Genomic DNA, 57,365 nt, shown 5'->3' with positions numbered 1-57,365 from the left:
AAGGCGCACTGGCAGGAGCCCTCCGCTCCGAGGCCGCCGTGCGCACGCTGGAACGCGCCTGTCGTGCGCCCGGCGCCCACCGCGCGGCACGCGAGGCGCGCGTACCCGATCTGCTGGCCGTCGCGGCCCACCTGGACCGCGCCCTGCGTCCGCTCTCCCTCGACTGGTACGAGGACGACGGGCTCGGCGCGGTCGACCTCTGCCACGCCGCGTCCGGCGGTACGGCCGCCCTGCCCGGCCTGCTGGCCCGCCACTTCTCCGGTGTGCCCCTGCTGGTGACCGAGTACGGGGTGCGCCTGCGGACGCACTACCTCACCGCCCCGGACGCCCCGCCCGCCGTACGGTCCCTGCTTGCGGCCTTCCAGGCCGGGCTCGCGGCCGAAACCTACGAACGGGCCGTGGTCGTCACGGCCGGCAACACCCACGCCCGCCGCTGGCAGGAGCGCTGCGGCGCCGACCGCGAGAAGATCCGCACCGTCTACCCCGGCATGGACGCCCGTCCCTTCGCGCAGGTGGGCGAGTTCCCGGATGACGCCGACCCTGACACGCTCGTCTGGGTCGGGCGCGTCGAGCCCGCCAAGGACCTGGTCTCACTGCTGCACGCCTTCGCGGAGATCCGCAGACAGGAGCCGAGGACGCGACTGCGCATCGTCGGTACCGCCGTCGGCCCCGAGGGCGCTGCCTACCTCGGCCACTGCCGGACACTGGCCGCCCAGTTCTTCCCCGACGAGGCCGACGGCCCGCACGCCGACGGCGAGAACCCGGTGTCGTTCGAGGAGACCGGCGGGCCGGAACTCCCCGGCCGCGCCGACGCCTACGCCGTCGGCGCGGTGACCGTCCTCTCCAGCGTCGTCGAGGGCTTCCCGATCGGCCTGGTCGAGGCCATGCTCTGCGGACGCGCGACGGTGTCGACCGATGTCGGCGCGGTCGCCGAGGTCATCGGGGGCACAGGGCTCGTCGTACCACCGCGCAATCCGCGGGCGCTCGCCGAGGCGTGCGTGGCGTTGCTGCGCGATCCCGAGCGCCGTGCGCGCCTGGGTGCCGCCGCCCGCGCCCGCGCTCTCGAACTGTTCACGGTCGAGCAGAACATCGAGGCATTTCACGGCATTTACCTGGAGATCGTCTCGCGGACGCCCGTCCGCCGTGGCGTCCTCGACGGGGCGGGGGAGCCGCTGCCCTTCGCGGTTCCCGCCGAGGCCCACGTCCCGGTCCGCTGGGCTGCCCGAACGCCCCGACCGACCGCCGACGGCCCCGGCCGGGCGGCGAGCAGCCCCGTACGGGCCACCGGTTCCGTCCCCGCCCCGGAGGCAGCACGATGAACGACTCGGGTGAACTGGACCGTCCCGGAACCCCGGCCCGCCCGGGGATGCGGGGAACACGCTCGGAACAGGAGCCTGGCCCCGGGGCAGCCGGGGCCCCTCCTGCCTCGGAGACGGCTGTCGACCGCGAGCCGGGCGCTGCGGTGACGCCCGCCCACCGCCAGCCGGGTGCTGCGGTGACCGCAACGGGCCGTAAGTCGCATGCCGTGGTGACTGCCACGGACGGCGAGTCGCGTGCCGTGGTGACCGCGGCGGATGGCGAGTCGCGCGCCCCCGTGACTGCCACGGACGGCGAGTCGTGCGCCGTGGTGACCGCCACCGACCGCAAGCCCTCCCCTCCGCGGCGAGGTGCCGCCGATCCGGTCAAGGCGCTGATCCACCGTCACCGCGAGCTGTGCGAGCGCGCGGTGGACCCGCTCGAGATCGCGGCGGGTCTGGAGGCGCACGGCATCACCGACCGGACCGCCGCCCGCTTCCGGCACCGGGACGTCTTCTCCCTGGCGGAGGAGATGTACGCGCGGGTGTCCCGGGGGGAGGACGCCCCTCCGCCCGCCACACCCACCGCTCCACGGGCCCGCGTCGAGTGGGCCCTCCTGACGCTGCTGCCCGGCACGCTGTGCGCCGCCGCCGTGACGGCCCTGCACCTCACCCAGGGCCGGTCACGCCAGATCGCGGCGGCAGCCGGCGTGCTCGCCGTTGCCCTGGCCCTCCGCGCCGCCGTGCGCCGAGGCCCCCTCGGCCCGACCGACCGCACCACCCCCCGCCGGACCACCCTGTGGACCTGCTGGCTCGTCGCCTACTCCCTCCTGGGTGACGGCTTGCTCGTCAGCTCCGTCGCCGGAGGCCCCGACGGCCTGCCCGACGGCATGGCCGACGGCCCCTGGCCGCTCACTGCCGCCCCCGTCCTGGCCCTCACCCTGGCCTGCGCGCCCGCGGCCTGGATCGCCCACCTCTTCACCGCCCGCGCCCGCCGCAAGCTGGGGGTGAGCCGAGGCCTGGAGGACTTCGCCGCGGCCGTACGACCGCTGCTGCTCGGCGCCGTCGTTCTGTTCCTGGGCGCTCTGGCGGTCCTGCTCATCCTCTGCAGCAAAGCCCTGGGCGAACCCGCGGCTCTTGCGGAGGTCCTCACCCTCGGCGCCCTCCTCTTCCTGGCCCGCCTCCTCACCACCCACGGCTTCACCTACGCACCCGCCGTGGTCCTCACCGCGACGGTCACCGTCCAGGCCGCCGCCCTCGCCACGGTCTTCACCTCCCGCCTCCCCGGCTGCGGCTTCCTGGCCACCCCCGTCGAAACGCTCGTCACCACCTGGGGCGCCGACAGCGTCCCCTCCCTCGCCTGCGGAGCTGCGGCCCTGGCCCTCCTGGTCCACGCGATCCGCAAGCTGACCAGAGCCTCGGCCCACGCACCACAGGAGCACACACGGTGACGCCGTCGCGCCGGAGGCACCCGCGCCGCCGCCCATCCCGCCCCGCCAACCCCGCCCCAAGGAGGAGCGACATGACCACCCGTCCAGCAACCCCGGCCACTCCTGGAGCGGCGCGATGAGAGTTCTGCTGATCGGAGCCAACGGTTACATCGGGCGCTACGTCGCCGACCGCCTGCTCGCCGACCCGGCCGTACAGCTCACCGCCCTCGGCCGCGGCGACGACGCCGACGTTCGCTTCGACCTCGCGTCCGGCAGCCCCGGAGCCCTCACCCGCTTCCTCGACGCGGTCCACCCGGGCGTCGTCGTCAACTGCGCCGGCGCCACCCGCGGCGGTGCCCGTGAGCTCACCCGCCACAACACCGTCGCCGTGGCCACCGTCTGCGAGGCCCTGCGCCGCAGCGGCTGCGGTGCCCGTCTGGTGCAGATCGGATGCAGCGCGGAGTACGGCCCCAGCCAGCCCGGGTCCTCCACGGCCGAGGACGCCGTGCCCCGTCCCGGCGGGCCGTACGGCGTCAGCAAACTCGCCGCCACCGAACTGGTCCTCGGATCCGGTCTGGACGCCGTGGTCCTGCGTGTCTTCTCACCGGCCGGACCCGGCACCCCCGCCGGCTCCCCGCTGGGCCGCCTCGCCGAGGCCATGCGCCGTGCCATGCAGTCCGGTGACGGCGAGCTGAAACTCGGCGGCCTCGGCGCCCAGCGCGACTTCGTCGACGTCCGGGACGTGGCTCGCGCCGTCCACGCCGCCTCGCTCTCCGCCGCGCAGGGCGTCATCAACATCGGCTCCGGCCGCGCCGTGCGCCTGCGCGACGCCGCCGCCGTCCTCGCCCGTGTCGCCGGGTACGGCGGCGCCCTCCACGAACTCGACGGCCCTCCCGGCGTCCTGCGTCCGGCCATCGGCCACCCCCGCCCCGACCCCGACCACACGCTGCCGGTCGCGTACCCGTACCCGGACGGCTGCGGCAGCTGGCAGCAGGCCGACGTGCGCACCGCCCGGGACCGGCTCGGCTGGCGCCCCCGGATCGGCCTCGAGGAGTCCCTGGCCGACATCTGGATGGAGGCGGCATGCCGCATCTGACCAGCAGACGACCACGCACCTCCGGCACGGAACTCCGTCCCGGCGTCGGCGTCCCCGGTTATGCCCATCCCCTCCTCGCCCCCACCGAGTGGGGCGAGCTCACCCGCCCCGGCACCCCGCTGCACTGGGTGGTCCTCAACGTGGCCGACGGCCCCGGTGCCCGGCCCGACCCTCAGTGCCTGGAGGCGGCCGGTCGCCTGCGCAACGCGGGTGTCCGCGTCCTCGGCCACCTCGACACCCGGTACGGCACCCGGAACTTCGGGGAGCTGATCTCCGACGCCCACCGCTTCGTCGACTGGTACCAGGCCGACGGCTTTCTCCTGGACCGCTGCCCGGCGGACCACGCCGGGCTGCCCGAAGCGCGCCGCACGGTCGCCACGCTCCGCGTGATCCGGGACGCCGCCCACATCGTCCTCGGCCACGGCATCCACCCGCACCCCGGGTACGTCGAGCTCGCCGACCAGCTGGTCACCTTCGCCGGCCCGTGGAACGACTACCGCTGGTCGCAGGTGGCCGAGTGGACCGCCGACCATCCGCCCGAGCGCTTCTGCCACTTCGTCCACAGCGTGCCCCGTGCGCACCTGGGCGAGGCGCTGGGCATCGCCCGCCGGCAGGGCGCGGCGACGATCTACCTCACCGACCGCACGGACTGCGGTGGCCGCGCCGACCCCTGGGAGACCATGCCCGGCTACTGGGACGAAATCGTCTCGCGGATCGGAACGGGTGTCTCGGAATGAAAAAGCACATGGCAGTGTTACGGGGAGAACAACCGTAGTGATTGACCGACCAACGGAGTCCCCGTGTCGCTGCCACCCCTGGTCGAGCCGGCCGCCGAGCTCACCGTAGACGAGGTCCGCAGGTACTCCCGCCACCTGATCATTCCCGACGTGGGGATGGACGGGCAGAAGCGGCTGAAGAACGCCAAGGTGCTGTGTGTGGGCGCCGGCGGCCTGGGCTCGCCGGCGCTGATGTACTTGGCCGCCGCGGGCGTCGGCACCCTCGGCATCGTGGAGTTCGACGAGGTCGACGAGTCGAACCTGCAGCGCCAGATCATCCACAGCCAGTCCGACATCGGCCGCCCCAAGGCCGAGTCCGCCCGCGACAGCGTCAAGGGCATCAACCCGTACGTGAACGTGATCCTTCACGAGGAGCGGCTCGAGGCCGACAACGTGATGGACATCTTCAGCCAGTACGACCTGATCGTCGACGGCACGGACAACTTCGCGACCCGCTACCTGGTCAACGACGCCTGCGTGCTGCTGAACAAGCCGTACGTATGGGGTTCGATCTACCGCTTCGACGGCCAGGCCTCCGTCTTCTGGTCCGAGCACGGCCCCTGCTACCGCTGCCTGTACCCGGAGCCCCCGCCCCCCGGCATGGTCCCCTCCTGCGCCGAGGGCGGCGTGCTGGGCGTGCTGTGCGCGTCCATCGGCTCCATCCAGGTCAACGAGGCCATCAAGCTGCTCGCCGGCATCGGTGAGCCGCTGGTCGGCCGACTGATGATCTACGACGCCCTGGAGATGCAGTACCGCCAGGTCAAGGTCCGCAAGGACCCGGACTGCGCGGTCTGCGGCGAGAACCCGACCGTCACCGAGCTCATCGACTACGAGGCCTTCTGCGGCGTCGTCTCCGAGGAGGCCCAGGCGGCGGCCGCCGACTCCACGATCACTCCCAAGCAGCTCAAGGAGTGGATCGACGACGGCGAGAGCATCGACATCATCGACGTCCGCGAGCCGAACGAGTACGAGATCGTCTCCATCCCGGGCGCCCGCCTGATCCCGAAGAACGAGTTCCTCATGGGCACCGCCCTGGAGAGCCTCCCGCAGGACAAGAAGATCGTCCTGCACTGCAAGACGGGTGTCCGCAGTGCGGAAGTCCTCGCGGTCCTGAAGTCCGCGGGCTTCTCGGACGCGGTCCACGTCGGCGGCGGCGTGATCGGCTGGGTCAACCAGATCGAGCCGGACAAGCCGGTCTACTGAAACAGCCCTTCCGCTGACCAGTGGGACAGAAGAAGCCCACGGCTCTGACCAGCTCAGATGCCGTGGGCTTCTGTCGTTGTCGGTTGGCGTCGGGTGACCTTGGACGGCCCAGAGACGGCCCAGACTCTGCGCCCGGCCGTCGCCAGTCTGGAAGAGACGGCCTCTTCGTCGCGAAGCTACTTCAGGGCAGCGAGGCCCCTCTGCAATTCGTCGAGGTTCATGACCGGCTCAAATGTGACTTCCGCGCCCATCTCCTGGAAGAACGGGTCGGCGATGGAGGGCAACTCTGAGCTGTCCTGCATGTCGAATACGAGAATCATGGAACGCCCGCCCTCAGGAGTGAAGTAGGCGGCCTCCGGCTTCAGTCGATCGATGGCTGACTTCACGGAGTCGGGCATCGCTCCGCCCTTCGTCACCTGATTCGACATCTGGGTGTCCATGCGGGCCTTCATCATCATCCGCATCGCACGCTCTCCTCGCGCACCGCGACCTGCGCGGTTCCGTCCGCGCTCGCTGGGATCCGGTGCATCCAGCTCAGTTCACCTCCGTTGATCACCGTCCGCAACAATTACTACGCTCCGCGTGATGCCAAAGGAGAGGCGACGCGGCCACGCACAGACATCCACGAGGTCGGTGGAACGGCTTTGGGCTGGAGCTGCCATGGGGCGAGTGATCATGGCCCCTTAAGCTTCCGGCGAGTCGGGCAGTCTGTGGACCTTCCCGTTAAAGCACGACGGTTCGCCAGCATGCGGAACGGTGGCTTGCGTCGCTGACCATGGACCCGGGCACGTTCGTGGGCACCGAGCAGCGCATCCGCCTGCAGAGGCACTTCTACGCGTCCGTCCTGCTGGACGCAGGGGAGAGCGTCAAGGCTCTCTCGGAGTACCTGGGCCATCACGATCCAGGCTTCACGCTGCGCACGTACACGCACCTGATGCCCAGCAGTGAGAAGCGGACCCGAGAGGCAGTGAACCGTGCCTTCGCCGACGGCCCGGACACGGATGACGGCCCCACGACGGCCCAGGGGGAGTGAGGGTGGAGGAAACCTGCAGGTGGGGCCAGGTGTCGCCTGACTTGCCGGTCTACTGAGCCGCATCCGGCTCCCCTCTCCGAGCGGCGGGGGCTTCGGGCACCGCGGGTGTCCGAGCCCCCGCCGTCGTCATGAGCAGACCTTGCCGTCCTTCGGTACCGAGCCGTCCAGCAGGTACGCGTCCACGGTGGAGTCGACACAGTCGCTTCCACTGCCGTAGGCGCCATGCCCCTGGCCCCGCCAGGTGAGCATCACACCCACGCCCTTGCCCAGCTCGTCGGCCATCCTCCGCGCGCCCTCGTACGGGGTCGCCGGGTCGCCGGTGTTGCCGACCACCAGGACCGGCGCCGCGCCGGGGGCGCTCACCTCCGGGGTGTCGTGCTGTCCGGGCACCGGCCAGTCGTGGCACCAGCCGGCCGTGTCCCAGCCGAGGTACGTCCCGAAGACCGGGGAGATCCTCTCGAACTCCGGCAGCAGCTTCTTCGTCTCGGCCGCCGTCGGCCGCTGCCTGTCGTCCAGGCACGATATGACCCGTTGGGCATGGGTCGTCGTGCCGTACTGCCCCGACGGGCTGCGTTCGTTGTAGCCGTCGGCGAGGGTCAGCAGCTCCGAGCCGTCCCCCCGCTCGGCCGCGTCGAGGGCGCTGGTCAGCGTCGGCCAGCTGTCCTTGCTGTACAGCGGGAGGATGATGCCGGTGACCGCGAGGGTCTGGGTCAGCTTCCGCCCGGGCGCGCCCGTCGGCAGAGGCCGGGAGTCGATACGGCGCAGCAGGTCCGCGATCTTCCTCGTGCCCTCCTGAGGGTCCTGGCCGGTGGATTCGAGGTAGCCGTCGAGCGCGCGCTGGAAGCCCCTGGCCTGGTGCTGGGCATGGCCCACGGTGTCGGCGCCGGGGTCGACGACCGCGTCGAGCGTCATCCGCCCCACACGCTTGGGGAACAGGTGGGCGTAGGTGCCGCCCAGCTCCGTGCCGTAGGAGATGCCGAAGTAGTGCATCTTGTCGTCGCCGAGGACCTGCCGGATGCGGTCCATGTCCCGCGCCGAGTCCGCGGTCGAGACGTGCGCCATCAGCTTTCCGGCGTCCTTCCGGCAGCCCTCGCCGAAGTCGGCGGCGTCCTCGAAGTACGCCTTCTCCTCGGCCTGTGTGTCGGGGGTGACGTCCACCGACTCGGCCGCCTGGATCTCCTTGTCGCCGCGGCAGCGCACTCCTTCGCTGGCACCCACCCCGCGCGGGTCCCAGCTCACCAGGTCGTACCGCTCACGGAGCTTGGAGACCGTCGGGGCATGGGACGGCATCATGGACACGCCCGAGGCGCCGGGGCCGCCGAAGTTGAACAGGAGCGAGCCGAGGCGGTCGTCGCCGCGGGCTTTGGCGCGGATCAGCGCCAGCCCGATCGTCTCGCCGTCCGGTTCGGACCAGTCCAGCGGCACCCTCAGCGTCGCGCACTGCCAGTCGCTGCCCGGCGCGGGGGCGTCGGAGGTGGCCTCGCAGCGGCCCCAGGAGAGCCCGTTGCTCTTGTCGTCGTCGGGCGAACCGCTGCTGCACCCCGCGGCCAGGAGTGCCGAGGCGGCCGCCAGAGCGGTCCACCGTAGAAAACGCGACATGGGTCCATCCCCCCTTCGCATAGCCGCCCGCACCGTGCCGCGGATGGCGGTCAGGCCATGGTAGGCAGATCCCCGCGTCGACCGTTCCAGCCTGTGGATAACCACCTGACCTGCATCTTCGCCGTGATCACGACGGGGTCAGGTGCAGACGGTCCCCGCCTTCGGCACCTTCCCGTCCAGCAGATAGCCGTTCACCGCGCCCTGTACGCACTTGTTCTTGCTGTCGTAGGCACCGTGCCCCTGCCCCCGGTACGTCAGCTCGACACCGACGCCCTTGCCCAGTGCCTCCACCATCTTCCGCGCGCCCTCGTACGGGGTGGCCGGGTCGCCGGTGTTGCCGACGACCAGGATCGGCGCCGCGCCCGGCGCGCTCACGTCCGGGTGGTCGGCGGCGCCCGCCACGGCCCAGTCGGTGCAGCCGATCATGCCCCACGCCAGCGAGTCGCCGAACAGCGGTGACGCGGCCCGGAACTCCGGCAGCTTCCGCTCGACGTAGGCGGCGTCGTAGCGCGGCTTGGCGTCGGCGCAGCTGATGGCGGTGTGGGCGGCGGCCGAGTTGTCGTACTCGCCGTTCTCGCTGCGTCCGTTGTTCGTGTCGGAGAGCGCCATCAGGATGCTGCCGTCCCCGTCGTACGCCTGCTGGAGGCCCTCGGTGAGGTACTGCCAGAGCTCTTTCGAGTACAGCGCTTGGATGATGCCGCCGGTCGCCGCGCTCTGGGTCAGTTCGCGCGGGAAGACGCCCGGGATCGGCTTGCGGTCGAGGTCCTTCAGCAGGGTGGCGATACGCTCCTTCACGTCCTGCGCGCTGTCGCCGACGGGGCACCCCCCGGACTTCGACACACAGTCCTCGGCATAGTTGTCGAGCGCGAGCTGGAAGCCCTCGGCCTGCCCGAGCGAGCTCTGCTCGGGGTTCCGGGTGGGGTCGACGACGGCGTCGAACACGACGCGGCCGACCCGCTGGGGGAACAGGTGGGCGTAGACGCCGCCGAGTTCGGTGCCGTAGGAGAAGCCGAAGTAGTGCAGTTTGTCGTCGCCGAGGACCTGGCGCATCAGGTCCAGGTCGCGGGCCGCGTCGGTGGTGCGCACATGCGGCAGGATCTGCTCGGAGTTCCGCTCGCAGGCGTCGTTGAATTCCTTGGTGCTGTCGAGCAGTTCGGTGCGTTCGGCGGTGTCGTCGGGGGTGGCGTCCTGCTGGAAGTACGCGTCGAGCTGCTGGTCGTTCGCGCAGAGCACCGGGTCGCTGCGGCCGACGCCGCGCGGGTCGAAGCTGACCAGGTCGTAGCGGGTGCGCAGGGTTTCGAAGCCCTCCCCGAAGCCGGGCAGGGCCTTGACGCCCGAGGCGCCGGGGCCGCCGAAGTTGAAGATGAGCGAGCCGATGCGTTCGCTCCTGTCGCCGCTGGCCCCGGCCCGGATGAGTTCCAGGTCGATCGTGTCGCCCTTGGGGTCCTTCCAGTCGAGGGGGGCCTTCATGGTGGCGCACTGCCACTCGTCGCCGTCCGGCAGTGGCGAGGGCGTGGTTCCTCCGCCCTGGGCGTCGTCCGGTTCCGGGCAGGCCTCCCAGCTCAGCTCCTGCCGCGTGAGGTCCTCGCCCTCGGCGCCGTCGTCACCGCAGCCCGCCAGCACGCTGGACAGCAGCACGGCGGTGGCGGTCAGGGCGGCGGCACGCAGCCGAGGGAGCCTTGGCATGGTTCCATCCTGCGGCGGCGCGGGGCCCCACGCGCGGGACGCGTGCCGTACGAGGTAAGAGGGGCTGATGTTGCTGGAGCCCTGCTCCTCGGGTTTGCACGGCGTCCGCGGGCAAGCCCTGTCAGAGGGCCTGCTTGCGAGTCAGCTGGTTGAAGGCCAGCCAGCCCGGCAGCACCGGCAGCCACAGTGTCAGCAGCCGGAACAGCAGCACCGCCGGTGCCGCCACTTCCTTCGGCAGCCCGACGGCGATCAGGCCGACCGTCAGGGTCGCCTCGACCGCGCCCACACCACCGGGCGTCGGCGCGGCGGACCCCAGGGCGTTGCCCGCGAGGAAGACGACGGCGACGCTGGCGAGGCTGATCGAGGTGGACTCGTCGCCGAACGCGCGGATCGACGCGTCCAGGCACATCACGAAGCAGGCGGTGAGCAGCAGCATGCCGCCGATGCCGGTGACCAGCTTCTGCGGCCGCTGCAGCACGTCCAGCATGCGCGGCACGACACCCGCGAACAGCGACCGCACCCGCGTGACGACGAACTTCCGCAGGAACGGCACCGACGTCACCACGAGGACGAGCACCGCCACCGTCAGCAGGCCGGCGATGACCGTCCGGGACGGCGACAGCGACGGCGTCTTCTCGGTGCCGGTCAGATAGCCGAACGCCAGCAGCATCAGGATGTGACAGCCGAGCCCGAACAGCTGCGACGCCCCGACGCTCGCCACCGCGAGCCCCGGCCGCACGCCGGCGCGCTGCAGGAAGCGCGTGTTGAGGGCGACGCCGCCCACCGCCGCCGGGGCCACGATCTTCACGAACGACCCGGCGACCTGCGCCGCCACGGTCCGCAGGAACGGCACCCGCTCGGGCACGAACCCCAGCAGAGCCATCGCCGCCGCGAAGTAGCTGCCCATCGAGAACAGCACCGCCGCGGCGACCCAGCCCCACTCGGCGTTCGCGATGAGCGGTCCGAACTCGATGTGCGTGAGCTGCGTCAGCAGGAAGTACGCGCCGATCGCGCCCGCGATGAAACTGATCAGTGTGCGCGGCCGTACCCGCTCCAGCCGGGCCGGCTCGACCGGTGCCTGCGGCCTGATCAGCAGCACCTCGTGCCGGATCTGCGCGAGCAGGTCCTCCTCGCGAGCCTCTTCCAGAGCCTCGTCGATGGCCCGCTTCTCCGCCCGCTGCTCCGCCCGTACGGCCTTCTTGTCGGGTTTCTCCGGCACGGGCGCGGTGTCGTCGGAGGCCTCCAGGCGGGCCTGCTTGTCCTGGCGCGATGCCTCCAGGACCGCCTCGCGCTCGCGCTGTGCCCGCTCCCGGGCCAGTTTGCGCAGCGTCGCGCGGGTGGAGCGGCTGAGCGCGATGGGCTGGAGCATCGGCAGACAGTCCGCCACCGCGTCGGGGCCTAGTACACCCACCGCCGAGGCGACCGCCCGCTCGGCGCCCACCCGGAGGCCCAGCGTCACCAGCAGCTGTGAGATGTCCATGCGCAGCAGCAAGTCACCGGCCGCGATCTCCCCGACGCGCAGGTCGGTGAGGATCACCGTGCCGGAACGATCCACCAGGATCGCGTCGCCCACCAGCCTGCGGTGCGCGATGCGCCGGGACTGCAGGGCCTTCACCTGGTTCCAGGTGTCGCGCAGCAGGTCGTCGGTGATCTCCTCGTCCGGCACCGTGTCGAGGGTGCGCCCGCCGCTGTGCTCGTAGACGAGCATCACCGCGTCGGGTCCCAGTTCGGAGGTGGCGATCAGCTTGGGTGCGTTGGCACCGGCCGCGATGGCCGCGTACGCCAGCAGCGCCTCCTGCTCCAGGGCCTGCCGCAGCGACTGGAGGCTGCTGCGGGTGGCGAAGCCGCGCAGGGTCAGGTTGCGCCAGGCGCGGTAGAAGAAGCCCTGGGCCTGCTGCTCCCGGTCGACCACCGTCACGTCCAGCGGTGGGCCGTCCTCGAGCGTGACGAAATAGCGGCGGCCCCGGTCGCCGGTGTCCGGGTTGTCCGAGGTGTCCTCGCGGGACGCGCTGACCGGGCGGAAACCGACGGTCCGCAGGCCCGCCATCAGGGTCTGCCCGGTGGGCCGGACATTGGGCGAGCCGACCGCGTACAGCGTGCCGTAGGCCACGGTCCAGCCGATCAGCACGGTGAGGATGATCGAGAAGGGAGTCGTGTACCCGGTGACGAGCATCGAGAAGGCGTCGAGGAGCAGCACGACCCACAGCACCGCGCGCCATCGGGGCCGCCGCGACATGCCGACGGCTGTCATATACGCGATGACCGGCGCCAGATAGCCGTGCACGGGATCGGTCAGGGCGTTGATGTCGCCGGGGGAGGGCTGGGTGAGCGCCTCCTGGATCGAGTCGGGGGCGGCCCGGGCGACCCACAGGTCGGTGGCGAGTGTCACGCCGTGCGCCAGGACGGCCGCGAGCACGCCGTCGGCGATCCGCAGTCCGTCTCGTTTGATCAGCCGCTCGATGGCGAAGGCGACCGGCACCAGCAGGATCGCGATGCTGGAGGCCAGACCCGCGATCTTGATGAGCAGGTCGGGCGCCTGGCCGGTGCCCTTGTTGATGTCCTGCTCGAGGCCGGAGGTGGTGCCGTGCGCGAACGCGGCGATCCCGATCAGCAACGCGACGGCGAGCACACCCACCAGGAGCCGCATCAGGTCGGACGGCCGGTGCACGCGCGCGGCGAGCAGCGGTTCGTCGCCCTCCACCTCGTCGACGTGCGCCGTGTCGGGGGACCCGGTGACCGCCCGGGCTTCCTGTCCGCCCGTCTTCAGGCCGTCGTCCGGGGCGTCCGGGCGCGACGAGGCGTCAGAGGTGCCCTCCGTGTCGTCGGGGTCCGCACCCTGCTGCTTCATCGTCTCTTCTTGGTCTCGTATCACCGGTCACCGCCCGCACGATGGTGGCATGCCGCACCGACACGCGGGGGCATCAGGGTGCACATGCGGGGGCGGACAGTCTGCCCGACGCGCTGCCTCCGGGCGAGGGAAACGCTCCGGAGTGCGCGCGTCCCGTTGTCGGTGGGGTGGGGCAGGATGGGACGGATGAGCGAGGACAGCCCTGAGGGGGGCGGGTGCGAGGACGAGAGCGCGGAAGCCCTGCCCGTGTACGCCGAGCGGGTCCTGGACGTCGCCGAGCGGATTCCGCCGGGTCGGGTCATGACATACGGGGACGTCGCCGAGTGGCTCGAGGAGGGCGGACCGCGGCAGGTCGGCCGTGTGATGGCTCTCTACGGAGGAGCGGTCCCGTGGTGGCGTGTCGTCCGCGCGGACGGCGTCCTGCTCCCGGGGCACGAACAGCGGGCACTCGGCCACTACCGGGAGGAGGGCACGCCCCTGAAGGAGGCGAGCCGGGCCGCCCAGGGCCATCTGCCGCGCCTCGACATGAGACGGGCGCGCTGGGACGGCGGCGGACGCGCGGAGGGTCACACCTGACAGCTTCCGCCATCGGAGGCCCTCTCGTGTGACCCGTGATCCGGACGGGGGAATCGGGGCACACCGACGGCATGACGTACGTTCGTGTGATGAGGGACCTGCGTGCCATGACTGCCGCGAGTGCCACGAGTGACTGGCGGGAAGAAGAGGAAGCCCTGCTTCCGCCTCATTCGTCGGCGTAGCGTCGGCCGCGAGCGTCCCCGTCACCCCGCGGTCACCGCCCGCAACGCGCGGTGGCCCGCCAACCAGCACTTCCACCAGGACCGGCGAACCACGTGAGCTCCTCTTCTTCCACCAGCGACCTGTCGCACCCCCGGGTGCGGCGGGGGAGTCGCGGCGCTTACCGACTGGTGCGTACCCCTCCTGCCCGACCGGACCCCCCTCTTCTGGACGCCTCGCAGCGCTCCGTGGTTGACCACGCGGCCGGTCCGCTTCTCGTCCTCGCCGGCCCGGGCACCGGCAAGACCACCACGCTCGTCGAGTCCGTTGCCGAGCGCATCGCCCGCGGCGGGGACCCCGAGCGTGTCCTGGTGCTCACGTTCAGCCGCAGGGCGGCCGTCGAACTGCGCGACCGCATGGCCCTGCGGACCGGGGCGGCCCGCGCTCCCCGGGCGACCACGTTCCACTCGTTCTGCTACGCCCTGGTCCGCGCCCACCAGGACAGCGACCTCTTCGTCGAGCCGCTGCGGCTGCTGTCCGGCCCCGAGCAGGACGTCTCGGTGCGCGAACTGCTCGCCGGCCAGGCCGGCCTGGAACGGCTCGGACTCGCACACGTCCGCTGGCCGGACGAGCTGCGCGCCTGCCTGACCACGCGCGGTTTCGCCGACGAGGTCCGCGCGGTCCTCGCCCGCACCCGTGAACTCGGCCTCGGCCCCGACGCCCTGGACGCCTTCGCCCGCCGCACGGGACGCCCCGACTGGCGCGCCGCGGCCGCCTTCCTCGCCGAGTACCTCCACGTGCTCGACCTCCAAGGCGTGATCGACTACGCGGAACTCGTCCACCGCGCGGTGCTCCTCGCCGGCCGGCCCGATGTCGCCGCGTGGCTCGCCGCCCGGTACGACGCCGTCTACGTCGACGAGTACCAGGACACCGATCCCGCCCAGGTACGACTGCTGCACGCCCTGGTCGGCGGCGGCCGCACCCTCGTCGCCTTCGGTGACCCCGACCAGTCGATCTACGCGTTCCGCGGCGCGGACGTGAACGGCATTCTGGACTTCCCGCACGCCTTCCCGCGCGCGGACGGCCGCCCGGCCCCCGTGGCGGTACTGCGGACGTCCCGCCGCTCCGGGGCCGCGCTGCTGGCCGCCACCCGCCTGCTGACCCAGCGCATGCCACTGACCCGCCTGCCCGCCGAGAAGGTCCGCGCCCATCGCGAACTCGCCCCCGTCCGGGACGGCGGCCGGGTCGAGGTGTACACGTACCCGACGCCCGGGACAGAGCTGGACAACATCGCCGACATCCTCCGCAGGGCCCACCTGGAGGACGGCGTCCCCTGGAGCGAGATGGCCGTCCTGGTACGCGCCGGCTCCCGCACCGTCCCGGCGGCCCGCCGCGCCCTCACGGCAGCCGGCGTCCCCGTGGACGTGGACGGCGACGACGTGCCGCTGCGCCACGAACCGGCGGTGGCACCGCTGCTGACGGCGCTACGGGCGGTGGCCCTGGCGGAGGCCGCCGGGGCTCCCGAGCGGGACACGGCGTCCGACGGCCCCCCTGACGCGGAGCCGACCGCCTGCTGGCTCGACACCGAGACCGCCCTCACCCTCCTCACCTCCCCGCTCGCCGGCATGGACGCGGCCGACCTGCGCCGCCTCGGCCGCGCCCTGCGGGACGAGGAGCGAGCCGCGGGCAACCCGCTGCCCCCGCCCTCCGACGTCCTGCTCGCCCAGGCCCTCGCCGAACCGGAACGCCTCGCCGTGCACGACCCCACGTACGCGCGGGGCGCCCAGCGCCTGGGCGCGCTGCTGCGCAAGGCCCGTGAGCGCCTGGCGGACGGCGGCACGGCCGAGGAGGCGCTGTGGGACCTGTGGGAGGGCACGCCGTGGCCCACGCGGCTGGAGCGGGCCGCCCGCCGGGGCGGCGCGGCCGGCCGCAACGCCGACCGCGACCTGGACGCCGTCTGTGCGCTGTTCGCGACCGCAGCCCGCGCCGAGGAACGAACCGGCGGCCGGGGCACCCTGAACTTCCTGGCGGAGATCGAGGCCGAGGACATCGCCGCCGACACCCTCACGCGGCGCACCGTACGCCCCGACGCCGTCCGCCTGATGACCGCGCACCGCTCCAAGGGCCTGGAATGGCGCCTCGTGGTCGTCGCGGGCGTCCAGGAGGGCCTGTGGCCGGACCTGCGCCGCCGAGGATCCCTCCTGGAGGCCGACCGCATCGGCCGCGACGGACTCGCCGAACCCCTCACCCCCGGCGCGCTGCTCGCCGAGGAACGCCGCCTGTTCTACGTCGCCGCCACCCGTGCGCGTGAACGTCTCGTCGTCACCGCGGTCAAGGCCCCCGCGGACGACGGCGACCAGCCCTCCCGCTTCCTGACCGAACTCGGCGTCGAACCCCGGGACGTCACGGGACGCCCGCGCCGCCCGCTGTCCGTCGTGGCGCTCGTCGCCGAACTGCGGGCCACCACGGTCGATCCGCGCGTCTCCGACGCACTGCGGGAAGCCGCCGCCCGTCGCCTGGCCCGGCTCGCCGCCCTCGCCGACGAGGACGGCCGCCCCCTGGTGCCGTCCGCACACCCCTACCGCTGGTGGGGCATGTTCGAGCCCACCGAGTCCAAGGTGCCGTTGCGCGACCGGGACCAGCCCGTCGTGCTCTCCGGCAGCGCCCTCGACCAGCTCGCCAACACCTGCGCCCTGCAGTGGTTCCTGGGCCGCGAGGTGAAGGCCGACGCCCCCGCGACCGCCGCACAGGGCTTCGGCAACGTGGTGCACGTCCTCGCCGACGAGGTCGCCTCCGGGCGCACCCCGGCCGACCTCACCGTCCTCATGGAACGACTCGACTCCGTGTGGAACGCCCTCGCCTTCGACGCGCCCTGGAAGTCGGAACAGGAGAAGGCCAACGCGCGCGCGGCGCTCGAACGGTTCCTCCAGTGGCACGTCACGGACCGCACCGGGCGGACCCCGGTGGCCAGCGAGCACGACTTCGACGTCACCCTCGAAGCGGGCGACTACCAGGTGCGCATCCGCGGCCAGATGGACCGCGTCGAGGCGGACGGCGACGGCCGCGCCTACGTCGTCGACTTCAAGACCGGCAAGCAGGCCCCCACCGGCAAGGAGGTGGAGCGCCACCCTCAGCTCGCCGTCTACCAGCTGGCCGTCCGGGAGGGCGCCGTCGACGAGGTCTTCGACGGCGTGCGTCCCGAGCCGGGCGGCGCCGAACTCGTCCACCTCCGACAGGGCGCGGCGAAGCGCGACGGCGGCGACACCCTGCCCAAGGTGCAGGCCCAGGAGCCGCTGGAAGGGGAATGGGTCGGCGAGCTGCTGGCCACCGCCGCGGGCAAGGTCCTCGACGAACGCTTCACGCCGACCGCCGGCCAGCACTGCACGCACTGCGCGTTCCGCGCCTCCTGCAGCGCACGCCAGGAAGGACGCCACGTGGTGGAGTGATCTATCGCACCACCCTCGCTGACCTGCGCTTCCTCCGCCCGACGGCCCGATCCGGCCACCGGTGTCAGTGGCCGCCACTAGCCTCTTCGACGTGCCCGCCCGTATCACCGACCCCGAACAGCTCAAGGAACTCCTCGGCATCCCCTTCACCCCGGAGCAGACGGCCTGCATCACCGCGCCGCCCGCCCCGCAGGTGATCGTCGCCGGAGCCGGTTCCGGCAAGACGACCGTGATGGCGGCACGCGTGGTGTGGCTGGTCGGCACCGGCCAGGTCGCCCCTGAGCAGGTGCTAGGCCTCACCTTCACCAACAAGGCCGCCGCCGAGCTCGCCGAGCGCGTCCGCAAGGCGCTGATCAAGGCCGGCGTCACCGACCCGGACGCCATCGACCCGGACAACCCGCCCGGCGAGCCGGTGATCTCCACCTACCACGCCTTCGCGGGCCGTCTGCTCGCCGACCACGGCCTGCGCATCGGTCTCGAGCCCACGTCCCGGCTGCTCGCCGATGCCACCCGCTTCCAGCTCGCCGCGCGCGTGCTGCGCGAGTCCCCCGGGCCCTACCCGGCCCTGACCCGTTCCTTCCCGGATCTGGTCGGCGACCTCCTCGCCCTCGACGCCGAACTCGCCGAGCACCTCGTACGCCCCGAGACGCTGCGCGCGTACGACGCCGAGCTGCTGCTGACCCTGCGCGACGCCAGGCTCACCAACGCCGACCTGCGCAAGGTCCCCGAGGCGGCCGCCGCCCGCCGCGAACTGGCGGAGCTGGTGACCCGGTACCGGGCCGCCAAGCGCGAGCGGGACCTGCTCGACTTCGGCGACCAGATCGCCCTGTCGGCCCGGCTCGCCCGGGTCCCCGAAGTGGGCCGTCTCCTGCGCGAGGAGTTCCGGGTGGTCCTGCTCGACGAGTACCAGGACACCTCGGTCGCCCAACGCGTCCTCCTGGCGGGCCTGTTCGGCGAGGGCACCGGCCACCCGGTCACCGCCGTCGGCGACCCCTGCCAGGCCATCTACGGCTGGCGCGGCGCCTCCGTCGCCAACCTCGACGACTTCCCCGAGCACTTCGCCCACGCCGACGGCCGCCTCGCGACCCGCCAGGCCCTCAGCGAGAACCGCCGCAGCGGCGGCCGCCTCCTGGACCTCGCCAACGGCCTCGCGGAGCCCCTGCGCGCCCTGCACGCGGGCGTGGAAGCCCTCCGCCCCGCCCCCGGCGCCGAACGCGACGGCCTCGTGCGCTGCGCCCTGCTGCGCACCCACGCCGAGGAGATCGACTGGGCCGCCGACTCCGTCGCCCACCTCGTCCGCACCGGAACGGCCCCCGGCGAGATCGCTGTCCTGTGCCGCACCGCGACCGACTTCGCCGAGATCCAGGGCGCCCTGGTCGCCCGGGACATCCCGGTCGAGGTCGTCGGCCTCTCCGGACTGCTGCACCTGCCCGAGATCGCCGACCTCGTCGCCGTCTGCGAGGTCCTCCAGGACCCCGGCGCCAACGCCTCCCTGGTCCGCCTGCTGACCGGCCCCCGCTGGCGCATCGGCCCGCGCGACCTCGCCCTCCTGGGGCGGCGCGCCCGGCTCCTCGTGTCCCACGCGCGCGTGGAGGGCGACGACGACCCCGACCGCCGCCTCGCCGAGGCCGTCGAGGGCACCGACCCCTCCGAGGTGATCTCCCTCGCCGACGCCCTCGACACGTTCCTGGAGACGCCCCTGGACGGCCACGGGAACGACGACGGACTGCCCTTCTCACCCGAGGCCCGCGTACGCTTCGCCCGCCTCGCCACCGAACTGCGCGAACTGCGCCGCTCCCTGTCCGACCCGCTGATGGACGTCCTGCACCGCGTCCTCGCCGTCACCGGCCTGGAGGTCGAGCTGTCGGCGTCCCCGCACGCCCTGGCCGCCCGCCGCCGCGAGACCCTGTCCAACTTCCTGGACATCGCCGCCTCCTTCGCCGCCGGCGACAACGAGGCGACGCTGCTCGCCTTCCTCGGCTTCCTGCGCACCGCCGCCCAGTACGAGAAGGGCCTCGACAACGCCCTCCCCGGCGGCGAGAACACCGTCAAGGTGCTCACCGCCCACAAGTCCAAGGGCCTGGAATGGGACGTCGTGGTCGTCCCCGGCCTGGTCACCGGCACCTTCCCCAGCAGTCAGGGCCGCGAGAAGTGGACCTCCCAGGGCAAGGTCCTGCCGCACGAACTGCGCGGCGACGCCGCCACCCTCCCCGACGTCGTGTCCTGGGACCCCAGGGGCCTGAAAGCCTTCCACGAGGCCATGAAGGAGCACCAGCACACCGAGGAACTCCGCCTCGGCTACGTCACCTTCACCCGCCCCCGCTCCCTCCTCCTCGGCTCCGGCCACTGGTGGGGCCCCACCCAGAAGAAACGCCGAGGCCCGTCCGCGTTCCTCCAGGCCCTCTACGAACACTGCGAGGCCGGGTACGGCGAGATCGAGGCCTGGGCGGACGAACCCGCCGACGACGAGGAGAACCCGGCCCTGCACCAGGCCACCGCCGACCAGGTGTGGCCCCTGCCCCTGGACGAGGCGGCCCTGGCCCGCCGCCGCGCGGCAGCCGAAACCGTCCTGGCACACCTGGAGGACCTCGCCACCCACGAGGACGGGCACACCGCGGCCGTGCACGACCCGGACGTCTTCGACGACCCGGAATGGCCCCCGCCACCCGAGGACGACGAGCCCGCGTACCACGAACCGGACCCGTTCGACGAGGATCCCTTCGACGACGCCTTCAGCGACGCCCCCTTCGACGAGCACCCCCTCGGAGAAGCCCCGGCGGACCGGAAGGCCCGGCCCGCGGACCGCCCGGCCATTCCCCACCAGGCGGCCCCACCGCAGCCCGCACACCCGAGTGACCACCCACGCCTCACCCCGGAAGAGACCCGCACCATCGCCTCCTGGGACCGTGACCTCGAGGCCCTCACCGGAGAGCTCCAGCGCGCCCGCGACAACATCACGGAAGTCCGCCTCCCGGCCTCGCTCACGGCATCCCAGCTGCTGCGCCTGGCCGCCGACCCGGACGGCCTCGCGCAGGAGCTGGCACGCCCCATGCCCCGCCCGCCCCAGCCCGCCGCACGCCGCGGCACCCGCTTCCACGCCTGGGTCGAGGCCCGCTTCGAAGAACTCACGCTGCCCATGCTCGAGCCCGAGGAACTGCCCGGCAGCGAAGCCGAGATCGCCGACGAGCGGGACCTGGAAGCACTCAAGGCCGCCTTCGAGCGCACCGAGTACGCGCACCGCACGCCCTACCGCGTGGAGGCCCCCTTCCAGTTCCCCATCGCCGGCCGCGTCGTCCGGGGCCGCATCGACGCCGTCTACAAGGAGGGCGACGGGGAGGACGCCAGGTACGAGATCGTCGACTGGAAGACCAACCGCTCCCGCACCGCCGACCCGCTCCAGCTCGCCGTCTACCGCCTGGCGTGGGCCGAGCAGCAGGGCGTGCCCCCGGAGTCGGTCACCGCCGCGTTCCTGTACGTGCGCAGCGGGGAGGTCGTACACCCCGTCGACCTGCCGGACCGCGCCGCCCTGGAGCGGCTGCTCCTGGAGGAGCCGTCCGCGGCGGAGGCCGGTGACGAACCGCACGTTCGAGGACGTCAGTGCGGGCCGATAGGCTCGTGACCATGAGCCAGACCCCGGACAGCGTCGTCCGTACGTACATCCAGCAGCATCGCGCCGCCTTCCTCGACGACCTCGCCGCATGGCTGCGCATCCCGTCGGTCTCGGCCCAGCCGGACCACGCGCCCGACGTACGACGCAGCGCCGACTGGCTCGCCGCCGAACTGAAGGAGACCGGGTTCCCGACGGCAGAGGTCTGGCAGACCCCGGGCGCGCCCGCCGTCTACGCCGAGTGGCCCTCCGACGACCCGCAGGCGCCCACCGTGCTCGTCTACGGCCACCACGACGTGCAGCCCGCCGCCCGGGAGGACGGCTGGGACAGCGAGCCCTTCGAGCCCGTGGTGCGCGGGAACCGCCTCTACGCGCGCGGGGCGGCCGACGACAAGGGCCAGGTCTTCCTCCACACCCTCGGCGTCCGCGCCCACCTCGCCGCCACCGGCCGCAGCACTCCGGCCGTGCACCTCAAGCTGCTGATCGAGGGCGAGGAGGAGTCCGGCTCACCGCACTTCCGGACGCTGGTCGAGCAGCACGCCGAGCGGCTCACCGCCGACGCCGTGATCGTCTCCGACACCGGCATGTGGTCCGAGGACACCCCCACGGTGTGCACGGGCATGCGAGGCCTCGCCGAGTGCGAGATACGCCTGTACGGCCCCGACCAGGACATCCACTCCGGCTCCTTCGGCGGCGCGGTCCCCAACCCGGCGACCGCCGCGGCCCGCCTGGTCGCCGCCCTCCACGACGAGCACGCGCGCGTGGCGATCCCGGGCTTCTACGACGGCGTGATCGAACTCAGCGACCGCGAGCGCGAACTCTTCGCCGAACTCCCCTTCGACGAGCCGCGATGGCTGCGCGCGGCCAAGTCCCACGCCACCCACGGAGAGGCCGGCTACACCACCCTCGAACGCGTCTGGGCCCGCCCCACCGCGGAGGTCAACGGCATCGGCGGCGGCTACCAGGGCCCCGGCAGCAAGACGATCGTCCCGTCCTCCGCGATGGTGAAGCTGTCCTTCCGGCTGGTGGCGGGCCAGGACGCCGACCACGTGGAGAAGGCCGTCCGCGTCTGGGCCGAGCAACAGGTACCCGCCGGGATCCGCTCCGAGATCACCTTCAGCGGCGCCACGCGCCCGTGCCTCACACCGCTGGACCACCCGGCCCTCCAGTCGGTGGTCCGCGCCATGGGCCGGGCCTTCGAGAAACCGGTCCGCTTCACCCGCGAGGGCGGCTCCGGACCGGCGGCGGACCTCCAGGACGTCCTCGGAGCGCCGGTCCTCTTCCTCGGCATCTCCGTCCCGTCGGACGGCTGGCACGCCCCGAACGAGAAAGTGGAACTCGACCTCCTCCTGAAAGGCGTCGAGACCACCGCGTACCTCTGGGGCGACCTCGCCGAACACTGCCGTCATGCGCCCTGAGCGCACCGAGCCGTCCGGACCGGCAGCGCGCGGGGCACACTGGGGGGACCGCCCCGCACCGCCGACCACCACCGGAACCGGTCACCTCCCGCCGTACGTCCCGCTGATCAGCCCGCCGAACCCGACCGTCCCACCGGGGAGTTGGAAGCACCCGTGACCACCTGGACCGACCACAACGCCGACCGACCCATCTCGCTCACCGCCCCGAGCGGCATCGACCGGGCCGCCCACCACCGGCTCGACGAGGCCTGGCTCGCGGCGGCATGGAGCCACCCCACCACGCGCTGCTTCGTGGTCTCCGGCGGCCAGGTCCTCATCGACGAGACGGCGGACGGGCGTACCGAACTCGTCATGACCGCCTCCTTCGAGGCTCCCCTCACCGAGGCGCACCGCTACTTCCTCGGCACAGACGAGGACGGCGTCAGCTACTTCGCCCTGCAGAAGGACTCCCTGCCCGGGCGCATCGACCAGTCCGCGCGCCCGGCGGGCCTGCGCGAGGCGGGGCTGCTGCTGTCGGCCCGTGACGTGGGCCTGATGGTGCACGCCGTCGGCCTGGAGAACTGGCAGCGCACGCACCGCTTCTGCTCCCGCTGCGGCGAACGCACGGTCATCGCCGCGGCCGGCCACATCCGCCGCTGCCCGGCCTGCGGCGCGGAGCACTACCCGCGCACCGACCCCGCCGTGATCATGGCCGTGACCGACGAGGAGGACCGCATCCTGCTCGGCCGCCAGGTCCACTGGCCCGAGGGCCGCTTCTCGACGCTCGCCGGTTTCGTCGAGCCCGGCGAGTCCATCGAGCAGTCGGTGCGCCGCGAGGTCCACGAGGAGGTCGGCGTCACGGTCGGCCAGGTCGAGTACGTCGCCAGCCAGCCCTGGCCGTTCCCGTCCAGCCTCATGCTGGGCTTCATGGCCCGCGCCACCTCGACGGAGATCGAGGTCGACGGCGACGAGATCCACGAGGCCCGCTGGTTCTCCCGCGACGAGCTGCGCGCCGCCTTCGAGTCCGGCGAGGTGCTCCCGCCCTACGGGATCTCCATCGCGGCCCGCCTGATCGAGCTCTGGTACGGCAAGCCGCTTCCGACGAGAAGCGTCGCCTGACGGTCGGCCACCCCCGTGGCCGGCCCGGGGGGAGGTCCGACGCCGTGGGGCACATCACACGAAGGCGGCTCCTGAGCTGCCTCAGGAGCCGCCTTCCCCGCACCACCGCGCGGCGACTACGCGCCGATCTTCTGCTTCACCTGAGCCAGCGACGGGTTGGTGAGGGTCGAGCCGTCCGGGAACAGGACGGTGGGCACCGTCTGGTTTCCGCCATTCGCCTTCTCCACGAACGCGGCGGACTCCGGGTCCTGCTCGATGTTGATCTCGGTGTACGCGATGCCCTCGCGGTCCATCTGGCTCTTCAGCCGGCGGCAGTAGCCGCACCACGTGGTGCTGTACATCGTCACAGTGCCCAGCATGTCTCTGAGGCTCCTTCAACGGCTCGGGGACGGTTGGTCGCCTTCGTGGAACGTATGTGAAAGGTCCACCATTCCCCGCTCGCGTACCCCGTTGGGCGTGACGCCTGCCGCATCAGTACGACTATCAGTGCCCGCCTGTGGACAACCGGCACAGCCGTTTCGCGCGACCTGGCAGCATGGCCATGTGACAGCAGCAACGCACTCCACCCTGTTCCCGCAGGTACCGGACTCCGCCGACGCGGTGCTCGAGGGGCTCGACCCCGAGCAGCGCGAGGTGGCGACCGCCCTGAACGGCCCGGTGTGCGTCCTGGCGGGCGCCGGCACGGGCAAGACCCGGGCGATCACCCACCGCATCGCCTACGGGGTGCGCGCCGGCATTCTCCAGCCCTCCAGCGTGCTCGCCGTCACCTTCACCAACCGTGCCGCCGGCGAGATGCGGGGCAGGCTGCGCCAGCTCGGGGCGGCCGGCGTCCAGGCGCGTACGTTCCACTCCGCGGCCCTGCGCCAGCTCCAGTACTTCTGGCCGAAAGCGATCGGCGGCTCCATGCCCCGGCTCGTCGACCGCAAGGTCCAGCTCGTCGCCGACGCGGCCGCGGCCTGTCGCATCCGGCTCGACCGGGGCGAGCTGCGGGACGTCACCGCCGAGATCGAGTGGTCCAAGGTCACCCAGACCGTCCCCGCCGACTACGCGGCCGCCGCCGCCAAGGCCGGCCGTGAGACCCCCCGCGACCCCGCCGAGATCGCCCAGCTCTACGCCGCCTACGAGGACGTCAAGCGTGAGCGGTCCGTCATCGACTTCGAGGACGTGCTGCTGCTGACCGTGGCCGTCCTCCAGGACCGGCACGACATCGCCGAGCAGGTCCGTGCCCAGTACCAGCACTTCGTGGTCGACGAGTACCAGGACGTGAGCCCTCTCCAGCAGCGCCTGCTGGAGCTGTGGCTGGGCGAGCGGGACAACCTGTGCGTGGTCGGCGACGCCAGCCAGACGATCTACTCGTTCACCGGAGCCACCCCGGACCACCTGCTCGATTTCCGGACCCGGCATCCCGGGGCCACCGTCGTCAAACTGGTCCGCGACTACCGCTCCACCCCACAGGTCGTGCACCTCGCCAACGGTCTGCTCGCCCAGGCCAGGGGCCGGGCCGCCGACCACCGCCTGGAGCTCGTCTCCCAGCGCGCCCCCGGGCCCGAACCGCTCTACACGGAGTACACCGACGAGCCCGCCGAGGCCGAGGGCGCGGCCCGCCGCATCCGCGAGCTCATCGACTCGGGCGTTCCGGCGGCCGAGATCGCCGTCCTGTTCCGCACGAACGCGCAGTCCGAGACCTATGAACAGGCCCTCGCCGACGCCGGGGTGCCCTACCAGCTGCGCGGCGCCGAGCGGTTCTTCGACCGTCCCGAGGTGCGCAAGGCGGGAGTCGCCCTGCGCGGCGCGGCCCGCTTCGGCGGCAACGACTCACTCCTGGACGACGCCGTCGACCTGCCCTCCCAGGTGCGTGCCGTGCTGTCGGGAGAGGGCTGGACGCCGCGGCCCCCGGCCGGCTCCGGAGCCGTGCGTGAGCGCTGGGAGTCCCTGGCCGCCCTGGTGAACCTCGCACAGGACTTCGCCGCCGCGCACCCCGGTGCCACCCTGGCCCACCTCGTCGCCGAGCTCGACGAACGGGCGAACGCCCAGCACGCCCCCACCGTGCAGGGCGTCACCCTGGCCTCCCTGCACTCCGCCAAGGGCCTGGAGTGGGACGTCGTCTTCCTGGTGGGCGTCGCCGAGGGCATGATGCCGATCTCCTATGCCAGGACCGACGAACAGGTCGAGGAGGAGCGCCGCCTGCTGTACGTCGGTGTGACCCGCGCCCGGGAACGCCTCCATGTCTCCTGGTCCCTCTCCCGTTCCCCCGGCGGCCGGCCCAACCGCCGCCCCAGCCGCTTCCTCGATGGACTGCGCCCCGGTTCGACGGCTACCGCGGGCCGCCCCACCGCCGGCGGAGCGGGCGGAATCGAGCGCGGAATCCCCGGAAGCAGGGATTCCGCCCCGAGAAGGGTCCAGCGCGTCCCCGCCCGCTGCCGGGTCTGCGGCCGCACCCTCACCGACGCGGGCGAGATGAAGCTGATGCGGTGCGACGACTGCCCCTCCGACATGAACGAGGGCCTTTACGAGCGCCTGCGCGAGTGGCGCGCCGACCAGGCGCGAAGCAGTGGTCAGCCCGCCTTTTGCGTCTTCACCGACAGGACGCTGATGGCGATCGCCGAGACCGCGCCCGAGGGCGAGCACGAGCTGGCGCGCATCCCGGGCGTCGGCATGCGCAAGCTCACCCGCTACGGGGCCGACGTACTGGCCATCTGTGCAGGCCAATACGGCGAAAGGGGCACCGGTCAGGCCTGACGCGAACTCGTCGAAAAAATAGTTTGCGCATGCCCCGGCAATCCCCATAGGTTCTTAGGCACGAGAGCAGCGGCCTTCTCGGAGGCCCTGATTCCGTGCTGTACTTCATATCCGTCGGACTGGTTCACCCGGTCCCCCGAGACGCCGAGAGGAGGCGAGTCCAGTGATCAGCATCAACACCGGCTTCATCAGCACCGTGAAAATGACCGATCGCTCGGCCGTCTCCGCGTGCATGCTCGGCGTTTCCAACCTGGGCACCGGTCTGTCCGGCATTCGTGCCGCGCGTCCGGCGTCCTCCTTCCTTGCTCCCGCGGGCCTTCCTGTCCGCGAGCGCAATGAGCGACCGACCGAGGCACTGGAAGCGGCAGTAGCGGCACAGGCGCAGGCCTATGCCTTTACGGCGACCGGTGCCGGATTCCGGAAGCAGACGACGCAGCACCACCTGATGTGGGCCTTCCGTGGGCCAGAACCCTGGAGTGATCCAGCCTGATCGCCGATCAGGCCGGCGCCTTCAGGGCCGCGGAACCCCATCCGGGATCCGCGGCCCTTCTGTTTGTCCCCGACCAGGGACGACGGACCGAAGGAGCCTCGGGACAAGAAAAGAACCCGGTACCAGCCGCCCCCCGGCCAACAGGCCGGAACGACCAGACGAGGAAGACGAACCGTGCAACTCGAAGCGCACGCCCCGTCCGTACCGCCTTCGCAAAAGATCCCCAAGCCCTGCTCCACGGAGGACTCCGCCTTGACCCCGCTCACCGCGCTCACCGCGCTCGACGACGCCATCGAGAGCCTCGGCGTACCCGTCCCCTGCCGCTCCTACGACCCGGAGGTCTTCTTCGCCGAGTCGCCGGCCGACGTCGAGTACGCCAAGTCCCTCTGCCGCACCTGCCCGCTGATCGAGGCCTGCCTCGCCGGCGCCAAGGAGCGGCGTGAGCCCTGGGGCGTCTGGGGTGGCGAGCTGTTCGTGCAGGGTGTCGTCGTCGCCCGGAAGCGGCCGCGTGGCCGCCCGCGCAAGAACCCGGTCACAGCATGAACACCGCAGGAACGATCGACCGCCCCGTCACGCACGACCCCCAGAAGCAGGCCCCGATGAAGCCGTCCACTTACGAGCCCGCGGGCTCCGCGACCCCAGACGTCACCACCTCCGGCGCGACGGACTCGCGTCAGAACAGGACCCGAGAGATGCAACTCATCCCAGAAGCCATGGCACGTGCGCATATGCGCGAGCGACTGCACGAAGCGGAGCGGGAACGCCAGGCCGTGCGCCTGGTGGCCGCCCGCCGGATGCAGCGTAGGGCGGAGCGCGCCTCACGGCGTGCCCGCCGGGCGCTCGCCATGGCGGTCATGCAGTAACCGACCTCACTTGCGGCGATGGCTTCCCGAGCCCGGGAAGCCGCGCTCTCCCCGCGGGGGCCGGTCCGTGCCGAACGGACCGGCCCCCGCGGTGCGTCGTGCCGCGCGACCGCCGGGCGCGGAGGCCCCGGAGACGGCTCACGCCTCCTCCGCGGACTCCTCACCGTCCGTCGGGCCCTCCAGGACGAAACCCGGCAGCCACTCCTCCAACTCCTCACGCAGACGCACCGTGGCCCCCAACTGGCACAGCACACCGATCGTGCTCAAGGTCACCCGGTGGATCAGCAGATACGACGGTGGCAGGTTGAGCTGCTTGCCGAGCTGGTAGGCGGGGGAGCGGGGGTCGGCGATCCGGGCCGCCTGACTGCGCATCCAGCCCCGGGTGAAGGTGAACTCCCCGACCTGGGCCGGTTCGATGATCGGCAGCAGGTAGTCGAGCACCGCGTCGGGGTCCAGCTCTATGGTTTCCCTCACGAACCCCTCCGCGCACAGGAGCGCGTAGACCGCGTCGGCCTCCCCGTCGAGGGTCATGCGCAGGGACTCGCCGATCGTGGCCGGCAGACCGCCGGGGAGCCGGTCGACGGTGCCGAAGTCCAGGACACCCAGGCGCCAGTCGTCCTCACCGTCCGGGCCGCCGGGCAGCAACCGGAAGTTGCCCGGGTGCGGATCGGCGTGGAGCAGGCCGGTGCGGGCAGGGCCGGAGAACAGGAAGCGGGCCAGGAGCTGGCCGGCCCGGTCGCGCTGCTCCTGGGAACCGTCCGTGATGATCTCCGAGAGCGGGATGCCGTCGATCCACTCGGTGATCAGGACCTGGTCGGACTGGTGGACCACCTGCGGCACGACCACGTCCGGGTCGTCCGTGAACTCCTCCGCGTGGGCCTGCTGAGCCTGGGCCTCCAGGCCGTAGTCCAGCTCCTCGGAGACGCGGTCCTTCAGCTCCGCGATCAGCGGCTTGATGTCCATGCCGGGGACCAGCGGACCGAGCAGGCGGGAGAAGCGGCTCAGCTGGTTCAGATCGGACAGCAGGGCCTCGCCCGCGCCCGGGTACTGGACCTTCACCGCCACCTCGCGGCCGTCGTGCCACACCCCTCGGTGCACCTGGCCGATGGAGGCCGCCGCGGCCGGCTTGTCCTCGAACTCGAGGAACATCTCCTGCCAGCCTTCGCCGAGCCGCTCCTCCAGCACCGCGTGCACCGTGCGCGTCGGCATGGGCGGCGCCGCTTCCTGGAGCTTGGTCAGCGCGGCCCGGTAGGGGCCGGCCACCTCCTCCGGCAGCGCCGACTCGAAGACCGACAGGGCCTGGCCGAACTTCATCGCTCCGCCCTTGAGCTCGCCCAGCACCTTGAACAGCTGGTCTGCCGTGCGCTGTTGGAGCTCGCGGCCGACGAGCTCCGCGGACTCGCCGACGATCCGCTTGCCGAATCCCCAGGTCGCCCGCCCGGCGATGCCGAGCGGGAGCGCGGCGAGCTTGGCGGTCCGGGTGACCGCCTTCCGGGGAAGATCAGACATGCGCCCTCCAAGTCCCAGCCGGCCGCTTCGCGGCTGCCTCACGGCACTGCTCCGACGACCGTTGCACCGCCATTGTCTCGTGCGGCTCCCCGTCCATGGAGGGGTGCTCCCCATTTCCTCTCTCCGCCGCGGCGCACGGGCATGCCGGGTGCGCCCAGACCGGCCTGGCATGCCAGTGGAGCGTGGGCAGGGAGACCTCCCAGCGTGCCCCGGCAGTCGACGGAACCCGGCCGTCGAGGAAGGCGAGCGCGTGGGCGGCCGCCAGTGCGGACACGGTCGTGGCCAGTGCCAGGTCGCAGGGCCGCACCTGCCGTTGCCTGCCGGAGCGCCACTGGGCGACCAGCCGCGGCCAGGTGGGGTCCCGGTCGGTGCGGCTCTCGTGCAGACACCCCGCGCAGCCCGTCTCCCCGGGCAGGACGAGTGGGCCGACCACACCGGTTCCCTCCACGACGCCGGCGTACAGATGCGGCGTCCCGGATGACATCAGGGGCTCGGCGGCGGCCGGGTCCGGCGCGTGTACCGCGACATCGTCCCGCGGCGCGACGATCACCAGGGAGAAGCCCGGGTCGCCTTCCTCCGGGGGCGGATGTGCTGCCGAGCGGCGCCGTGGCCGGCCCGGGGCCGCCCGGCGTACGGCGCGGCGGGCCGATTCGTCCCTGCGGTCGCCGACGGCCTCCGCCGGCAGCCCGCCCGGGGCGACGTCCCACGGTTCCACTCTGCCACCGTCGAGCACATCCACCTCGCCCACGCCGGCCCCCGCCAGCAGCGAGGCCAGGACGGCACCCACGCGGCCCGCACCCCGCACCCGCACGCGCTGCGAGCGCCGGGCGGCCAGCTGCCTGATCGCGTCGCCGGGCTCGGTGGTCGTCAGGGACAGGGTGGCCAGGTCGGGCCCGAGCCGGTCCAGGACTTCCTTCTTCTTCCGCAGAGCGTCGGCGGCCGGCCCGCCGCCCCGTGCGTCGTCGAGGAGCCCGGCCCGCGCGAGCCGCCGTACCAGTCCGTCGACGTGGCCGTCCGGCAGATCCATCCTGCGCCCCTCCTCGCGCAGCAGCTCCATGCCCCGCGTGCCGTTCAGCAGGTCGAGGAAACTGCCCGATGCCAGGTCCATCGGGCCGAGCGTCATCGCATGCGCCGGTGTCATCCCGAACTGCACGGTGTTGAGGTCGCGCCAGCCGCGCTTGAGCGCGGGTTTCACCAGCGGATGCATGACAGTCCCCCCGTATGTCGCAGATCGTCCCCGTACGCCGGTCGAGCGTGGGCGCAGCCCGAGAGTGGCCGCGGGCCCGGCCTCCGGTCACGGACCGAATCGCCCATCGCTTCGCCGACGACAGCCAGCATGACCGAACGTGTCGTCGCCTGCAGAAAGTTGTCCACAGACGCGGGAATTCGTCGTACAAATCCGGCGGCCAGTGCAGGGCAGCGGCAGCGAACCGTCCCGGAGTCGGGACTTCCCCGGGTGCAGCGGGTAACGTCGGGGCGTGCCCGCCGACCCCCTGCACCGCGCCGGAAGACCACAGCGCAGCACGAGCCAGCCGCCGAGCGGCTCGCGGGCGAGCGCGATCGAGGTCCGCCGGAGTGCCCGCCGACGCAGAACGGTCTCCGCGTACCGCGAGGGCGATCGCACCGTGGTACTCATCCCCGCCCGGATGTCCGAGGCGGAGGAGCAGCGCTGGGTGAACGTCATGCTCGACAAGCTGGCCGCCCAGGAGAGCAAGCGGACCCTCGGCGACGCCGAGCTGGCCGAGCGGGCCCGGCGTCTCTCGGACCAGTACCTCGACGGGCGCGCCCGGCCCACTTCGGTGCGCTGGGTGACCAACCAGAACACGCGCTGGGGATCCTGCACCCCGTCCGAGGGCAGCATCCGCCTGTCGCACCGTCTCCAGGGCATGCCCGAGTACGTCGTCGACTACGTCCTCGTCCACGAACTGGCCCATCTGCTCGTTCCCGGGCACGGCCCCCGTTTCTGGGAGCTGCTGGGTGCCTATCCCCGCACGGAACGGGCCCGGGGCTACCTCGAAGGCGTCGTCGCCGCCGAGCGGTTGCCCCACGTGCCCGGTGCGCGGGGTGAGCGCCCGGCGGAGTGAGCGTCCGGGGTGAGTGACCGCTTCCCCCCGGCGATCAGCCGATACGGCCGGTCAGGGTTCTGTACCGGGTCTGTACCGACAGCGTCCGGTGTCCGAGTTTGCCATTAGCCTGGCGCGACGCACTCACGTTCTGGATGGGGGACGGTCGTTACGCATGGCCAGGGAATTCCAACGCGGCCACAAGGCCAGAATCAGTGACCTCACCGCGGGCACGGATCTGTACGTAGGTGTGCAGATCTCCGGTCCGGGACTGAGCTTCGACATCAGCTGTTTCGGCCTCGACGCCGACGAACGGCTCTCGGACGACCGGTACTTCGTCTTCTACAACCAGCCGAAGTCCCCCGAGGAGTCCCTTCAGCTTCTCGGTGCCCAGGCGGGCGACACGGAGTCCTTCCGGGTGACGCTCGACCGGATCCCGCCGCAGATCAGGAAGCTGTCCTTCACGGCGACGATCGACGGTCCCGGGCAGATGTCGCAGATCGCCCCCGGCTACATCCGTATCGTCGCGGGCGGCGAGGAGGTGGCCCGCTACCCCTTCAGCGGCTCCGAGTTCTCCACCGAACGGGCCGTGATGCTGGGCGACTTCTATCTGAAGGACGTCTGGCGGTTCGCCGCCGTCGGGCAGGGCTTCGACGGCGGTCTCGACGCGCTGTTGAAGAACTTCGGCGGCGAGGTGGCCGAGGAGGAGACGCCCGAGCCCGCCGCCCAGCAGCCGCAGGCCGGCGCGGCCCCGGGCTTCGCCCCGCCCGCGTTCGGCGTCCCCGGAACAGCCGAACCGGCCCAGGCACCCTCACCGGCAGCGCCTCCAAGCCCTGCACCGGCAGCGCCTCCGGCCCCTGCACCGGCACCGGTGCCTCCCACTCCGGCGCCCGCTCCCCAGCCCGCCGCGCAGGGCTTCGCGCCCCCGGTCGGCGCCGCGCCGCCCACGGCTCCGGCGCCCGCACCCCAGGTGCACGCCGACCCGACCATCGTGGCGCCCGTGAACGCCCCGCCCGGCGGCTCCCCGGTGCCGCCCCCGGCCCCGCCGCCCGCACCGTACGGCCGGCCCGGCCAGCAGCAGCCGCCGTACGGCCAGGCCCCCGGCCAGACGGCCCCGCCGCCCCCGGGGTACGGCCAGCCCCACGTGCCCCAGGCGCCCCAGACCCTCGCGGCCCCGCCGCCCGGATACGGTCAGCCCACTCCGCCCCCGGGTTACGGACAGCAGCCGCCGTTGGGGCAGGCCGCCCCCTACGGAGCGCCTCAAGGGGCTCCCCAGGGCGCGTCGCAGGGCCCCGGCGTCGGCGCCGCTCTCCAGAAGTTCAAGGAAACCCCCACAGGGCAGCGCTGGACGCAGCAGAACAAGAAGCTCGTCCGCGTCGACCTCGGCATCGGCGGACAGCCCGTGCTGGCCCGGCAGGGCAGCATGGTGCTTTACCAGGGCAAGGTCGACTTCAGCTACAAGGGCGCCGGCTTCGCCGGACGGGTCGTGGGCAACGCGACCGGGCAGGAGATGCAGCTGATGCGCTGCACCGGCCAGGGACAGGTGTTCCTCGCCGAGAACTCGACCATGCTCCACCCCATCGAGCTCCAAGGGGACGCCGTCTGCGTCTCCGCCGACAACGTCCTCGCGTTCGACGAGAGCCTCACCTACGAGGTCCGCCGCATCGAGGGCCACGGCATCCCCGGTGGCGCCCTGTTCACCATGCAGTTCCAGGGCACCGGCACGATCGTGGTCAAGACGCACGGCACGCCCGTGGTTCTCCCGGTGACGCCCACGACGTTCGCCGACTGCAACGCCGTGGTCGCCTGGTCGGCCGCCGCCCAGGTCGTCGTCTCCAGTCAGGTGCGGATGCGCCGCAACGCCTACCCCGGTGACACCGGGGAGAGCGTGAACCTCCAGTTCCGGGGAGCACCCGGCAACTTCATCGTCGTCCAGCCGTACGAGGTCTGAGGGAGCCCGTCATGACACAGCAGCTCGCGGGCCACGCCCCCGCCCCCGTCACCGCCCGCATGGAGAACCACGGCAACCACATGCTGAAGGTCGCCATGCAGACGGGGAACGACCTCTTCGCGCGCGTGGGGTCGATGGTCGCCTACGAAGGGTTCGTCCAGTACGAGCCCAATCCGCCGGCCGTGCGCCAGATCGCCAAGGACTGGCTCACCGGCGAGGGCGCGCCCCTCATGAAGTGCTCCGGCGACGGCCTGCTCTACCTCGCCGACTACGGCGCGAACGTCGTCGTCATCAATCTCGACGGCGACGGGATCTCCGTCAACGCCACCAACCTGCTCGCCTTCGACGCCCATCTGACGTGGGGCGTCGAGCGGGTCAAGGGCCTGGCGAAGTTCGCCGGGCAGGGCCTGTGGAACACCAGGATCTCCGGGCAGGGCTGGGTCGCGCTGACCTCCCGGGGCAAGCCCATCGTCGTCGACTGCGGAGGCGGCGAGGACGAGACGTACGTCGACCCCGACGCCCTGGTCGCCTGGTCCCCGAACCTCAAGGTGAAGGGCAAGCGCAGCTTCCGGGCCCAGTCGCTGATCGGCCGCGGCAGCGGTGAGGCCTACCAGATGGCCTTCTCCGGTCAGGGCATCGTCGTCGTCCAGCCCAGCGAGGACAGCACCGACCGCCTGCGGTTCCGGGGCTGAGGGGGAGCCAGAACGTCATGCAGAGCCCGATTTTCGCCTACAACGAGCAGCAGACCCAGGAACGCTGGAGCCTGCAGAACAAGCAGATGCTGCGCGTCGCCCTGGAGGGCCACGACGACATCCTGGCCCGCAAGGGCACCATGGTCGCCTACCAGGGCCTCGTCGAGTTCGACGCCGAGTACCAGGGCCGCGACCAGGCACGCGCGCGTGCGCACACCGGTGAGGGACTCGACCTCATGCGCTGCCACGGGCAGGGCACGGTCTATCTCGCCAACCTCAAGCAGCACGTCCACGTCATGGACGTGGACCAGGACGGCCTCACCGTCGACAGCAGCTACGTGCTGGCGATGGACTCCTCGCTGCACCACGAGGTCATCGCGGTCGACAGCCTCTACGGCATCTCCGGCTCCGGGAAGTACCAGCTCAACATCACCGGCCGGGGCAAGGTCGCCCTGATGACCTCGGGCATGCCGCTGCTGTTGCACGTGACGCCCGACCGGTACGTCAACTGCGACGCCGACGCGATCGTCGCCTGGTCGACGGGCCTGCGCGTGCAGATGCAGGCCCAGACGCACTCCTCCGGGGTGTGGCGTCGGCGCGGCAGCACCGGCGAGGGCTGGGAGCTGAGCTTCATGGGCACCGGCTTCGCGCTGGTCCAGCCCAGCGAGCTGCTCCCGCCGCAGAACGCCCGGATCGGCTCGGGCCTCTCCGCCCAGTACGGCATGGGCCAGCAGGGGGCACGCGGGCAGAACCAGGGCAACGTCTGGAGCTGATCGCTCCGCGGGTTCGGCCGACGGGCTCCTGGGGGCTGCGGGCCGTAGGTGGCTGGTCGCGCAGTTCCCCGCGCCCCTTTCGGGGCGCGGCCGAGCACCAGGACATATGTAAGGGGCGACCGGCTTCACGGTCGCCCCTTACTCATGCTCAGGCCGCGAGCCTCGCCCGCGTCGCCCCCAGCAGTCGTACGACCGACTCGTCCGCCACCTCCGGAACCTCGTCGTACCCGAACCAGCGCACGTCGAGGGACTCGTCGCTGACCGTGTGCGCGGCGTCCGGGGGCGCCAGGGCCGCGTACTGGACGTCGAAGTGCCAGTGGCAGGGAGCCGGGATCGGATGGCGGTCCAGGCGCACCGGGCCGCCCGGCAGCAGGGAGAGCCCCGAGACGCCGGACTCCTCCGTCGCCTCACGCAGGGCCGCGGCCGCGAGCGAGCGGTCACCCGGCTCGCAGTGGCCGCCCATCTGCAACCACTTCTGCAGCTTCCTGTGCAGGGTGAGCAGCACCCGGCCGTCCTCCGGGTCGATGACCAGGGCGCTCGCCGTGATGTGGCCCGCCCGGCAGGCCTTCCACAGGCCGTCCGGGTGCTCCGCCAGGTGGTCCAGGTAGGCCTGGCGCAGATCCGTCTGGTCCTCGTACCCCTTCAGCACGAGGACCGCGTCGTCGTACAGGCTCACCCGGCGTCGTCGCCCTTGTTCTTGTCCTCGCCCTCGTCCTTCTTCTTGGGGTCGGGCTTGTCCGCCGCCTCGCCGAGCATCTTGTCGAGCTCGGAGAAGTCGATCTGCTCGCGGTGCACGAAGCCGTCCGGGTCGTCCAGGTCGGTGGCCGTCGGCAGCATGTCCGGGTGGTGCCACAGGGCGTCCCGGCCGTCGACACCGCGCGCGTCCGTGAGCGAGGCCCACAGGCGGGATGCGTCACGCAGGCGCCGCGGGCGCAGTTCCAGACCGATCAGCGTGGCGAACGTCTGCTCGGCCGGGCCGCCCGAGGCGCGGCGGCGGCGCAGCGTCTCGCGAAGGGCGTCGGCGGACGACAGACGGGGTTTCGCGGCGGCGTGGACCACCGCGTCCACCCAGCCCTCGACGAGCGCCAGAGCCGTCTCCAGACGGGCCAGGGCGGCCTTCTGCTCGGGCGTGTCCTCCGGCTGGAACATGCCCTGCTGGAGCGCCTCCTGCAACTGCTCCGGATTCTGCGGGTCGAACTGGCCGACCACGTCCTCCAGCTTGGCGGTGTCGACCTTGATGCCGCGCGCGTAGCCGTCGACCGCGCCGAACAGGTGCGAGCGCAGCCACGGCACGTGCGCGAAGAGGCGCTGATGGGCGGCCTCGCGCAGGGCGAGGTACAGCCGCACCTCCTCCTGCGGGACGCTCAGGTCCTTGCCGAACGTCTCGACGTTGACCGGCAGCAGCGCGGCCTTGCCTGCCGGGCCGAGCGGCAGGCCGATGTCGGACGAGCCGACGACCTCACCGGCGAGCACGCCGACGGCCTGCCCGATCTGCGTGCCGAACATGGCGCCGCCCATGGAGCGCATCATGCCGATCAGCGGGCCGGCCATGGCCTGCATCTCCTCCGGCAGGACGTCGCCCATGGCGGTGCCGACGCGCTCGGCGACCGGATCGACGAGCTCCTTCCAGGCGGGCAGGGTCGCCTCGACCCATTCCGCGCGGCTCCAGGCCACCGCGGAGGCGGCGCCGGACGGCAGCGACGTGGCGTCGTCGAGCCAGAGGTCGGCCAGGCGGACGGCCTCCTCGACGGACTTGCGCTCGGCGGGGCCGACGCTCGTGTCCTTGGTGCCGTCAGGGCTGCCCTGGGAGACAGTCTGGCGGGCGATCTGCTTGGCCATGTCCCAGTTCACCGGGCCGCCCTCGTAGGAGAGCATCTGGCCCAGCTGCTGGAACGCGGCACCCAGGTCGGAGGGGTTCAGCGACCCGAACATGGCTGCGAACGGATTGTCCGCACCGGGGCCGCCGGGGCCACCGCCAAAGCCTCCGGCTCCGGGCAGGCCGCCGAAACCGAACGGATTGGCCGGTCCCTGACCACCACCGCTCTGCTGGTCCTTCTTCTTGCCCTCGTCGCCGTCGTCCGGCTCCTCCGGCGGAAGGCCGAATCCGAATGGGGTGTCACTCACGGGATTCCTCGGCTGGTAGGGCCGCCGGTTCTTTCCGGCGGCACGGCTGCCCGACAACACCACCCAGCGTAGACACCCGGGGCGGATCGGGCCTCGGTGCTTCGCCGACTGACAGCCTGCGGCAGGATGGATGCCACCTGGTACGCACGCGTCGCACGTGCTCGTACTGAAGACAACCGCTGGAGACGCCCGGTGAGTTCCCCAGATCCGCAGGTTCGCGCAGCGCGAAACCAGTCAACCAGTTCCGCGAGTGCCGCGCCGCGCGGACCCGTCGTCGCGGTGACCGGCGCCGCGTACGGCGTCGGAGCGCTGCTCACCGAGCAGCTCGCCGCGTCCGACGAGGTCAAGCAGGTCGTGGCCATCGACGAGAGGCGCGGCGAGTGCGCGGCGGCGCAGTGGCACATCCTGGACGTACGGGATCCGGCCATCGCGGACAAGCTGCGCGGCGCCGACGTGGTGGTGCACCTGGCGCTGGATCTCGACCTGGAGACCGACGCGGCCGCCCGAACGGCCTACAACGTACGGGGGACGCAGACCGTCCTGACCGCCGCCGCGGCGGCCGGAGTGCACCGGGTCGTGCTGTGCACCTCGACGATGGTCTACGGGGCCCTGCCGGACAACGAGCTGCCGCTGTCCGAGGACGCGGAACTGCGGGCCACGGCGGAGGCGACGGGCGTCGGCGACCTGCTGGAGATCGAGCGGCTGGCGCGGCGGGCGCCACGGGCGCACCCGGGGCTCAACGTCACCGTGGTGCGGCCGGCCGTCCTGGTCGGAGGCACCGACACCGCGCTGACCAGGTACTTCGAGTCCCCTCGACTGCTGGTCGTCGCCGGGTCGCGGCCGGCGTGGCAGTTCTGTCACGTCGAGGACCTGTGCAGTGCGCTGGAATACGCCGTCCTGGGGAAGGTCGACGGGGAACTCGCCGTGGGCTGCGAGGGATGGCTGGAGCAGGAGGAGGTCGAGGAGCTCAGCGGAATCCGCCGGATGGAACTGCCGTCGGCGGTCGCGCTCGGCGCGGCGGCACGTCTGCACCGCATCGGGCTCACCCCCTCTCCCGCGGGCGACCTGGCCTACACGATGTATCCCTGGGTGGTGAGCGGCAGCCGGCTGCACGACGTCGGGTGGCGCCCTCGTTACACCAACGAGGAGGTGCTGGCGGAGCTCCTGGAGGAGGTCTCCGGCCGGCACACGGTGGCCGGACGGCGACTGGGCCGCAAGGACGCGACCGCCGCGGGCGCCGCGGGGGCGACGGTGGCACTGCTGGGCGCGGCGGCGGTCGTACGGCGGGCACGGAAGGCCCGGCGGCGGATCTGAGAGAGACACCCCTGCAGGCACTCCGACCGGCCCGCACGTGTGCCGGTCGACAGCTCTGTTCCGCGCTGTCGGTCCCGTGCGGCACGATGGAGGCATGGCATCCAGGAACGATCACCCCGGTGAGCAGGCCGCGCAGGACCCCATCAAGCTGATCGGGATTCGGGACACGGCCCTTACCGTGGACGAGGTGTTCCGGGCCGTCGGCGACGACGCGGCCGGCGGCACCGCGCTCTTCGTGGGGACGGTGCGCAACCACGACGGCGGCGCCGACGTGGCGGAGCTGGGATACTCCTGCCACCCCAGTGCCGAGGCCGAGATGAGGCGGATCGCCGAGAAGGTCGTCGCCGACTTCCCGGTGCGGGCGCTGGCGGCCGTGCACCGGGTGGGGGACCTCCGGGTCGGCGACCTCGCCGTGGTCGTCGCCGTCTCGTGCCCGCATCGCGGAGAGGCCTTCGAGGCCTGCCGGAAGCTGATCGACGACCTCAAGCACGAAGTGCCCATCTGGAAGCACCAGAGGTTCTCCGACGGCACCGAGGAATGGGTCGGGGCCTGCTAGAACGGGGCGCCTGCCTCCAGTTGCGTAACCGCACCCCTGGCGTGAGCGTTGTCACTGCGGATGGTTAATCTGCTGATCAGTCAGTTGCGGATGCTCGATGGGGTAGGAGGTCGGCATGGCGGCGCTCGCCTGGTTGCTGATTCCGCTTGCGGCTGCGATCGGCGCGGGGCTCTGGGGCAGTTGGGCCAACCGGACCCGCAAGACTCGGGGAGACGGCCCGGAGCTCATCGGCTACGCCCGTTTCCGCGAGGCCATGGAAAAGCCCCGGCAGGGGAGCTGACGGCCAGGGAAACAGCAGGTCACAAGCGTTTGAGACCACAGGGCCGCCCCGGACGGGCGGCCCTGACGGTGCGCTGACAGACCCGTCACGTACTGTCGAGTCATGCCACGCCGCACCGCGACGATGCTCGCCTCCACCCTGATGCTGATCGCGCTTCTGTGCGCGGGAGTATTCATCCCCGTGCCGTATTCGGAGATGTCCCCGGGACCGACGGTGAACACGCTCGGCGACCACGACGGTGAACCGGTGCTGCAGATCGCGGGGCGCAAGACGTATGCGACCAGTGGCCATCTGAACATGACGACGGTCCGGGTGACCAGCGCCGACTACCGGATGAACCTGGTCGAGGCCGTCTACGGCTGGCTGGCCCACGACAACAAGGTCGTGCCGCACGAGACGCTCTACCCGGACGGCAAGACCGAGGAGCAGTCCACCCAGGAGAACGCCGAGGAGTTCAGCCAGTCCCAGGAGAGCGCCAAGGTCGCCGCGCTCAAGGAACTCGACGTTCCGGTCAAGTCCTGGGTGATCGTCTCGACGGTCGTCAAGAGCTCTCCGGCCGAGGGAAAACTGCATGCCGGAGACGTGATCAAGGCCGTCGACGGTACGGCGGTGAAGGAGCCGACCGACGTCGCGAAGCTCGTCACGAAGCACAAGCCGGGCCAGCAGGTCCGCTTCACGATCGTGCCCGCCAAGGAGCAGGTCGCGGCGGAGCGGGAGAAGCGGACACCGACGAAGACGCAGGACGTCACCATCACCACGACGACGTCCGACGACACCGGCGAGAAGCGCGCCATAGTGGGGATCTCCGCCGGGACCGACCACACGTTCCCGTTCACCATCGACATCAAGCTGGCCGACGTCGGCGGGCCCAGCGCGGGTCTGATGTTCGCGCTGGGCATCTACGACAAGCTCACCCCGGGCAGTCTGACCGGCGGCAAGTTCGTGGCCGGCACCGGGACGATCGACGACAAGGGCAAGGTCGGTCCGATCGGTGGCATCGAGATGAAGACCGTGGGTGCGCGGGCCAAGGGCGCGCGGTACTTCCTGACGCCCGCCGACAACTGCGCGGCCGCCGTCAAGGGCACCCCCGAGGGTCTCACCCTGATCAAGGTGGACACCATCGATGACGCCCTGGGCGCCCTCAAGGACCTCCGCAGCGGCGACACGGCGGATCTGCCGAAGTGCGGCAAGTAGGCCGACGGACCGGTCGGCGGGACCGGTCCGGGCCGCACAGCCGCCCGGCTACTCCGCGAACGTCGCCGACAACGCCTCCGCCAGGCCCGGCACCAGGCCGGAGCCGGTGAGGACCTCCGTGGGGGAGTCCTTCTCGCGCAGACGCAAGGCCGAGTCGCGGGTGCCGTCGCGCAGGACCGCGACCGTCATGCGGACCTCCTGGCGCTCCGGGTGCTCCGCCACCCACTTCGTCAGCGCGGCCTCGTCCAGGTTCTTCGGAACCTGAGCCTCCGCGGACGGTGGCAGCATCAGGCGCTCCACGGTGAGGGCGCAGCCGACCACCGCGTCGGGCCAGGCGATGGTGGCCAGGAACTCGTCGAGCGGCTTGCCCGTTGGAATCTCGTCCTGCTCGATCGGGGTGAGGCCGGATTGCTCCGACTCGTCGTCCAGACCGAGCCGGTCCGCGAGCGAGGGCTGTTCGGTCCGGAGCCGTGCGGTGTCGACGAGGGCGAAGAGGCGGGCCGGCTGGTCCCAGCCGAGGCCGGAGACGTACTCGTCGATCTCGAGGACGGCCCGGGTGAGCGGGTTCGCAGCCATGGGAGTGTTGGACATGGTCACAATCCTGCCTCGTTCCTGGCCGGAATCGGGAACCGAGTAAACGGTGAGTAAGTTGCATAGGTGGGGGCCCACGATCACGGGGGCCACGTACGGTCCGTGAAGACGCGGGCCTGACGAATCAACAGCGAACTTCGAGGTGCGCACCTTGGCTTTCCAGATGCCGGACCGCGGCGGAGGCCCGACGGGGCCGCGGATCAGAGTGGGCCGCCCGTCCCGGCGAGTCCGGACCCTGCTCATGACGCTGGGCGTCCTGGCCGTCCTCGGCATGGCGTTCACCATGTTCGCGGGCTTTTGGACGGACTGGCTCTGGTACCGGTCGGTGAACTACTCGTCGGTCTTCACCACCACCCTGTGGACCAAGATCGGGCTCTTCTTCGTCTTCGGTCTGCTCATGGCCCTCGCCGTCGGCTTCAACATCTGGCTGGCGCACCGGCTGCGGCCGCCGCTGAGCGCCATGTCGATGGAGCAGCAGAACCTCGACCGCTACCGGATGGGCATCGCGCCCTACAAGAAGTGGCTGCTGCTCGGTATCACCGCCCTGGTGGGCCTGATCGCCGGTGCCTCCGCGTCCAGCCAGTGGCGTACCTGGCTGATGTGGGTCAACGGCGTGCCCTTCGGCCAGAAGGACCCCCAGTTCCAGCTGGATGTCTCCTTCTACGCCTTCGACCTGCCCTGGTACCGGTTCCTGCTCGGCTTCGGCTTCGCCGCCGCGATCCTCTCCGTGATCGCCGCCGCGCTCACGCACTACCTGTACGGCGGGCTGCGCGTCACCAGCCCGGGCGCCCGCGCCACGGCGGCGGCCACCGGGCACCTGTCCGTGCTCATCGGTGTCTTCGTGGCCCTGAAGGCGGTCGCGTACTGGCTCGACCGGTACGGACTCGCGGTCAAGTCCAGCGACTTCAGGGCGACCGACAACTGGACCGGCCTGCGGTACGTCGACGCCAACGCCTATCTGCCGGCCAAGACGATCCTGTTCTGCATCGCCGTCATCTGCGCGCTGCTGTTCTTCGCCACCATCTGGCGGCGCACCTGGCAGCTGCCCGTGATCGGCTTCGGCCTGATGGTGCTCTCCGCGATCCTCATCGGCGGCCTGTACCCGGCGATCGTGCAGAAGTTCCAGGTCCAGCCGAACGAGCAGGCCAAGGAGGCGCCGTACGTCGAGAAGAACCTCGAGGCGACGCGCAAGGCCTACGGCATCGACGGCACCAAGGTCACCGACTACTCGGGCACCGGCAACACCGAGGACAAGACCAGGCTGCGGGACGACGTCGACTCCACGGCGAGCATCCGGATCATGGACCCGAACATCGTCTCGCCGACGTTCCAGCAGCTCCAGCAGATCAGGAACTACTACGCGTTCCCGAACAACCTGGACGTCGACCGGTACGCCAAGAACGGCAAGGAGCAGGACACGGTCATCGGCCTGCGTGAGCTGAACCTCGCGGGCATCCCGAAGAAGAACTGGATCAACAACCACTTCCGTTACACCCACGGGTACGGAGTGGTCGCCGCCGAAGGCACCAGTGCGGACGCCCAGGGCCGTCCGAACTTCACGGAGTCGGACCTGCCCTCCAAGGGCGACCTCGGCACGTACGAGCAGCGCGTCTACTACGGCGAGAAGACCACCACGTACTCGATCGTCGGCGGTCCCCAGAAGGAGATCGACTACTCCGACGACAACGGCGAGAAGACCACCAGCTACAAGGGCGACAGCGGGGTCAACCTCTCCAACCCGGTCAACCGGGCCGCCTACGCGGTGGCGTTCGGTGAGCCGCAGATCCTGTACTCCGGTGCCATCGGAGACGGTTCGCGGATCCTGTACAACCGCACGCCCAAGGAGCGCGTCGAGGCGGTCGCCCCGTGGCTGACCATCGACGGCGACGCCTATCCGGCGGTGGTGAACGGCAAGATCCAGTGGATCGTCGACGCGTACACGACGACGAACGGCTACCCGTACTCCTCGCGTACGACGCTCGGTGACACCACGGCCGACTCGCTCACCGCCACCAACGACAACCGCGCGGTGGTGGCCCAGCAGAACCAGGTCAACTACATCCGCAACTCGGTGAAGGCGACCGTCGACGCGTACACCGGCGAGGTCAAGCTCTACCAGTGGGACACCAAGGACCCGGTCCTGAAGACCTGGATGAAGGCCTTCCCGGACACGGTCGAGCCCAAGAGCGACATCTCCAAGGACCTGATGGACCATCTGCGTTACCCGCAGGACCTGTTCAAGGTCCAGCGGGAGCTGCTCACGCGCTACCACGTGAAGGACGCGACGACGTTCCTCAGCGGCAGCGAGGTGTGGCAGGTGCCGGACGACCCGACGAACCGCTCGGGCAGCGCGGTGCCGCCGTACTACCTGAGCATGAAGATGCCCGACCAGCAGGCGCAGTCGTTCTCGCTGACGACGACCTTCACCCCCACCGGCCGGGACAACCTCAGCGCGTTCATGGCGGTCGACGCCGAGGCGGGCACGAGTGACTACGGCAAGATCAGAATTCTGAAACTGCCGACGAACACCACGGTGAACGGACCCAAGCAGGTCCAGAGCCAGTTCAACTCCCAAGAGGACATCGCCGAATCCATCAGGCTCCTGAGGGGCGGCGACTCCGAGGTGGAGTACGGCAACCTGCTGACGGTGCCGCTCGACGGAGGACTGCTCTACGTGGAGCCGGTCTACGTACGCGGCGGTGGACTGAAGTACCCGCTGCTGCGGAAGGTCCTGGTGACCTACGGAGGCCAGACGGCCTTCGAGAACACGCTCGACGAGGCCCTCAACAAGGTCTTCGGAGCCGACGGCGCGACTCCCGAGCCACCGGACAGCGGCGATACGACACCACCGCCGACGTCCGACAACCCGACGGTCCAACAGGCCCTGGAGGACGCCCAGAAGGCGTTCGACGCGGGTCAGGAGGCCTTGAAGGAGAACGACTGGGAGGCGTACGGCCGGGCGCAGAAGGACCTGGAGGACGCCCTCCAGCGGGCCGAGGACGCACAGGCCGAGGAGAGCCGGACCGGCGGTGCCGGGGGTGGGGAGAGCAAGCCCAGCGCCACCCCGAGCGGCAGCCCGAGCCCCAAGCCGAGCAGCTAGGTCCCTGGCCTGGTCAGACGCCCATCCCGCGCCGTGATACGGTTGTGAACACAACGGCGCGGGGTGGAGCAGCTCGGTAGCTCGCTGGGCTCATAACCCAGAGGTCGCAGGTTCAAATCCTGTCCCCGCTACTGAAGTCGCGATGTCCAAGCGACGGCGCGACACGAAGGCCCGGATTCCACAAAGGAATCCGGGCCTTCGTGATGTGTGAACGCATGTGCTGACGCTTGCTGCGGCCGCGCCGCAAGGGCGAGTTGGGGGATCTGTGTTTGACTTGTCTCTCTGTGGGCATGTCGACAAAACGCTGTAGTGACCTCACTGGCTGCGGTATACCAGGTGTACCCAGGTTGCAGGTGGTGCGACGATGGACGTTATGGGGGACAAGGGAACTCTGTTCGAGACAGGGCGTTTTGTGCAGCCTTCCAGCCGGGAGGACACCGACACCCCGGACGAGACCGGGGAAATCGCCGACGCGGAAGAGCTGCGTCAGCGGCTCGCCGCGGAGGCCGGCGACGTCGAGGCGATGAGTGTCCTCGGGGCCATTCTGCTGCGCCGTGGTGATCTCGACGGTGCCGAACCCCATTTGCGTGCCGCCACCGCTGCGGGCGACCGGGCCGCCGCCAACAACCTCGGAGTCCTGCTCCATCAGCGCGGCTACCCCGACGAGGCCGCGGGATGGTGGCGGGTCGCCGCCGTCGCCGGATCCGCGGCGGCCGCGCACGCCCTCGGTCGGCACCACCGCGAGCGCGGTGACGAACCCGCCGCCGAGTACTGGCTGCGGCAGTCCGCGGAACAGGGCCACACCCTGGGCGCGTACGCCCTCGCCGACCTGCTGGAGCACCGCGGTGACGGCGCGGCCGAGAAGTGGATGCGGGTGGCGGCCGAGCGCGGGCACCGGGAGGCGGCGTACCGGCTGGCGCGGGCGCTGGACCGCAAGGCGGCGCCGGAGGCCGGTGGTGACAACGGTGTCCCGGTGCCGGAGGAGGCCGAGCAGTGGTATCGGCAGGCCGCCGCGCGCGGGCACCGCAGAGCCGCACTGCATCTCGGGACGATCCTGGAGAAGCGCGGTGAGCTCAAGGAGGCCGGGCGCTGGTACCTGACGTCCGCCAAGGACGGCGAGGCCCGGGCCGCCTGTGCCCTCGGGTTCCTGCTGCGTGACGCGGGCGACACGGAGAACGCCGCCGTGTGGTGGCTGCGGGCCGCCCAGGACGGCGACGGCAACGCGGCGAACGCGCTGGGCGCGCTGCACGCCGAGCGGGGCGAGACCCAGACCGCCGAGCGGTGGTACCGGGCCGCGATGGACGCGGGTGACGTGAACGGCGCGTACAACCTGGGGTTGCTCTGTGCCGAGCAGGGGCGGACGCCGCAGGCCGAGCAGTGGTACCGGCAGGCGGCCTACGCCGGGCACCGGGAGGCCGCGAACGCGCTGGCCATCCTGCTGCTGAGGGGCGGGGACGAGACGGGCGCGGAGCCCTGGTTCTCCAAGGCCGCGGAAGCCGGAAGCGTGGACGCCGCGTTCAACCTGGGCATCCTGCACGCCGGGCGGGGCGAGGAGAAGGCCGCACTCGGCTGGTACGAGCGGGCCGCTGCCGCCGGGCACACCGAGGCGGCGCTCCAGGTCGGCATGGCGCGGCTGCGGGAGGGTGACGAGCAGGAGGCCGAGCGGCACCTGCGGTGTGCGGCCGGGGGCGGCAGCGCCGAGGCCGCGTACCGGCTGGCGACCGTGCTCGACGCACGGCGGCCGCCGGAGCCGGCTCACGAGCTGGGGGAGCCGGTGCACCGGCGCAGCGAGTGCGAGGAGTGGTACGAGCGGGCTGCCACGCAGGGGCATCGCCGGGCGCAGGTGCGGGTCGGCATGCTGGCGGCGGCCCGGGGAGATGTCGTCGAGGCGGCTCGGTGGTATCGGGAGGCGGCCGAGGCCGGGTCGCGGAACGGTGCGTTCAACCTGGGGCTGCTGTTGGCTCGGGAGGGGAGTGAGCCCGAGGCCGCGGTGTGGTGGACTCGGGCGGCTGACGCCGGGCACGGGCGGGCGGCGTTGCGGCTGGCCCTCGTCTACGCGCGTCGGGGGGAGCTGGCGGAGGGGCAGCGGTGGGCCGAGCGGGCGGTGTCGCTCGGGCCGGCGTCCGTGGCGGAGCGGGCGGAGCGGTTGCGGGATGCGCTTCGGCAGGAGCTGTCCGCGTGACGCCCGCCCGCGGCCAGGCGGGGCCGCGGGCGCGTGGCTCATCCAACCGATTTGCATCTGCCCTCCGCGATCACGTAACGTTTCATTCACCGACGCGGGGTGGAGCAGCTCGGTAGCTCGCTGGGCTCATAACCCAGAGGTCGCAGGTTCAAATCCTGTCCCCGCTACTGAAGGCCCAGGGCCGGAATCCACAAGGGTTCCGGCCCTGGGTGTGTTCGAGGTGTCTTCAGAGACGCGCGGAGCCCCGGCACTGACAGGTGCCGGGGCTTGATGCGTGTGAGGGTGGCTAGGCGGCCACGCAGTTGGGGCAGACGCCGCGGTATGTCACCTCGACGTCCGAGACCGTGAAGCCGAAGCGCTCCGACTCGGGGAGGTCCGCCAAGGGGTTGCCGGTCGGGTGGACGTCCCGGATCGCGCCGCACCGGGCGCAGACCAGGTGGTGGTGCGGCCGGTGGGCGTTCGGGTCGTACCGCTTGGCGCGCTGGTCGGTCGAGACCTCGATCACCTCGCCGAGGGTCACGAGCTCGCCCAGCGTGTTGTAGACGGTCGCCCGGGAGATCTCGGGCAGCTTGGTGACGGCCCGGGCGTGGACCTCGTCGGCCGTCAGATGGACGTGTTCGCCGTCGAGGACCTCGGCCACGACGCGTCGCTGCGCGGTCATCCGCCAACCGCGTCCGCGCAGCCGTTCCAGAAGGTCACTCATGACCACCAGCCTAACAGCAAAAGGGACCAGGTCCCGAACAGGTGTGAAGTTAGAGTGCTGCTGGCTTTAGACAACATCTAATGCAGGAGGGGTGGATCGCCGGTCGCGGGAACGGGCCGGGTCTCCCAGGGAGGCCCGGCCCGTACGCGCTGTCAGGCGGGCACCTGCTGGCGTGCCGGTACCCAGCAGCGGATGATGTCGCGGACCGAGACGATGCCGGCGGGCTCGTCACGGTCCAGCACGATGAGATGACGGAAGCCGCCGTGCGTCATGGCGCGGGCCGCCTCCTCCAGGGTCCAGGCCGGTGCTGCGAACACGACGTCGGTCGTGGTGTGGGCGTGGGCGCGCTCCGTGTCCGGGTCCTGCCCCAGACCCACGGAGTTCAGGATGTCGCGTTCGGTGAGGATGCCGATGCCGCCGGCGTCGGGGTCATGGACGACGGCCGCACCGACCTTGCGGGCGGACATCAGCGTGGCGGCCTGGCGAAGGGTGTGGGTCGGGCCGATCGTGAGGACGACGGTGCTCATGGCGTCACGGACGAGCATGAATGGAGCCACCTCCTGGGAGTGTCCCCGCCGTTTGTTCATCTCTTCACATTTTCACAAGCGGGCGGACTCTCAGAGTGGCAGGTAAAGGGAGGGTCAACAAGGGGGCGCTCGGTGCGGCCGGGGGCTCAGTAGCGCTGGTTGAGATACCCGAGCAGCTCGTCGTGCAGCAGACCGTTCGACGCGGCCGCGTTGCCGCTGTGCGGGCCGGGGCGGCCGTCGAGCCCGGTGAAACTGCCGCCGGCCTCCGTGACGATGATCCCCGTCGCGGCCATGTCCCACAGCGACAGCTCCGGCTCGGCGCACATGTCGACGGAGCCTTCCGCGACCATCATGTACGGCCAGAAGTCACCGTACGCCCGCGTGCGCCAGACCTCGCGGGTCAGGTCCAGGAAGCCGTCCAGGCGGCCCTGCTCCTCCCAGCCACTGAGGGAGGAGTACGCGAAGGAGGCGTCGGAGAGCTTGGAGACGCGGGAGACCTGGAGGGGGGACGCCTTCGTGAGGCTTCGGCCGGTGAAGGCGCCGTGGCCCTTGGCGGCCCACCAGCGGCGGCCGAGCGCGGGAGCGGAGACCACGCCGACGACGGGCTGGAAGCCGCCCTCGCCGGCTTCCATGAGGGCGATCAGCGTGGCCCAGACGGGGACGCCGCGGACGTAGTTCTTGGTGCCGTCGATGGGGTCGATCACCCAGCGGCGGGGGCCGGTGCCCTCGACGCCGTACTCCTCGCCGAGGATCGCGTCCCGGGGGCGGGCGCGCTGGAGTTGACCGCGGATGAGTTCTTCCGCGGCCTTGTCCGCTTCGGTCACCGGCGTCATGTCCGGTTTGGTCTCGACCTTGAGGTCGAGGGCCTTGAACCGGTCCGTCGTCGCGGCGTCGGCGGCATCGGCGAGGACGTGGGCGAGACGCAGGTCGTCGAGGTAATCGGGCATGTGACGAACGGTATCCGCCGAGGTGGGGGTGGGGCTACCGAGGGCTTGTGGGCGGGTGTGGGGGCGTTGTGGGGGCTCGGCGTTCACGGAGTGCCGGGGACTGAGGCGAGGAGTGCACCGGCCACGACCCGCACCCCCCGGAGAGGCGGCGAACTCCCCGCGCGACAAGGCCGAAACGCGCCCCCGCACGCGCTCGCGAACCCTTGACAGTGGTTCCGGGCGCGTCAAATCTGGGCGCACAACCGCTCGCCCCAAGGGGAGGCGATGATGCCTGCAGCGCGGGAGTCTCTGCTCGATGCCGCTTACACGGCGCTGGCGCGCCGACCGTGGCCCGCCGTACGCATGGTGGACGTGGCCGCGGCGGCGGGGGTGTCCCGGCAGACGCTGTACAACGAGTTCGGCAGCAAGGACGGGCTCGCCCGGGCGCTCGTGAGGAGGGAGGCCGACGGGTATCTCGCCGGGGTCGACCGCGCTCTCGCCACACACAGTGATCCCCGTGACCGGCTCACCGCCACCGCCGAGTGGACGACGTCCGTGGCCCGCGAGAACTCTCTGGTCCGCGCCATGCTCACGGGCTGCTGGAGTGAACGGCTGCCCTCCCCGGCGCTGTCGGCCGTCCCCTCCACCTCCGCCGTACCGGCCCAGCGCCGCGCGGACGGTCCGCTGCCCTCACCCGGCGACTTCGTCAGCCTCGTCCGCGACCGCGCCGTCAGCGTCCTGGCCGGACCCGGCACTCCCAGGTCCGACACCGCGGACCTGGCCCGCTCCTGCGAGCTCGCCGTCCGGCTCGCCCTGTCCTGTGTGGCCGCACCCCCAGGCGACGGCGGCGTCGCCGACCTGGTCCGCGGCGCCCTTCAGCGGCAGCCGGGCTGACCGGACGTCAGTGCGCCGACCCCGACAGCTGCAACCCGATCACTCCGATGATGACGAGACTGATCGACACGATCTTCAGCGTCGACACCAGGTCGCCCAGGAACACCATGCCGTAGATCGCCGTGCCCGCCGCGCCGATACCCGTCCACACGGCGTAGGCGGGCCCCACGTCGAGCTTCTTCAGCGACAGGGTCAGCAGTCCGAAGCTGCCGAGGGCGAAGACGCAGAACGCGACAGTCGGCCAGAGCCGTGTGAAGCCGTGTGACAGCTTGAGACACACGGCGAAGCCGGTCTCCAGCAACCCGGCCACGATGACCAGCAGCCACGCCATGAGTCGTTCCTCCCGTGTCCCACGTTCAGTGACCGCTCAGTCGGTTTGAGCTGCTCCGCCGGACTTTTCAGCCTCTGGTCGGTCTTGCGCCCGGCTTGGTGCGATTATGCACTTACCGTCCACGCGCCATGACAAACAACGCGGAGGTCAGTCGCCTTCCTTCCGCTCCCGCGTGGCCAGCAGCCGCCGCAGCGAGAACAGCCGCGCCGGGTCCGCGTGCCCCTCGGCCACCCACGCGTCCAGCGCGCAGTCCGGCTCGTCGTGGCTGCACGCGCGCGGACAGCCCTCGGTGCCCGTCTCCAGGTCGGGGAAGGCGTGGATGACCCGGGACGGGTCCACGTGGTTCAGCCCGAAGGACCGCACACCCGGTGTGTCGATCACCCATCCGTCGCCGCCCGCCAGCGGCAGCGCCAGCGCCGAGGTGGTGGTGTGCCGGCCCCGGCCCGTCACCGCGTTCACATGCCCGGTCGACCGCCGTCGCTCCTCCGGCACCAGCGCGTTGACCAGGGTCGTCTTACCGACACCGGAGTGGCCGACGAACGCGGTGATCTTGCCGTCGAGCTCCTCCCGCACCCGCTCGACGGCGACACCGCTCTGCAGCTCCTCGCGGCTGGTGACGACGTAGGGGATGTCGAGGTCGCCGTAGAGCTCCAGCAGCTTGTCCGGCGGGGCGAGGTCCGACTTGGTCAGCACCAGCAGCGGATCGAGACCACCGTCGTAGGCGGCGACGAGGCAGCGGTCGATCAGCCGGGGGCGGGGCTCCGGATCGGCCAGGGCGGTCACGACGGCGAGCTGGTCGGCGTTGGCGACGACCACGCGCTCGAACGGATCGTCGTCGTCCGCCGTGCGACGCAGCACGGACGTCCGCTCCTCGATGCGCACGATCCTCGCGAGCGTGTCCTTCTTGCCCGAAAGATCACCGACGAGTGCCACCCGGTCGCCGACCACGGCCGCCTTCCGGCCCAGCTCGCGGGCCTTCATCGCCATGACCACACGGTCCTCGACGAGGCAGGTCAGCCGGCCCCGGTCGACGGTGAGGACGAGGCCCTCGGCGGCGTCCTCGTGCTTGGGCCGGATGTTGGTCCGGGGCCGGGTGTTCCGGCGGCCCGGGCGGGTGCGGATGTCGTCCTCGTCGGTGTGCTTGCCGTAGCGGCGCATGACGTGATCCCTGCGTCCTACGCCCCGAGCATCCCGGTCCACAGGTCGGGGAAGTCGGGCAGGGTCTTCGCCGTCGTCGCCACGTTCTCGATCTGCACTCCCTCCACCGCGAGGCCGATGACCGCGCCGGCCGTGGCCATGCGGTGGTCGTCGTAGGTGTGGAAGACCCCGCCGTGCAGACGGCGCGGGCGGATGTGCAGACCGTCGGCGGTCTCGGTGACGTCGCCGCCGAGCTCGTTGATCTCCTTCGTCAGCGCGGCCAGCCGGTCCGTCTCGTGCAGCCGCAGATGGGCCACGCCGCGCAGCGTCGACGGGGAGTCCGCGAGGGCCGCGACCGCCGCGATGCCCGGCGTCAGCTCGCCGACCTCGCTCAGATCGACGTCGATGCCGTGGACCGAGCCGGAGCCGGTGAACACCAGCCCGTACTCGGTCAGTTCGCAGGAGCCACCCATCTCGGTGAAGATCTCGCGCAGCCGGTCACCGGGCTGGGTGGTGTGGGCCGGCCAGTCCGGGATGACGACCTTGCCGCCGGTCACCAGCGCCGCCGCCAGGAACGGCTGGGCGTTGGACAGGTCCGGCTCGATGACCAGGTCCCGGCCGAGCAGGGCGCCCGGAGTGACCCGCCAGACGTTCGGCTCGCCGCCCGACTCGGGCGTGTCCACCTGGGCGCCGACCGCGCGCAGCATGTCGACGGTCATGCGGATGTGCGGCATGGAGGGCAGGGCGGTGCCGGTGTGGCGGACCTCGACGCCCTGGTTGTAGCGGGGGCCGGACAGCAGCAGGGCGCTCACGAACTGCGACGAGGAGGACGCGTCGATCGCGACCGGGCCGCCGTCCAGGGCACCGCTGCCGTGCACGGTCAGCGGCAGCGCGCCGCGGCCGTCGTCGTCGATCCGGGCGCCGAGCTGACGCAGCGCGTCGATGACTCCGGTCAGGGGACGCTCGTAGGAGCGGGGGTCGCCGTCGAACCGGACGGGGCCGTCGGCGAGCGCGGCGACCGGCGGCAGGAACCGCATCACCGTTCCGGCGTTGCCGACGTCGACCGTGGCCGGGCCGCTCAGGCCCGTGGGCAGCACGCGCCAGGCCTCGCCGGTGCCGTCGGGGCCCACGCCCTCCTCGATCTCGACTCCCATCGCGCGCAGCGCGCCGGCCATCAGCAGGGTGTCGCGTGAGCGCAGGGGGCGGCGCAGCCAGCCGGGCTCCGAAGCGAGGGAGGCGAGGACCAGGGCGCGGTTGGTGACCGACTTGGACCCGGGCACGTGGACCGTCGCGTCGACGGCTCCGCTCGCGTGCGGGGCGGGCCAGAGGGCGGTGTCTGCGGTGTTCGGGGCCATGCCTTTACTTTATAAGCAGGCCGTCGTCCGAGTGCGGCGCCGTCGGGGCCGCCGCGCTCACGCGGCGGAGCCGCACGTCGACACGGCCCGGCGCCCTTTCGGGTACGTCACAGGCCCAGCAGCCAGCGTCCTCCGCCGATCAGCGAGCACAGTGACACCGCGTGGAAGAGGAAGAACCACAGCCCCGCCGGTACGTGCGTCAGGCGTGACAACTGGTCCGCGTCCGAGTCCCCCGCCCCGCCACGCGCCCGCTTCGCCTGCAGCTCGAACGCCGGGCGCACTCCGCCCAGCAGCAGGAACCACACCACCACGTACGCGAACGCCGCCTGCACCTGCGGTCCGGCCAGCCAGGAGACCAGGACGAACAGGCCGCCGGTAATGATCATGGTGAGGGCGCCGTAGGCGTTGCGGATCATCACGAGCATGGCCAGGAGCAGGGCCGTGGCCAGCCACAACAGGAGCGTGATGCGGCCCGCGCCGAGCAGGGCCGCGCCGCCGAGACCCAGCAGGGGAGGGGCGGTGTAGCCGGCGGCTGCCGTGAGGATCATGCCGATGCCGTACGGCTTGCCACGGCTGACGGTCAGGCCGCTGGTGTCCGAGTGCAGCCGTATGCCGGTGAGAGTGCGTCCGGTGAGCAGGGCCACGAGCCCGTGGCCGCCCTCGTGGGCGATGGTGATGGCGTTGCGGGAGATGCGCCACAGGCCGTGCGGGATCACCACGGCGAGCGCGGCGGCCAGGGTCGCGATCACCACCCAGAGATCGGGGTCGGGCTGGGTGCCCGAGACCTCGTCCCAGAGGGAGGCGAGCGAAGCGGTTGCGGTGCTGTCCATGTGCGGCGTTGGCTCCCTGTGGTCGGATGGAATCTGGCAGTGTGGCACGTATGTGCGGACGGTATGCGGCCAGTCGTAGGCCAGAGGATCTCGCAGGAATCTTTGAGGTCGAGAAGTGGGAGCCCGAGGAGACCCTCGAGCCCGACTACAACGTGGCGCCCACCAAAGAGGTCTACGCCGTTCTCGACCGTCCTCTGAAGGACGTGGACGACCCGCGCCCGGTTCGGCAGCTGCGCACGCTGAAGTGGGGGCTCGTCCCGTCCTGGTCGAAGACCCCCGAGGGCGGCGCCCGGATGATCAACGCCCGCGCGGAGACCGTCCACGAGAAGCCCTCCTACCGCCGCGCCTTCACCTCCCGGCGCTGCATCCTGCCCGCCGACGGCTACTACGAGTGGGTCACCGGCACGCAGGAGCGCGAGCTGGAGGTCGAAGGCAAGAAGAAGCGGCCCCGCAAGCAGCCCTACTTCGTGACCCCGGCGGACGGGTCGGTCTTCGCGATGGCCGGTCTGTACGAGTTCTGGCGCGACCGGACGCTGCCGGACGACCACCCGCGGGCCTGGTGGGTGACCTGCTCGGTCATCACGACGGAAGCCGAGCGGAGCCCGCTCGCGGTCGCCCCGGCCGACGGGCCCCGGGCGCTGGCCGACATCCATCCCCGGATGCCGCTGATGCTGACGCCCGACCGCTGGGACGCCTGGCTGGACCCCTCCCGCACGGACGCCGACGGCCTGCGCGACCTGCTCGCCCCGCCGCCCGCCGGACTGATGCGCGCCTACCCCGTCACCACGGCCGTGAGCAACGTCCGCAACAACGGGCCGGAGCTGCTGAAGGAGCTGGAGGGCCCCGAAGAGGGCACACTCTTCTGACGTGACGAACGTGACCCCCACGACGATCGAAACGGTCGAGACCGACGCCGGCCCCGCCCGCATCACCTGGCACGAGGCGAAGAAGGCCCGGCTCGTCCTCGCCGTCAGCCACGGCGCCGGAGGCGGCATCGAGGCCCGTGACCTGACCGCCCTGGCCGCCGCCCTGCCCGCCCACGGCGTCACCGTGGCCCGCGTCGAGCAGCCCTGGCGGGTGGCCGGGAAGAAGCTCGCCCCCGCTCCGAGGACGCTGGACACCGGCTGGAGGGGCATCTGGCCCGCGCTGGCCGGGCCGGGACTGCCGGTGATCTCCGGCGGGCGCAGCGCCGGCGCCCGGGTCGCCTGCCGTACGGCAGGCGAGCTCGGCGCCCACGCCGTCCTCGCCCTCAGCTTCCCGCTCCATCCGCCCGGGAAGCCGGAGAAGTCCCGGGCCGCGGAACTGCTGGGTTCCGGCGTGCCCACCCTGGTCGTCCAGGGTGGAAACGACCCGTTCGGGAAGCCGGAGGAGTTTCCCGAGGGGCCGTACGAACTCGTGGAGGTTCCGCACGGGGATCACGGGTTCGCCGTGCCCAAGCGCGCGGAGATCTCCCAGGAGGAGGCCGTGGCGGTCATCACGGACGCGGTCGTCGAGTGGACCGGGTCACTCGGGTAAAGCTTCGGGAATGCCGGGGCGGTGGTCGCTGTTGTGCGGGACGTACGTGCTGGAGACCAGCACCGACGTCGTAGGAGAGGGAGTCCGCCGCATGGGTTCGATCTACTGCCCGAGCCGCAGCAGCCGTGCCGACCTGGACTGGACGGTGCTGCACGCGGCCAAGACCGCCCCTATTCGGGCGGCGGGCGGACCGGATCGTCGTCTATCCTCCGATTCGGGTGAGACCGGCCTCGGTCTCACGAGAACACTCGAGGAGGTGGGTCCGGTCACTGGGACCGACGCAGGGACCGAAAACGGCCAGGCGGAGCAGCCCGAGGGCCAGGGCGGCACGGGCGCGGAGACGGCCGCGGAGCGCAGTGCGCGCTTCGAGCGGGACGCGCTCGAGTTCCTCGACCAGATGTACTCGGCCGCGCTGCGCATGACGCGCAACCCGGCCGACGCCGAGGACCTGGTGCAGGAGACGTACGCCAAGGCGTACGCGTCCTTCCACCAGTTCCGCGAGGGCACCAACCTCAAGGCGTGGCTGTACCGGATCCTCACCAACACCTTCATCAACTCGTACCGCAAGAAGCAGCGTGAGCCTCAGCGCAGCGCGGCCGAGGAGATCGAGGACTGGCAGCTCGCCCGTGCCGAGTCGCACATGTCGACGGGTCTGCGCTCCGCCGAGTCGCAGGCGCTCGACCACCTGCCCGACTCGGACGTGAAGCAAGCGCTCCAGGCGATCCCCGAGGAGTTCCGCATCGCCGTCTATCTGGCGGATGTGGAGGGCTTTGCCTACAAGGAGATCGCCGACATCATGGGGACACCCATCGGTACGGTGATGTCCCGGCTGCACCGGGGCCGCCGTCAGTTGCGCGGCATGCTGGAGGACTACGCCCGTGAGCGCGGGATGGTCCCGGCCGGCGCCGGAGAGTCGAACGAAGCGAAAGGCTCGGGGTCATGAGCTGCGGAGAGCCGCACGAGACGGATTGCAGCGAAATCCTCGATCATCTCTACGAGTTCCTCGACCGTGAGATGCCGGACTCGGACTGCGTGAAGTTCGAGCACCACTTCGAGGAATGCTCGCCCTGTCTTGAGAAGTACGGGCTCGAGCAGGCCGTGAAGAAGCTGGTCAAGCGCTGCTGCGGGCATGACGACGTGCCCGGCGACCTGCGGGCCAAGGTCATGGGGCGGATCGAGCTGATCCGCTCCGGCCAGGCCGTCCCCGACAAGGACGTCACGGCCTCGCCCGCCACGCCGCAGGAGTCCTGACACTCCTGCGCCTTTCAACTACCCCACTCCCGAGGGGGGTAGTCATCCTCGAACGCGTCACTCGTACGTGCTAATCCGCGGGTCATCGACCCGCGGAGCCCCCCACCGCCGCCCTAGGCTCCGGGCCTGACGGACATGGCCGGGGGAGGGGCTCATGGAAGCGGTACCGGCGCGGGCACGTGTGTACATCGCCTGTGTCGCCGCAGCCGCCCTCATCTGCCTGCTGCCGCAGCCGGGCGCCCGCACGCCCTGGTGGGCGGTGGCACTGCTCGCCGCGCTGTACGCCGGCTGTGAGCGTGTCGCCCGGTCCCGGTTCGTCGGCATCTCCCATCCGGCCGGGACCTTCTACCCGGTGCTGCTGGCCGGTGCCTTCCTGCTGCCCGCGCCCGCCGCCGCCCTGGTGGCGGTGCCCGGCGCCCTGCTCTCGCACGTGGAGCGGCGGCCCGTGGTGCTCCGGCGGATCTGGCGGGCCGCCCAGCTCGCCCTCGGCGTGTGGGCGGCGGCCCGCGTGCACCAGGTGCTCGGCGGACGGGACGCCGTCGTCGCGGGCGACTGCCCCTGGGCGCTCGGACCCGCCGGTGCGGCCGTGCTGGCGTTCTGCCTGGTGCTCGCGCTGCTCGACGGCGGGAGACTGGCCGTCGGCCTGGGGGCGCCGACCACGCCCTTGAGGCAGTGGGGCAAGGCGCCGGTGCGGCGGGCCTGGCGCGGCCTGGTGGCCCGCTCGCTCGCGCCGATCGCCGTGCACGGGCTCGCCGGGCTCATGATGGCCGTCCTGTGGCGCAGCCCGTACGGGCCGGTGGCCGCACTGCTCGTGCTGCTGCCGATGTGCGTCTCGTGGTGGGCCTTCGCGCAGTACCACCGGGAACGGGCCGCCCACCAGGCGACCATCCGAGCACTGGTCCAGGCCGTGGACATCAAGGACGGCTACACCCGCGGGCACAGTGAGCGCGTCGGGCAGGCGTCCATGATGATCGCGCGCGAGCTGGGCATGGACGACGAGCGCGTCGAGGTGCTCCGTTTCGCGGGGATCCTGCACGACGTGGGCAAGCTCGGTGTGCCCACCCGGCTGCTCCGGAAGGACGGGCCGCTGACGCCCGAGGAGCGGCGGGTGATCGAGCTGCACCCCGAGTACGGGCACGAGATGGTGCGCGGCATCGGCTTCCTCGGCGAGGCCCGTGCCGCCGTGCTGCACCACCACGAGCGGCTGGACGGCAGCGGGTACCCGTACGGACTGGTGGGCCGTCAGATCCCCGAGCCGGCGAGGGTGGTGGCGGTCGCGGACGCCTTCGACGCGATGACCTCCACCCGGAGCTACAGCAGGGCCCGTCCCGTCGAGGTTGCCCTGGCGGAGCTGGAGCGGTGCGCCGGCAGCCAGTTCGACCCGGTGATGGTCGCGGCCCTCGTGGAGGCCGTGGGACGGGTGGGGTGGCGCCCCGCCGTCACCGCGGACGACGCCCGCACACCCAGTGGTCCCCCGCCCGGCGCCCCCGTCGCCAGCCGGCCGGGAGCACACCGATGAGCGCGTACCGGCCGCCCCCGCTGTTCACCCTCGTCCACGCCTGCGCCGCCCTCCTCGCCACCGGCTCCCTCGCCGTCACCCTCCACAACGGGCTCGAGGAACGCCGCGTCGCCCTGGCCTTCGGCCTGCTCGTCGCCGTCGGGGAACTCACCCGGCACAACGGGGCGCGGGTCAGGGAACCGGCACCGCTGGGGGCCGCCGCGGCCCTCTCGTACGCGCTGCTCGGCGAGGCGGGCGGCCGGCCCACGCACCACGGCCTCGCCCAGGCCGTCGCCGTCGTACTGGCCGCCTCGCTGCTCGGCAGCGTGCCGCACGTCGCGCGCGGGCAGGGACCCACGCTCGACCACCTGGCGCGACGGGTACTCACCGTCGGGTTCGTCGCCGTGTGCTTCCAGCCCCCGTACAGCCGGGGCATGTTCGACGACTGGGGCGGCCCCGCCTACGCGCTGCTGCTGCTCGCACTGCTGTCCCTGACCACGCTGTGCGACGCGGTACTCGCCGCCGCACTGGCCCACTCCCGCACCGGCCGGCCCTTCGGGCCCGCGCTGCGGGACGAGCTGCGTGCCGTGTTCGGCATCGGGGCCGCCGTCATCGCGACGGGCGCCGTGATGGCGCTGGCGGTCGCCGTCGTAGGCCTGTGGGCGCTGCCCGTCTTCTCCGTGCCCCTGCTGCTCGCCCAGATGTCC

At 71.6% G+C, this 57,365-nt stretch carries 48 protein-coding genes, 2 tRNA genes and 1 pseudogene (2 of these 51 only partly in view); 34 read left to right on the top strand and 17 right to left on the bottom strand.

All coding sequences use genetic code 11. The annotated features are described in order from the left end of the window. The 5 genes from IE97_RS0106105 to moeZ all read left to right on the top strand — a co-directional run. Positions 1-1,319, top strand: the 3' portion of a protein-coding gene (locus IE97_RS0106105) for a DUF3492 domain-containing protein (protein ID WP_030232445.1). The gene continues 367 nt to the left of window position 1, outside the view; 1,319 of the gene's 1,686 nt are visible here — the last part of the coding sequence; its start codon lies off the left edge, out of view; its stop codon occupies positions 1,317-1,319. Further along, positions 1,316-2,746 carry a hypothetical protein gene (locus IE97_RS0106100; RefSeq protein ID WP_420706059.1) on the top strand — a complete coding sequence of 477 codons (1,431 nt, stop codon included), beginning with the start codon at positions 1,316-1,318 and terminating at the stop codon, positions 2,744-2,746. Before IE97_RS0106105 ends, IE97_RS0106100 begins: the two co-directional genes overlap by 4 nt. A gap of 115 nt (positions 2,747-2,861) precedes the next feature. Then, complete coding sequence (locus IE97_RS0106095; RefSeq protein WP_030232437.1) at positions 2,862-3,821, top strand: NAD-dependent epimerase/dehydratase family protein; 960 nt, start codon at positions 2,862-2,864, stop codon at positions 3,819-3,821. Further along, positions 3,809-4,558, top strand: a complete 750-nt coding sequence (locus tag IE97_RS0106090) for a spherulation-specific family 4 protein (RefSeq protein WP_030232433.1) — start codon at positions 3,809-3,811, stop codon at positions 4,556-4,558. The genes IE97_RS0106095 and IE97_RS0106090 overlap by 13 nt, the downstream gene beginning before the upstream one ends. Positions 4,559-4,621: 63 nt before the next feature. Next, complete coding sequence (moeZ, locus tag IE97_RS0106085) at positions 4,622-5,800, top strand: adenylyltransferase/sulfurtransferase MoeZ (protein ID WP_030232429.1); 1,179 nt, start codon at positions 4,622-4,624, stop codon at positions 5,798-5,800. Positions 5,801-5,976: 176 nt separating this feature from the next. On the opposite strand, the gene IE97_RS0106080 is transcribed toward moeZ, so the two are convergent. Further along, positions 5,977-6,264, bottom strand: a complete 288-nt coding sequence (locus tag IE97_RS0106080; protein ID WP_030232425.1) for a DUF3303 family protein — start codon at positions 6,262-6,264, stop codon at positions 5,977-5,979. 356 nt (positions 6,265-6,620) lie between these two features. Here IE97_RS0106080 and IE97_RS0106075 point away from each other — a divergent pair. After that, positions 6,621-6,833, top strand: a pseudogene (locus tag IE97_RS0106075) (site-specific integrase); the annotation flags it as partial. A gap of 126 nt (positions 6,834-6,959) precedes the next feature. On the opposite strand, the gene IE97_RS0106070 reads toward IE97_RS0106075, so the two are convergent. The 3 genes from IE97_RS0106070 to IE97_RS0106060 all read right to left on the bottom strand — a co-directional run bounded on the left by IE97_RS0106070 (position 6,960) and on the right by IE97_RS0106060 (position 12,966). Beyond that, a complete protein-coding gene (locus IE97_RS0106070) occupies positions 6,960-8,432 on the bottom strand; it encodes an alpha/beta hydrolase (RefSeq protein ID WP_030232419.1) in 1,473 nt (490 codons plus the stop codon). A gap of 138 nt (positions 8,433-8,570) precedes the next feature. Beyond that, on the bottom strand, positions 8,571-10,118 hold the full coding sequence (locus IE97_RS0106065; protein ID WP_030232417.1) for an alpha/beta hydrolase: 1,548 nt from the start codon (positions 10,116-10,118) through the stop codon (positions 8,571-8,573). 121 nt (positions 10,119-10,239) lie between these two features. Then, on the bottom strand, positions 10,240-12,966 hold the full coding sequence (locus tag IE97_RS0106060; RefSeq protein ID WP_030232413.1) for a lysylphosphatidylglycerol synthase domain-containing protein: 2,727 nt from the start codon (positions 12,964-12,966) through the stop codon (positions 10,240-10,242). A 186-nt stretch (positions 12,967-13,152) separates the two neighbouring features. Between IE97_RS0106060 and IE97_RS0106055 the strand changes: the two genes are divergently transcribed. The 5 genes from IE97_RS0106055 (at position 13,153) to nudC (ending at position 23,270) form a co-directional block, all read left to right on the top strand. Further along, entirely contained in the window at positions 13,153-13,542 is a 390-nt protein-coding gene (locus IE97_RS0106055) for an MGMT family protein (RefSeq protein ID WP_030232409.1), read from the top strand. A 275-nt stretch (positions 13,543-13,817) separates the two neighbouring features. Further along, positions 13,818-17,147, top strand: coding sequence for an ATP-dependent helicase (locus tag IE97_RS0106050; RefSeq protein WP_078603102.1), 3,330 nt, complete (start codon positions 13,818-13,820; stop codon positions 17,145-17,147). A gap of 91 nt (positions 17,148-17,238) precedes the next feature. After that, positions 17,239-20,766, top strand: a complete 3,528-nt coding sequence (locus IE97_RS0106045) for an ATP-dependent DNA helicase (protein WP_030232401.1) — start codon at positions 17,239-17,241, stop codon at positions 20,764-20,766. A gap of 2 nt (positions 20,767-20,768) precedes the next feature. After that, positions 20,769-22,172 carry a dipeptidase gene (locus IE97_RS0106040; RefSeq protein ID WP_030232398.1) on the top strand — a complete coding sequence of 468 codons (1,404 nt, stop codon included), beginning with the start codon at positions 20,769-20,771 and terminating at the stop codon, positions 22,170-22,172. A 153-nt stretch (positions 22,173-22,325) separates the two neighbouring features. Further along, positions 22,326-23,270, top strand: a complete 945-nt coding sequence (nudC, locus tag IE97_RS0106035) for an NAD(+) diphosphatase (RefSeq protein WP_030232394.1) — start codon at positions 22,326-22,328, stop codon at positions 23,268-23,270. A gap of 116 nt (positions 23,271-23,386) precedes the next feature. Here the strand turns inward: nudC and IE97_RS0106030 are convergent, their stop codons facing one another. Beyond that, positions 23,387-23,629, bottom strand: a complete 243-nt coding sequence (locus tag IE97_RS0106030) for a mycoredoxin (protein WP_003992805.1) — start codon at positions 23,627-23,629, stop codon at positions 23,387-23,389. Between the two features lie 184 nt (positions 23,630-23,813). On the opposite strand from IE97_RS0106030, the gene IE97_RS0106025 reads away from it, so the two are divergent. From IE97_RS0106025 to IE97_RS0106010, 4 genes are all read left to right on the top strand, one after another. Continuing rightward, on the top strand, positions 23,814-26,009 hold the full coding sequence (locus IE97_RS0106025; protein WP_030232388.1) for an ATP-dependent DNA helicase UvrD2: 2,196 nt from the start codon (positions 23,814-23,816) through the stop codon (positions 26,007-26,009). A 163-nt stretch (positions 26,010-26,172) separates the two neighbouring features. Next, the gene (locus IE97_RS0106020; protein WP_030232385.1) at positions 26,173-26,499 is read left to right on the top strand and encodes a hypothetical protein; all 327 of its coding nucleotides are present in this window, start codon (positions 26,173-26,175) and stop codon (positions 26,497-26,499) included. 174 nt (positions 26,500-26,673) lie between these two features. Beyond that, positions 26,674-27,042, top strand: coding sequence for a WhiB family transcriptional regulator (locus IE97_RS0106015; RefSeq protein ID WP_030232380.1), 369 nt, complete (start codon positions 26,674-26,676; stop codon positions 27,040-27,042). Continuing rightward, positions 27,039-27,362: a hypothetical protein gene (locus IE97_RS0106010; protein WP_030232377.1), complete on the top strand. Its 324-nt coding sequence runs from the start codon at positions 27,039-27,041 to the stop codon at positions 27,360-27,362. The genes IE97_RS0106015 and IE97_RS0106010 overlap by 4 nt, the downstream gene beginning before the upstream one ends. Positions 27,363-27,500: 138 nt before the next feature. Here IE97_RS0106010 and IE97_RS0106005 read toward each other — a convergent pair whose 3' ends face one another. Beyond that, the gene (locus tag IE97_RS0106005; protein WP_030232374.1) at positions 27,501-28,871 is read right to left on the bottom strand and encodes an ABC1 kinase family protein; all 1,371 of its coding nucleotides are present in this window, start codon (positions 28,869-28,871) and stop codon (positions 27,501-27,503) included. After that, the gene (locus IE97_RS0106000) at positions 28,864-30,078 is read right to left on the bottom strand and encodes a TOMM precursor leader peptide-binding protein (protein WP_030232371.1); all 1,215 of its coding nucleotides are present in this window, start codon (positions 30,076-30,078) and stop codon (positions 28,864-28,866) included. The genes IE97_RS0106005 and IE97_RS0106000 overlap by 8 nt, the downstream gene beginning before the upstream one ends. Before the next feature lie 271 nt (positions 30,079-30,349). Between IE97_RS0106000 and IE97_RS0105995 the strand changes: the two genes are divergently transcribed. From IE97_RS0105995 to IE97_RS0105980, 4 genes are all read left to right on the top strand, one after another. Continuing rightward, positions 30,350-30,955: a M48 family metallopeptidase gene (locus IE97_RS0105995; protein WP_030232368.1), complete on the top strand. Its 606-nt coding sequence runs from the start codon at positions 30,350-30,352 to the stop codon at positions 30,953-30,955. Positions 30,956-31,109: 154 nt separating this feature from the next. Beyond that, complete coding sequence (locus tag IE97_RS0105990; RefSeq protein ID WP_030232366.1) at positions 31,110-32,885, top strand: TerD family protein; 1,776 nt, start codon at positions 31,110-31,112, stop codon at positions 32,883-32,885. Between the two features lie 11 nt (positions 32,886-32,896). Then, complete coding sequence (locus IE97_RS0105985; protein ID WP_030232363.1) at positions 32,897-33,577, top strand: AIM24 family protein; 681 nt, start codon at positions 32,897-32,899, stop codon at positions 33,575-33,577. 17 nt (positions 33,578-33,594) lie between these two features. After that, entirely contained in the window at positions 33,595-34,350 is a 756-nt protein-coding gene (locus tag IE97_RS0105980; protein WP_030232360.1) for an AIM24 family protein, read from the top strand. 148 nt (positions 34,351-34,498) lie between these two features. Here IE97_RS0105980 and IE97_RS0105975 read toward each other — a convergent pair whose 3' ends face one another. Further along, positions 34,499-35,026, bottom strand: coding sequence for an NUDIX hydrolase (locus tag IE97_RS0105975; RefSeq protein WP_030232357.1), 528 nt, complete (start codon positions 35,024-35,026; stop codon positions 34,499-34,501). Beyond that, positions 35,023-36,474: a zinc-dependent metalloprotease gene (locus tag IE97_RS0105970; protein WP_030232354.1), complete on the bottom strand. Its 1,452-nt coding sequence runs from the start codon at positions 36,472-36,474 to the stop codon at positions 35,023-35,025. The genes IE97_RS0105975 and IE97_RS0105970 overlap by 4 nt, the downstream gene beginning before the upstream one ends. Positions 36,475-36,666: 192 nt before the next feature. Between IE97_RS0105970 and IE97_RS0105965 the strand changes: the two genes are divergently transcribed. From IE97_RS0105965 to IE97_RS0105950, 4 genes are all read left to right on the top strand, one after another. Further along, positions 36,667-37,788, top strand: coding sequence for an SDR family oxidoreductase (locus tag IE97_RS0105965; protein WP_030232351.1), 1,122 nt, complete (start codon positions 36,667-36,669; stop codon positions 37,786-37,788). A 94-nt stretch (positions 37,789-37,882) separates the two neighbouring features. Next, positions 37,883-38,344, top strand: coding sequence for a molybdenum cofactor biosynthesis protein MoaE (locus IE97_RS0105960; RefSeq protein WP_030232348.1), 462 nt, complete (start codon positions 37,883-37,885; stop codon positions 38,342-38,344). Between the two features lie 115 nt (positions 38,345-38,459). Beyond that, positions 38,460-38,624 carry a hypothetical protein gene (locus IE97_RS42410; protein WP_199807088.1) on the top strand — a complete coding sequence of 55 codons (165 nt, stop codon included), beginning with the start codon at positions 38,460-38,462 and terminating at the stop codon, positions 38,622-38,624. Positions 38,625-38,726: 102 nt separating this feature from the next. Continuing rightward, positions 38,727-39,818, top strand: a complete 1,092-nt coding sequence (locus IE97_RS0105950) for a PDZ domain-containing protein (RefSeq protein WP_030232345.1) — start codon at positions 38,727-38,729, stop codon at positions 39,816-39,818. A gap of 48 nt (positions 39,819-39,866) precedes the next feature. On the opposite strand, the gene IE97_RS0105945 is transcribed toward IE97_RS0105950, so the two are convergent. Beyond that, positions 39,867-40,409: a PPA1309 family protein gene (locus tag IE97_RS0105945; RefSeq protein WP_030232342.1), complete on the bottom strand. Its 543-nt coding sequence runs from the start codon at positions 40,407-40,409 to the stop codon at positions 39,867-39,869. Positions 40,410-40,572: 163 nt separating this feature from the next. On the opposite strand from IE97_RS0105945, the gene IE97_RS0105940 reads away from it, so the two are divergent. The 4 genes from IE97_RS0105940 (at position 40,573) to IE97_RS0105925 (ending at position 45,858) form a co-directional block, all read left to right on the top strand. Next, a complete protein-coding gene (locus tag IE97_RS0105940) occupies positions 40,573-43,509 on the top strand; it encodes a UPF0182 family protein (RefSeq protein ID WP_234310754.1) in 2,937 nt (978 codons plus the stop codon). A 57-nt stretch (positions 43,510-43,566) separates the two neighbouring features. Further along, a tRNA-Met gene (locus tag IE97_RS0105935) sits at positions 43,567-43,640 on the top strand. A gap of 233 nt (positions 43,641-43,873) precedes the next feature. After that, on the top strand, positions 43,874-45,691 hold the full coding sequence (locus IE97_RS0105930; protein ID WP_199807087.1) for a tetratricopeptide repeat protein: 1,818 nt from the start codon (positions 43,874-43,876) through the stop codon (positions 45,689-45,691). Positions 45,692-45,784: 93 nt separating this feature from the next. Beyond that, positions 45,785-45,858 (top strand) — tRNA-Met (locus IE97_RS0105925). A gap of 119 nt (positions 45,859-45,977) precedes the next feature. On the opposite strand, the gene IE97_RS0105920 is transcribed toward IE97_RS0105925, so the two are convergent. From IE97_RS0105920 to hisN, 3 genes are all read right to left on the bottom strand, one after another. Then, positions 45,978-46,394, bottom strand: coding sequence for a Fur family transcriptional regulator (locus IE97_RS0105920; RefSeq protein ID WP_030232335.1), 417 nt, complete (start codon positions 46,392-46,394; stop codon positions 45,978-45,980). 152 nt (positions 46,395-46,546) lie between these two features. Beyond that, positions 46,547-46,939 (bottom strand): cyclic nucleotide-binding/CBS domain-containing protein, encoded by a 393-nt coding sequence (locus IE97_RS0105915; protein WP_030232332.1) that lies wholly within the window; start codon positions 46,937-46,939, stop codon positions 46,547-46,549. Positions 46,940-47,067: 128 nt separating this feature from the next. Next, entirely contained in the window at positions 47,068-47,868 is an 801-nt protein-coding gene (hisN, locus tag IE97_RS0105910) for a histidinol-phosphatase (protein ID WP_030232329.1), read from the bottom strand. A 264-nt stretch (positions 47,869-48,132) separates the two neighbouring features. On the opposite strand from hisN, the gene IE97_RS0105905 reads away from it, so the two are divergent. Next, positions 48,133-48,741 carry a TetR/AcrR family transcriptional regulator gene (locus IE97_RS0105905; protein ID WP_030232326.1) on the top strand — a complete coding sequence of 203 codons (609 nt, stop codon included), beginning with the start codon at positions 48,133-48,135 and terminating at the stop codon, positions 48,739-48,741. 7 nt (positions 48,742-48,748) lie between these two features. Here the strand turns inward: IE97_RS0105905 and IE97_RS0105900 are convergent, their stop codons facing one another. From IE97_RS0105900 to IE97_RS0105885, 4 genes are all read right to left on the bottom strand, one after another. After that, positions 48,749-49,072, bottom strand: a complete 324-nt coding sequence (locus tag IE97_RS0105900) for a DMT family transporter (protein ID WP_030232322.1) — start codon at positions 49,070-49,072, stop codon at positions 48,749-48,751. Between the two features lie 147 nt (positions 49,073-49,219). Further along, positions 49,220-50,230: a ribosome small subunit-dependent GTPase A gene (gene rsgA / locus IE97_RS0105895; protein ID WP_030232319.1), complete on the bottom strand. Its 1,011-nt coding sequence runs from the start codon at positions 50,228-50,230 to the stop codon at positions 49,220-49,222. Between the two features lie 17 nt (positions 50,231-50,247). Further along, a complete protein-coding gene (aroA, locus tag IE97_RS0105890) occupies positions 50,248-51,564 on the bottom strand; it encodes a 3-phosphoshikimate 1-carboxyvinyltransferase (protein WP_030232315.1) in 1,317 nt (438 codons plus the stop codon). A gap of 107 nt (positions 51,565-51,671) precedes the next feature. Continuing rightward, positions 51,672-52,394, bottom strand: coding sequence for a M50 family metallopeptidase (locus IE97_RS0105885; protein ID WP_030232313.1), 723 nt, complete (start codon positions 52,392-52,394; stop codon positions 51,672-51,674). A gap of 50 nt (positions 52,395-52,444) precedes the next feature. On the opposite strand from IE97_RS0105885, the gene IE97_RS0105880 reads away from it, so the two are divergent. The 6 genes from IE97_RS0105880 to IE97_RS0105855 form a co-directional block, all read left to right on the top strand. Further along, on the top strand, positions 52,445-53,260 hold the full coding sequence (locus IE97_RS0105880) for an SOS response-associated peptidase (RefSeq protein ID WP_030232310.1): 816 nt from the start codon (positions 52,445-52,447) through the stop codon (positions 53,258-53,260). Between the two features lie 10 nt (positions 53,261-53,270). Continuing rightward, entirely contained in the window at positions 53,271-53,909 is a 639-nt protein-coding gene (locus IE97_RS0105875) for an alpha/beta family hydrolase (RefSeq protein ID WP_030232307.1), read from the top strand. Positions 53,910-54,165: 256 nt separating this feature from the next. Beyond that, a complete protein-coding gene (gene sigR / locus IE97_RS0105870) occupies positions 54,166-54,852 on the top strand; it encodes an RNA polymerase sigma factor SigR (protein ID WP_030232305.1) in 687 nt (228 codons plus the stop codon). Further along, a complete protein-coding gene (rsrA, locus tag IE97_RS0105865; protein WP_030232303.1) occupies positions 54,849-55,160 on the top strand; it encodes a mycothiol system anti-sigma-R factor in 312 nt (103 codons plus the stop codon). The genes sigR and rsrA overlap by 4 nt, the downstream gene beginning before the upstream one ends. Positions 55,161-55,314: 154 nt before the next feature. Further along, a complete protein-coding gene (locus IE97_RS0105860; RefSeq protein WP_030232301.1) occupies positions 55,315-56,679 on the top strand; it encodes an HD-GYP domain-containing protein in 1,365 nt (454 codons plus the stop codon). After that, positions 56,676-57,365: the 5' portion of an HD-GYP domain-containing protein gene (locus IE97_RS0105855; protein WP_030232300.1), read on the top strand. The gene runs 558 nt beyond the window's last position; 690 of the gene's 1,248 nt are visible here — the first part of the coding sequence; its start codon is at positions 56,676-56,678; its stop codon lies beyond the right edge, outside the window. Before IE97_RS0105860 ends, IE97_RS0105855 begins: the two co-directional genes overlap by 4 nt.

This window comes from Streptomyces sp. NRRL S-455 (assembly GCF_000717875.1).
Lineage (GTDB): Bacteria > Actinomycetota > Actinomycetes > Streptomycetales > Streptomycetaceae > Streptomyces.
This window is presented reverse-complemented; position numbering and strand designations above follow the sequence as displayed.

Coding starts and splice junctions, on each gene's coding strand:
- IE97_RS0106005 (WP_030232374.1), bottom strand. CDS start 28,871: ATGTCTGATCTTCCCCGGAAGGCGGTCACCCGGACCGCCAAGCTCGCC.
- IE97_RS0106030 (WP_003992805.1), bottom strand. CDS start 23,629: ATGCTGGGCACTGTGACGATGTACAGCACCACGTGGTGCGGCTACTGC.
- IE97_RS0105980 (WP_030232360.1), top strand. CDS start 33,595: ATGCAGAGCCCGATTTTCGCCTACAACGAGCAGCAGACCCAGGAACGC.
- IE97_RS0105960 (WP_030232348.1), top strand. CDS start 37,883: ATGGCATCCAGGAACGATCACCCCGGTGAGCAGGCCGCGCAGGACCCC.
- IE97_RS0105900 (WP_030232322.1), bottom strand. CDS start 49,072: ATGGCGTGGCTGCTGGTCATCGTGGCCGGGTTGCTGGAGACCGGCTTC.
- IE97_RS0105860 (WP_030232301.1), top strand. CDS start 55,315: ATGGAAGCGGTACCGGCGCGGGCACGTGTGTACATCGCCTGTGTCGCC.
- aroA (WP_030232315.1), bottom strand. CDS start 51,564: ATGGCCCCGAACACCGCAGACACCGCCCTCTGGCCCGCCCCGCACGCG.
- IE97_RS0105880 (WP_030232310.1), top strand. CDS start 52,445: ATGTGCGGACGGTATGCGGCCAGTCGTAGGCCAGAGGATCTCGCAGGA.
- IE97_RS42410 (WP_199807088.1), top strand. CDS start 38,460: ATGGCGGCGCTCGCCTGGTTGCTGATTCCGCTTGCGGCTGCGATCGGC.
- IE97_RS0105990 (WP_030232366.1), top strand. CDS start 31,110: ATGGCCAGGGAATTCCAACGCGGCCACAAGGCCAGAATCAGTGACCTC.
- IE97_RS0105905 (WP_030232326.1), top strand. CDS start 48,133: ATGATGCCTGCAGCGCGGGAGTCTCTGCTCGATGCCGCTTACACGGCG.
- IE97_RS0105950 (WP_030232345.1), top strand. CDS start 38,727: ATGCCACGCCGCACCGCGACGATGCTCGCCTCCACCCTGATGCTGATC.
- IE97_RS0105985 (WP_030232363.1), top strand. CDS start 32,897: ATGACACAGCAGCTCGCGGGCCACGCCCCCGCCCCCGTCACCGCCCGC.
- IE97_RS0105915 (WP_030232332.1), bottom strand. CDS start 46,939: ATGCTCGTCCGTGACGCCATGAGCACCGTCGTCCTCACGATCGGCCCG.
- IE97_RS0105920 (WP_030232335.1), bottom strand. CDS start 46,394: ATGAGTGACCTTCTGGAACGGCTGCGCGGACGCGGTTGGCGGATGACC.
- IE97_RS0106065 (WP_030232417.1), bottom strand. CDS start 10,118: ATGCCAAGGCTCCCTCGGCTGCGTGCCGCCGCCCTGACCGCCACCGCC.
- IE97_RS0105885 (WP_030232313.1), bottom strand. CDS start 52,394: ATGGACAGCACCGCAACCGCTTCGCTCGCCTCCCTCTGGGACGAGGTC.
- IE97_RS0106070 (WP_030232419.1), bottom strand. CDS start 8,432: ATGTCGCGTTTTCTACGGTGGACCGCTCTGGCGGCCGCCTCGGCACTC.
- IE97_RS0106000 (WP_030232371.1), bottom strand. CDS start 30,078: ATGCATCCGCTGGTGAAACCCGCGCTCAAGCGCGGCTGGCGCGACCTC.
- IE97_RS0106080 (WP_030232425.1), bottom strand. CDS start 6,264: ATGCGGATGATGATGAAGGCCCGCATGGACACCCAGATGTCGAATCAG.
- IE97_RS0106040 (WP_030232398.1), top strand. CDS start 20,769: ATGAGCCAGACCCCGGACAGCGTCGTCCGTACGTACATCCAGCAGCAT.
- IE97_RS0105945 (WP_030232342.1), bottom strand. CDS start 40,409: ATGTCCAACACTCCCATGGCTGCGAACCCGCTCACCCGGGCCGTCCTC.
- IE97_RS0106055 (WP_030232409.1), top strand. CDS start 13,153: ATGAGCGAGGACAGCCCTGAGGGGGGCGGGTGCGAGGACGAGAGCGCG.
- IE97_RS0106060 (WP_030232413.1), bottom strand. CDS start 12,966: ATGAAGCAGCAGGGTGCGGACCCCGACGACACGGAGGGCACCTCTGAC.
- IE97_RS0106090 (WP_030232433.1), top strand. CDS start 3,809: ATGCCGCATCTGACCAGCAGACGACCACGCACCTCCGGCACGGAACTC.
- rsrA (WP_030232303.1), top strand. CDS start 54,849: ATGAGCTGCGGAGAGCCGCACGAGACGGATTGCAGCGAAATCCTCGAT.
- IE97_RS0106010 (WP_030232377.1), top strand. CDS start 27,039: ATGAACACCGCAGGAACGATCGACCGCCCCGTCACGCACGACCCCCAG.
- IE97_RS0106095 (WP_030232437.1), top strand. CDS start 2,862: ATGAGAGTTCTGCTGATCGGAGCCAACGGTTACATCGGGCGCTACGTC.
- IE97_RS0105930 (WP_199807087.1), top strand. CDS start 43,874: ATGGACGTTATGGGGGACAAGGGAACTCTGTTCGAGACAGGGCGTTTT.
- rsgA (WP_030232319.1), bottom strand. CDS start 50,230: ATGCGCCGCTACGGCAAGCACACCGACGAGGACGACATCCGCACCCGC.
- hisN (WP_030232329.1), bottom strand. CDS start 47,868: ATGCCCGATTACCTCGACGACCTGCGTCTCGCCCACGTCCTCGCCGAT.
- IE97_RS0105940 (WP_234310754.1), top strand. CDS start 40,573: ATGCCGGACCGCGGCGGAGGCCCGACGGGGCCGCGGATCAGAGTGGGC.
- IE97_RS0106100 (WP_420706059.1), top strand. CDS start 1,316: ATGAACGACTCGGGTGAACTGGACCGTCCCGGAACCCCGGCCCGCCCG.